The organism is Streptomyces sp. NPDC059743 (assembly GCF_042732975.1).
GTDB lineage: Bacteria > Actinomycetota > Actinomycetes > Streptomycetales > Streptomycetaceae > Streptomyces.
This window is the reverse complement of record NZ_JBHWGS010000033.1, coordinates 1-42,798: the sequence shown is the minus strand read 5'-3', so window position 1 is coordinate 42,798 and position 42,798 is coordinate 1. Positions and strand designations below refer to the sequence as shown.

Below are 42,798 nucleotides of genomic sequence, written 5' to 3'. Positions count from 1 at the left end.
CACCCGGGGAACCCGGGGACCGGGCCACCCCCCACACCCCCACCCCACCGACCCCGGCCCGGGGCACCCCCCACCCCGGGCCGGACCCCCACCCATGCTCAACGTTGCATAACTCTATATTTAGATGTACTGTAGTTACAGCAGGTCGGGCGACACCACGGGCCGGCTTTTCTGCCACCCCGAAACGCCCGGTGTCGTAGCTCAGCTGGACAGAGCGCGCCCCTGCGAAGGGCGAGGCCACGGGTTCGAAACCCGTCGACACCACCACCCCGACCACGCCAACTCATCGAGTCTCACGGGAGATCGCTATGGGCAAGTCCGTCATGCGCCGTACGGCCATCGTCACCCTCGCCACCGTCGCCGGTGCCGTCATCCTGACGGGATGCGGCGACAAGTACCAGGAGCCTTTCAAGGACGCGCCGCGCGGCACCACCAACAACGAGCGGGCCGACCTCATCACCATGCCCGACGGATTCTCCAACGCTTCCACGAAGTGCGACCACGGAAACCGCGTGTACACCCTGTACCACGGTGACGAGAAGTACGGATCGATCGCGGTTGTCCCGCAGGACCCCACCTGCCGCTAGGTGGGCGCGGAGGGGCGGCGTGGGCCGCCCCTCCGTCCGACATCTCTCCCGCCGTGGGGGAGCAGCCGCACCCGCCAGGGAGCGGCATTCCCGCCCGCACCTTGCGGCCGGGGAAACGCGGCTCCGTCCATGTCGTCCACGCCCGTCCAACGGGCTCCGGGCGCGTGCGGGTGGCATGGGCGGGCCGCTGATGCGCCGTAGCTCAGTTGGTAGAGCGCGCCCCTTATAAGGGCGATGTCGCGGGTTCGAGTCCCGTCGGCGCAACTGCGTTGCATATCTCGATAATTTCATGTACTGTAGTTCTTGTGGGGCAGGGGAAACCGCCGGCCTCAATCAACCCTTCGCTGCGCCCTTGGGGGAAATCGCATGTCCACAGCCGCTCCGTCCACCGCGTCCGGCCTGATCACCTCGGAAGTGGCCACGCCGCACCTCACCCGTCCGCACCTCATCCGAGTCTGCGACCTGGATGCCAACGGCGATCAGCGCGGCGGAACGTGCGTCGAGTGCGGGACGCATGGCGAACTCGCCGCGCTGCGGAAGCTCGCACCGAGCGCGTACGGCTGCCAGCCGGGCCGTGAGCCGTTCGCCAGTCCGGCCCCGCTTTGGTGGTAATCACCGGCTCCACCGGGCGGGCGACCACGGTGCGCCCGCCCTCCCTCTCCCCGCTCTGCACCGAAAGGCTTTCCCATGACGCACTCCCCCGCCTTCGCCGTGGCCTGGTACCAGTGGAAGGGGTCGACGGGCGGACGCGGCATCAGCAAAGCGCCCGTCGTCCAGGCTCAGGCCAAGCACAACCCGACCGAGCGGCACGCGGACGGGTCGCTCACGATCACGTACGAGCGGACAGGCCGAACCAGCCACTACCGGCCCGCCACAGCAGCGGACGTGAAGGAAATCATGGCGGAGAACCGCGCCAGAATCGACGGCAACGAGCGGCTCGGAAAGGCCGTGGCGGAGGTACTCCGGGCCGCTGATGTCCAGATGGCCCGGTGGATGCAGCCGATGGGGAGCGGCGTCTACGTCCACACTGCCGGTAGCGAGGTGAGCGTGTGGTGGTGGTACTCCACCGAAGCGGAGCGAGAGGCTTCTTCCACCCCGTGGGAAGAGGGGGGCGTGCGGGCGCAGGTTGTCGCCGCCCTGGAGGTGGCCGGGCTTCGCCTCTCGTCCTCGGGAACGGATTTGGTACTGACCACCGAGGGCAACCCGCAGATCTGAACCCCCGCCCGCAGAAGGGACATGCTGTGAACACCGATCCACTTGTGGCTCTGCTCGCCCGCGCGGCGAAAGGGGACGCGGCAGCAGCCGCCGAATTCCGGAGGGTCCGGGCCGCACGCATCCACGCCCGGGAGCACTTGAGCGCGAGCAGCCGGGCCGCCGCGTTGCGGATGATCCGGCGTGCCGAGTAGGACCGCCGCCCGCCCCCTCTGCCCCGCTCAGCCTCTCGCTGAGCGGGGCCGCCCGCTTTATCGAGTTATGCAGCGCCCCCGTGCCGGGTCGCTCCCGCCCCGGCGCGGGAGGCTGGCCCCGGGCCTTCGCCGCTTCGCCTCGGTGACCGCTCCGTGTATGCGTCGCCGCGCTGCGCCCGGCTTTCCGATCCGCATCCGTCCTCGGCACCTCTGCTTGTTCCCCGCCTACGTGCTGTTCTGTTCGCTCGGTCCTTCTGTTGTTCGGCTCTTCTTCCTCTCCTCTGCTCTTCCTCCGCTCGTCTGCTCTTCCTCTCACCGCACTTGCCGTTACCGATCTCCGCCCGACTCCTGCCCGTCTCTTCCTTCCCTCATCTCCTCACCCGTTGCTCTTCGCTGATGTCCTCACTTCCCTTGGGGGTCTCGTAGAGAAGTAGTCGGCGTGCTGGGCGCCCCTTGTCCGCGCCTTTGACGTGCTGGTTCTCCGACCCCGTCGGGGCGGGTGAGGCAAGTTGTAGAGCAAGTTGATAGGCCAGTTGAACAGCAGGTTGAACGGCAAGTTGTAGGGCAAGTTGTAGGGCAAGTAGCTCCCGGGGTGGGGGGAGAGATTTCTCCCCTCACCCCGGGGCAGTTCGGGGGTAGGGGAGAAATCTCCGTACCTCAGGGGGCCGGACTCCGGAGACTCCGGGGGAGAGATTTCTCCCCACCCCAAGGGGGAGAAATCTCCCCATCGGGAGCCGGTTTGGCTGCGCGAACGGGTAGAAGGGAGATTTCTCCTCCGGAAGGCTCCGGGGGGAGAAATCTCCCTCTCGCCGGCGGATTGACGGAGCCTGGCGGCGGCCTCGCCGCGCAGGCCGGGGCATCCGAACACGGGGCCGCCGGCGCGTCGCTTGGGCCGCGGCCTCTGCGGCTGACGCGCCCTGCAGGTGCGGCCCAACTGCGCGGCTCAGGATCTGGCGGCCCGCGGTGGCTTTCGGCTGGGCCCACAAAGAAGGGCGGATCACTCCCGAGCGACGGGTCGACGCGGTGCGGAATCTCGGTGCTCGATGGGTGGGAGCGAGTCACACCGGTTCGACCTCGGGCACGGACAGCTCGGGTTCGGTCAGTTGGCGTGGGTACGTCCGGGAGGCGGACGTCCAGGCACAGGTCGCGCTGGTAGGTGTACTCGTGCCCGCCGCAGGTGGAGCAGTCCGGGGCGCGCTCGGATTCGGCGGAACTAAGGCATCCGGCCGGCTCCTGGTGGACCGGAACGTAGATACCGCCACTGTGTGATTCCCCGGTGAGGACACTCAGCACTTCGCCGTCGCCGACGCATCCCCTGGGCGGTCCGCAGGGCGGGGGCCGTCGGTCTCGTCGTCCTGGTCGTCCTGGTCGTCCTGGTCGTCCAGGTCGTCCAGGTCGTCCAGGTCGTCCAGGTCGTCCAGGTCGTCCAGGTCACGATAGGGGTCCGGGAGGTAGGCGCGGGCGCGGACGTCCTTGAGGGCGGGCCGTTCGTCAAGTCGGCGCAGGGCGTGGCCGGCGGAAGCAGCTGCGCCGGGTCCGGGGACGAGTTGGCTGTCGGGGCAGTGCTCCGGTGCGACGAGAAGCTGGTAACTGGCCCGTGTGGCTTGGAGGATCAGCTGGCCAATGAAAGGGCGTTCGATCCGGTAGGCGGTGATGCCGTGTTCAGGCTGGGTGGCCAAGGGGCTGGGCTTTGCGGGTGGTGGGGAGCCGCAGGTGCGTGCGGCTCGCCGGCTGGGTTCTGGCCGCCGAGGAGTCGCGTCGGCTTCGCTGTCGCGTGGTGTGCCGGCCTGGGCCCCCTGCGGGCAGCGATGGAGGTTCCTCGGGAGAGGGGAGAGGCCGCGCTCAGGGGTGAGCGCGGCCTCAAGTCCGGTTCTTCGTTGTGGGTGTTCGGGGTGGAGTAACTGGTCCCTGGGTAGCGGGTCGCCGGCATGTCGGGGGTAGCGTGCTGGGGCGCGGTTCAACGGAGCTCCTGTGGCGTCAGACCAGGTCGAGGGTGGGGAGCAGTCCCCACCCTTCGTGCGGGATGAAGTAGTTCGTCTGTCCTTGGTCCCAGTTCCAGCGGTCGGCCAGGTCTCGGCGTTCGGGGGCGATCTCAACTCGCATGTGGGTGCGCCATCCCTTGAGCGGACAGCGCGTGGCGTCGGCGTCGAGCACGGTCATCTGTACGCCGTTGGTGGTGACGAGTCGGTCGCCGTTGTTCACCTGCTCCAGGAGGGCGGCCTCAACGTAGATACGGGCATAGAGGAACTGCTCCCAGAAAGCGGAGCGGCGCGCGATGGCGCGATGAGTCCGTGGTGTGGCCTTCCCTTCGCCGACGAGCCCGTGAAGGTCGAGCAGGCGCCGGTAGTTGCGGAGGTAGGCCGTGCGACGGGCGGCGGGACGCTGGGGCGTGGAGAGCATGTCGGTGGGTTCCAGCCGGAGTGCCTTGTAGTGCTCTTCGAGGCACAGTGCGACGTCTGCGCCGAAAGGGGTTCGGTAGACGCGCTGAACGACGTACCGGGTGCGATGGGGACCGTGGACGGTCTGGCCGATCCACGGTGATTCCGGGTCGGGGTCGAGCTGGGCCTTGGTGATGTACTCGTAGGGGTTGGTGGTCTGGTGGTCCACGGTCTGGGTCCCTTCGTGATTCAGGTGCCGGACTCAGATGTGGTCGTGGAGGTCGACCGTGAGGTACTTGGTGTGTGTGACCTCGATCCAGCCCGTGCGGTCGCCGTCGCGGAGCTTGAGCTCCCACTTGCCGGACTGCCACCGCTGGCCGGTCTTCTTCCGGCCCACGAGCTTCTTGTCGCAGCGCGTCGACGAGTGGGATCCGCCCGAAGTAGTGCCGGACGTACCCGGGTTCGCTCCGCCGGTCGAGCCACCGGAGGTCAGGGACTTCCCGCCGGTCGAGCCACCGGAGGTGGGCGCCTTGCCTGTGCTGCCGGATGAGGTGGACGACGTGCCGGACCTTCCGCCGGACGTGAGCGACTTGCCGCCGCTGGTCCCACTTGTGGTGCGGGAGAGCGACATGGTGAAGGCGCTGGTTGTGATGGTGCGGCAGTTCGTCTCGCGGTAGATGTCCTTGTAGACCGGCACCCACCCCTCGGGGTGTTCGTGCTTGCTGATGACCTCGCCGTGCTTGACAGGCTGGTCAGCGCAGCCGGTGAGAAGGAGAGCGGCCGTCGCGGCGGCGGTGGCGATCAGCATGGTGCGGGCGTGGGACACAGCGGGGCTCCTGAGATGTGTGGGTGCGCTCGTCTGCTACAGGTGCGCTGCGCGAGCTGCGTGTGACAGGGACCTCGGAATTTCTTCCGGCGATCCTCACAGTACAAGTATTTATCGAGTTAGGCAACGCTTAGGGTCCGTCGGATCCGGCCGGCGCGTCGTTCGCGGACGCCCGGTCCAGCAGGTAGGAGCAGTAGGTAGGCAGTAGGTAGTAGGCAACCGTCGGCCTCGCGGGCCGGGGGAGGGGAGGGGTCTCGCCACTCCCCTGCATCCGGCCGGCGCCGACCGCCCGATCAGGACCGGCACGGGGCCCCGGGGCCGGGCCGAACGCGGGGTGTCAGCGGGTGGCGGGCGGTGCGTTGCGAGGGGCCGGCTGCGGGGTGATGTCGGGGACCAGGTGGGCAGGGAGGCGGGGTCGGTGACCGAGGTTGTCGGCGAGGTCATCGATGTGCACACCGGGGTGGTTCTTCTGGCGGCCGGCGAGACGGAACTTCATCTGCTCCCGCACGGTGATGCCGGCGCCCTCCAGGAAGGTGATCGCCGCTTTCCTGTCCCACCCTGCGCTGGCGAGGCCTTCGCCCTGCAGGCCGAGCAGGAGGTCGTCGACGCGTGCGCCCCTGCCTTTGGCGTCGGCGAAGCCGGCGGCGCCGGCCGCGACGGCTCCCTCGACGTAGTCGCGGACCACTTCCCACGGCGTGCTGGGCACGGGGGACTCCTCCCCCGCCGACATTTCATGATCGTTTTCGGTGGTAGCCTCGCCGCTCTCTTCGGCAGAGGTTCTTGCGCTTGCGCCCTGCGGTGCGGCGATGGCGGACGCGATGCACCAGGCGGCCGCCAGGATGAAGCCGATGCCCCATCGGTAAGGGGCGAGGAGGCGGCCGAGGTAACCGAGCAGCATCCCGAGGAAGGTGACTGCGAGGGCCAGGCACAGGAAGCCGATGATGACGGCCTCGGCGAGGTCCGCCACGCTGCCTTCCTCAGCAGCGGTCGGGCCGGAGCCGGGGGCCGCGGGGGTCTGCTTGCCCCTTGTCCAGGGCCGGTTGGCCGGCCCCTGCGGGACTTGCCGCTGCACGCCGTCCTCCTTGGCTCGCTCCTGTGGGACCGGGTCTGCGGGTTCCGTACTCGGCGGGGATGCCGGAGCGGGCGCCGTGATGCCCGTTCCGCGGAGAGCGCGGAGGGCATTTCGAAGGCCCGCTCGAAGGCCGCGGGTGATGTGTCGGAGCAGGACCGGACTGCCGCGGCGGATATCGCGCGGCAGTCCCCGGAAGGGAGTCAGCACCTCGTCGCGGATGCTCATGTCAGGTGCCCTTGGTGACGACGACGGCCAGGAGCATCCGGATGATGTTCGCGACGACACCCCACAGGCCCCCGGCTTCGGCCATGAGCACGCCGGTGGACAGGCCGAACATCGCAGGCCACACCATGCGCTTCCACTTGGGTGCCCAGGCGCAGGCGACGAGGATCAAGCCGACGCCTCCCAGGCCGGGTGCAGAGCCCCAGAGTTCGGAGCCGCCGAGGACACCTTTGCTGACGTCGCCGAGCCCGTTGGCGACGTCAGCGAGCGTGCCGCCGGCGGCGACCCACAGATTGCCGACGACGATGCCCCACCACATCGCCTTCTTCTTGTTGTCGATCTTGATGGTGTCGCTGCCGCGGAGGCCGGCGATGAAGCAGATGGTGGCCGGGGCAGCGATGCCGACGACGTAGATGGTGCCGAGGATCTTGCCGCGGTCGATGCCGGGGACGGCAGCGGGAACGGCGGCCAGGAGCGCGTGCACAACGGGGCCTTTCAGGTGGTGTAGAGGGCGCAGGCCAGCAGGGCGGAGGCGAGGGGGACGCGCAGGAGCCAGCGGGCGGTCCAGTGCCACCGGCGGGTGCGACGGTCGATGAACCACCACAGGCCGCCGCAGATGCCAAGCGCGGTCAGGACGAGGGAGACGGCGTTGGCACCGAGGCCGTGGTCGGCTCCTTTGCTGTTCAGCCAGTTGACCGGCAGGGGTGCCAGGCGGCGGCCGAGCTCGGCAAGGCCGGCGGTGCCGCTCAGGCGGACGAAGGGCGTGGTGTCGCCGAACACCTTCTTCACGGCCGGGTAGCCAGTGGCACGCCAGCCGATCCCCGCGCCGGCCGCAGCGAGCAGCAGGGCGAAGACTCCGCGGGCTGCCTGGTCGGCGTACGGCAGGAACCGGCCGAAGACCTCGACGAGGGGCGTGAGGTATCCGACCGCTGCCGCGGTGCCGTTGAAGGCAAGGATCCGCAGGTTGGGGTCGTCTGCAGCGTTGAGCGCGCGTTGGGCCGGGGACTTGCGTACGCGGGCAGACTCCGTCGGCCCGGTCGTCGCGGCGGGGGCGCTCCCTCTCTGCGAACGCTCCTCTGACCGGTAGTCCTCAACCAGGCTGTCGGGGTCGGCGGCGCGAGGGCCGGCCGTGGCCGCGGTCTTGTCCTCGGTTTCGGGAGCCGGCGCCGTGCTGCCAGCCTCGTCGCGGTCTCCGGTGAGCACGATGGTGCGGCCTGGTGGGGGCAGGCGGCCGGCGCCGGTGGCTGAGATTTGCCGACGGGTGCTGGTGGGCGGCCAGTCGGGGGCTGGCGCAACGGGGCGTGGCTGCCGGGTGGGTGGGGCCGCGGGGGGAGGCGGGCCGACGTCGGCGGGGGGCTCGGCGTGTCCGACCGGACGGGCGCCGACCTTGTCGAGCATCCGTCGGATCAGCTTCTCGTCCGGCCCCACCGCTCGGGTCTTTTCCTGTCCTTTTGCGGCGGCCCGTCGTGTGCGCCCGGCCAAGCCGCGGTGGTGGCCGCGCGCGGAGCGGGAGTTGCTCATCGCCGTTCTCCGCCCTGGAGGGCGGGCCGACGGACCAGGGTCAGGTGGGGCCTCCCTCCCTGCCGGGTGCGGGCCGGCTGCGGCCGGCGGCGGGCTTCGCCTCGGGCCGGGGCGATGAGGGCGAGGGCTTCGTTGACGTGCTCGTCGAAGGTCGCGGGCATGGGTGTAGTCCTCACGATCGTGCTCGCGGGCTGCCTGGGGCGCCCTGCGCAGCGGGGCGTCAGGTCAGGGAGTGCTGCTCGGCGCCGGCGGTGGCCGGGACCAGAAGGCCGCTGCCGCGTTGTGCGTAGCCGTCACCCATGCCCGGGTCGAGGAGGATGTCGTCGAGGGGCGGCTGGGCGGCCGGCGGGAGTTCGGCGGGCAGGAGCGGGGAGCGTGCCGGGGCCGGCGGGGAGCCGTTGGCTACGGCGAGGGCCTCGTCGTAGTGGTCGGGGAGGTTCTCTTCGTGGCCGGCCTGGGCCTTGAGGGCGCTGGGAAGCCAGTCGTGCTGGGTGTTGAGGAACCGTCGCGCCCGGTTGTTGCCGATCCCGATGGCCTCGGCGCACCGGTTGATGCCCCAGTCGAAGGTGCCGTCATCCCGGCGCGGCACGATCTTCAGGAAGTCGGCCATGACCTGTTGGTCGGTCTTGCGGGTGGTGTTGCCGTGGCCATCCTGTTCGGTCTCGGCGCCCGGGTCGGAGGAGGGCGAGCCTTGGTCCTGGGAGGTTTCCGGCTTCCTGTCCCCGGGCCCCATCCCGGCTTCAGCCTGCGCGTTTTCGGTCTGCTGTAGTGGGGATGCGGGCGCGGGATGGGGTGGCTCGGACTGTGGCGTGATGGTCGGGATGACGCCGATCAGGGTGCCGCGCATCTGCTCGAACGCGGTGGCCGTGCGGAGGTTCATCCCGGCCCAGTCCGCTTGGCGCACCCGCAGCTGCAGTCGGGCGACGACCTGTTCCAGAACACGGGTGTCGACACATCCCGCGCGCTCACTGGCATCCTGGGCCCGCGCGTCGGCATGCATCTCGGCCAGGCGGCATGCCCAGCGTGTCCTGCGGCCGGCCGTCTTGACCGCGTCCTGGGCGCGGCGCAGCCGGTACCAGCGGTATGCAGCTCTGGAGATGCGGACCTCGGCGGTGGCTTCTTCCTGGGTGAGGTCCTGGCGGGCGGCGAGGAGCAGCGCGACGCGGAAGAGTTCCACGGGATGGAACAGACGCACCAGGGCGATGCGGCGGTCCGGACGTCCGCCCGTACTGCGGGCTGCGCGGCGTTCCTCGAGGGAGCCGATCTCCCACAGGACGGCCGCGAGGACCGGCCATACCGCGCGGACTGCGGAGCCGAGCAGCGAGTCCGCCTCAGCGGCGGAGAAGACGGAGCTGATGCCGGCGAGCACCCAGAACAGGGCGCCGGACAGACCGGGGCCGTCCCCCGAGCGGGCTCGGCGGCGCGCTCGGCGGCCGCAGACCATGGCGGCGACGTCGAGGGCGACGAACGGCAGGAGGTCGAAGGGATCCTGCAGGCCCATCTGGTAGTGGCCGACGCGGCGCAGGCCGGTTGCCGACAGGGCGGCGGCGGCCGCGGCGATGACGACCGTGAGCAGGTCCTCGATCCGACGGCCGCGGGAGTCGGCTGCAGCCGTCCGCTCGGCGTCGGTCAGCGCGACCAGGGCGAGGCGGCGCCGGTGGAGGGCGATCGCGGGTCCGAGGGTGAGGACCAGGGCGCCCGCGACGAACTGCCAGCTGCCGAGCAGTTCGAGAGCGGCTGAGCCGCGGGGGACGAGGTCGAGCGTCACGGAGAATCCCTCCTGGCGACGAAGCCGGCCGCCTCGGCGGCGGCGGCGCGCAGCTGCTGATCGGTGGGCGGTACCGGATCTGCGGTGACCCAGGCCCGGTAGGCGTCGCGCTCGGCGGTGACCTGGCAGAGTCGGGCCAAGAGCAGCACGGTGAGCGGATGGGTGGGTGGGAGGTTCCCGTCGGCCCGGACGAGGACGGGCAGTAAGACGGCCTCGTCGCGACGCGCGAGATGGCTGATCAGGGCACGGTTGAGGCCGCGGGCGCGGGCGGCGTGATGCTGGCCGGCAGCGTCCTGATGCCCGGGGGCATCTGCGGCTGCGGAACGTCGCAGTGTCCGGGCCAGGAGCGCGGCGAGGGTGCGAAAGCTCATGCCGCCTCCGTCCAGCCGGCGGCGAGGCGGTGCTCGGCGACCAGCCGGTCGCGGCGACGCACTGCCTCCCCGATCGCCTCGCGGTTCTTCTCTCGCTTGTCGGCTCGTACCGATCCGGCGAGGTACTGGCGCGCGAGCCGCTGTACCTCTGCGGCCGCCTCGATGCGCTTCTGCCGTCGCAGTGCGGCGCTCTGGTCGCGGGTGCGGGCCTGCTCCAGGCGCGGTGCCTCCTTCAGCAGTCGGCGCTGGAGCTTCTCGGGTGCCAGGCCGCCGCGGACGCCCTGGGTGTCCCCGTCGCGGAGGGCGAGTTCCGCGCACGCGGCGCGGACCGGGCACACGGAGCAGTGGCTGCGGACCGTCCTGGTCCGGCGCCGGCGCCAGTCGGCCGCCGGCTCGCCGTCCCCCTGGTAGAAGTCGTCGACGTCCGGCTGGGTCGCGTTGCAGACCGAGTGCATGAGGGCGCGCCGCAGTTGCGGGGCGCGCAGCTCGCGGGCGATGAGGTGCCCGTCGCGGCGGACGAGGTAGCCGCCGGCGGCGAGTGCGTCGATCGTTTCGGCGCTGGCGACGTACTGCGCGATGTCGGTTTCACCCTGGTCAGGGAGCTGGTCCCGGGCCGGTGGGTGAGCTGTCATCATGGCGTTCATGCGTTCTGTCCTCCTGTGACGGATGGGATGGGGCGCTGCGGTCTCCGGGGGAACCAGCCCTGGAGGCCGCTTGCATTTACACGCCCCATCTGACTTAACTGACTTGCGTCAGTTGAGTCAGATAATGCATGCCGGAACGGATCACGTCAAGGAAGAGGTGGATCATCTTGGGCGGAGAGCTCTGGCTGGTGCGGCAAGATGTGGGCATGACGTCCCATCACCCGCACGAACAGGCTGCGGCGGCACTGCGCGCCGACATCCTGAACGGCACCTTCGCCGCCGGGGAGAGGCTGCCGGGGCAGCGGGAGTTGGCGGAGAAGTACGACGTCGCACAGAACACGATGGGCCAGGCCCTGAAGGTGCTCGAGTCCGAAGGGCTCGTCGAGATGGCGCCGCGGCGGCGAGCCCGGGTCTTGCAGCCGGCACCGCTCATGGAAGCCCGGCTGACGGGTGACGGCCTCCTCGCGCCCGAACAGGCGGAGGACTCGGCCTACGAATTCCTTAAGGTCGGGGGCCGCAGGGTCGACCGCCGGGCTTCCGAGGCACTCAGCCTCGCACCGCACACCTCCCTCTTCGCCCGCGAGGCGGTGCTGCTGCACGCGGGCGCACCGTGGGCGCTGCAGACGCTGCTCACCGCGAAGCCGACCACGGCGCCTAGTGGCCAGGGCGTCGCCGGAGCCCCGTTCCCCGCGGGCGCCGAGGCGCAGGAGACGGGGCACACCAGCCAGTGGTCCGCGCGGTCGGCGAGCCCCGAGGAGGGCGAACTCCTCCGCGCCGGGCGCAACGCAACAGTCCTCGAAGTCCGAAGAGTCGGATTCATGGAAGAGCGACCGAACTCGTATCTTGTGACAGTAGTTCGGGCGGATAGGGTGACAATCCTTACGCAGAGCACTGTTTGATTCGACTAGTGCTCAACTGGCCCATTTTATGGCGGTTGTTCAGGCTGTCACAGAAGGCCTCGCGACAGCTCGCACAATGCGTGTGCACCGCCCTATCCAAGGGATAGGGTGGCATCCGCTTGATCCACTACGCCTCACCCTCGGGACCTCAGCCGACAGCGGCGGGCCAGGACCCGATGAACCGAGAAGGCGGTTCTCCCATGATGTGCACCCGCTTGCCGCGGCCGACGCCGAGCCGTCTCCGCGCGGCGTGCGCGGCCCTGTCGTGGGTGCTGCCCCAGCACATGCCCGGGGGGCCGGTCTGCCCCCGGAGGGGGGACTCGATCATGTCGTAGAAATCCCGGGCGGGCGCCTCTAGCAAAGGTCGCTCCTCGCCCTCCCCACCGGCTTCGGAGTTAGCAGCTCCTCTGCCGGCCGTCACCGCTCCGACGAGATAGCAACTCGTCCGAGCGAAGGCCAGACCAGTTGGTCCGGCGATCACTGCCCTCCAGCAGCAATCCCCCCCATCGGGGGTTCGTCGTTTCCCGAGGCAACCCGGGAGAACGGGGTCCATCTTGCAGTACACCCATGCCCTTTGTCAGCTCGGACGCCCCCTCAACCCGGTGTTCCCGGCCATCTTTCGCTCGTACGTGATCTTCCCGCCACTGCGTGTGGGCTTCTGCATGCCCGGCCACAGCGGCTGGAGGCAAGGCGGGCCACGGCCCGCGCAGGGCGCGGTGCCCCCACCCACCGCCGCGGTGATCCGCAGACCGGTGAGGCGGACACGTCCGCTCGAGGTCAAGGGGTCTGTCCGGGCGCCCGCCGCCCCCTTGACCTGCTGGTCACAGACTCGTCGGCGATTTCCCCGGCTCAACTGTCACACCGCCGGGATTTTCGACACCCGTAGGAACCGAAGGACCTGATCCTCCGCTTCCGTCCGAGGCCACCGGCCAGTCAGACCCCAGACTCGGCCCCCGTACCCGGGGCGCCGCCGAGACCCAGCGCACCGTGACCCCGCCCAGCGGCGTCGGTGCGCCAGGAGCAGCGTGCCCAGCACATCAGCCGTACCCCGATCCACCGAACCGCCGCCGACGGACGCGGCCGCGCGCCCTCCCCGGCGCCAGCGGGTGAAGGTGCCCTTGCGCCTGATCACCACACGGCAGTACGCCGACGTCGCGGTGAGCGTGTACGTCAAGATCGGCGCCTTGGCCTCCCGCCCGCAGGGCTGCACGGCCGCCACCGCGACGATCGCGGACTACCTGGGCCTGTCCAAGGCCTCTGTCGAACGCGGCATGACCCAGCTGACCCGGCCCGGTCCCGACGGCGTCGTCGAACTCTCCTCGGTGCGCCGCTCCCTGCCCGGCGGATGCGGGACATCAGCAGTGCGCCGTACCCGGCCCGTCACCGCGACAGAGGGCTTCGTCTGGATCCCGGTGGCTGCCGCCGAGGACCTCACCCCTCGGCAACTGCGGGTCTACGCACTGATCGCGTACGCCCAGGCCCAGGGAATCCCGCTGACCGAATCGGAGATCGCGGGAGCAGTGCACCACCACAGCGGGCGCAAGGCCGGCCAGCCGCTGACGACCGCGGCCGCCGGAGAGATCGTCGACGCTCTGGAAGCCGCACGATGGATCACCGTTGACCGCAGGGCGGGCACCCGCGGACGCCACCACTTCACCGCCCACGACATCCTTCCGGACGTCCGGCCAGCCTCCGGTGGACAGCACGACCAGGACCAGACGACCCCTGGTGCTGGTGAGGGATCGGGTTCCGCAGCTGATGCGGGATCGCTCGCGTACAAGGAAGAACCTAAGACTGACCGACCTGATGACGAACGCGCGCTCTTCTCACCCGCCGTAGGCGAAGTACAGGTAGGTGAAGCTGTGGAAAACGCCGTCGAACAGCCTCCGGAGCCCCGAGCGCCAGGGCGGCTCGCGCTTCGCGCGGATGAAAATCCCCCCTCCTCCCACCGACACCGGACGTACTCCGGACCACCGCTCACCATCAGCGCTCGGGTGCACGCGGTGCTCGAGCCGGTGCGCTGGCTCTACCAGCGCGCCAACGTCTACATGCAGCGGCGCATCGCCCGCGAGGTCGGTCGCCAGCTGCGTACCGGCATCGCCGACGACCGCCTGCGCCAACGCCTCATCGACCGCTACGCCCGCACCATGACCGATGACGTCCTCGACCCCGGCCGGTGGCTGTTGGGGGTCGCCCTTCCCTCCTGGGGCTGCGGAATCTTCGACTGCGAAGCCGGCGTGCTGTGGAGCAGCGGGCGCCGCTGCTCGGTGTGCGAAGAGATCGTTCAGGACCGCCGTCGCGACGGCGCACCGGACCAGTCCCGGCGTGCCGAGCCGCTCGTCGAGCCACCGCGGTCACCGGTCGCTCCGCCGGTTCCTCGCAGCGACTGCCGCAGGTGCGGATGCCGCATCCTGCACGTGAAGCGGGCGCTCGATGACGGGTTGTGCCCGCTGTGCCGGACCGAGGATGCCGGTGTGCTCGCGCTCATCCAGACCGCACCGGACCACGTCGAAACGTGCGCCGGATGGGACGGAGCCGGGTGTTCGCGCCCGGCACTCGGAGCAGCCGGCCTGTGCGTAAGGTGCCGGACCCGCCGGTTGCAGTGCGTCGCATCGTGAGGCGCGGTCTGGTATCGCCGATACGGACTCGGTGTTCGCAGGGCTCATCCCCGCGCATCGTGCGCGATGCCTCGCACCTCCGATCCTGTGGCGGGCGCTCGTCTCCGACGGGTTCCTCGGCTGAGCCGCACCGAGCCTTTCCCTCACCCCGGGGCTTTCTCCGGACGCTTCTCCCGCGAACCCCTTGACCAGTTCCCGGGACAGAGCCGCTCCCCCTGGGCCAGGTGCCGCTCCCGCAGATTCCCCTGGGTTCGGCCTTGACTGGGTTCTCGGTTACAGCCACGGGCGCCGGCTGGGCGCTGGTCGCCGTTTGCTGGAGGCCGCTCCGACTCACGCTGCGCCGGACCGCTCACCCGCTCATCCCCGTCCTGCGGCCAGTGAGCGAAGTACATCGAGCGGGGAGTGAACTACATCGAGTTCCCCGGTGATCGCCTCAGCCGATTCACTCGATGCGGATTCACGATGGGAGCCAACGAGATCGGTGCACGGCAGTCCGATGAACTTCATCGCTCAACGCTGCACTGCATCGCAGTGAACCGCATCCGCGCACCAGTGCGATGAACGGCTCCGCGAACGCGTCGTCCTGTGCTCCCCCGATGAACGGAAGCGATGAGGTGCACTGCGGGGCGGTGCGCGACCGGGGCAATGCGGCTCATCGCGCGGGCCGCCGAGCGCCTTCTGCGGTCGGGGGCCTTGCGAGTGTCTCCCCGTTCGGACCCGTTTCTGCCCGGCGACGCTGGCGTGGCCACCGATCGCGCCTACCCCTTGACCAAGGGCCCCTGCCCGGGCTCGCACCCCTGGTCCACCCTCGGCGCCTACCCCTTGACCAGGGCGCGAGAGCAGTGCGTTTCCCCTGGACCGCGCCCGTGGTCCAGGGGAAACGCTGCCGGCACGGAGAGGGCGGGCGCCGGATGGGCGGCCGGCTTCGCCCCAGACTCCAGCCCGAACGGAGCGACGACTGAAGCCGGCCGGGCGGCCCCAGCCGGTCCCCCGGAATCCAAGTGGGGTCCGCCCTCCGCAGGGAGCCGAGGTTCACCAGCATGCTCTCGCGCACCCCGGTCAGATCCCGATGAAGGAGACCGGCGACGGCCGCACACCGGTGTGCGTCCGCCGGGTCGGATTCACCCGCGGACGCACGGGACGTCGCGACCCGATGCGATGAATCCACGGTCCGCCCCTCCGCTGTCGGCCCGGTGTACCCGGTTCATGCGATGCAGCCGGCCCCGCGCCCCCGAGGTTCATCGCATCGGGTGACGCAGCCGATGAGCGTCACCGGCCGGCGATGACATTCATCGGCACGGCCCCCTTGTCCGGGCTCTTGTCCGCCTCCCTCACCCCTTGACCTCCGACCCCTTGTCCGCGCTGGCGGACGGCCGGTGCGCAGCGGTTTCCCCTGGACCGCCGGCCGTGGCCATCGCCGACAGACCGCGGACAAGGGGGGTGTCAGGAGTGTGAGCGCCATCCAGACCGGATGACGCGAAAGGACGGACACGGACGTGGCCACCACTCAGATCACCCCGGTGCTCGACTCCTCCGAGTCCGTGCTCCGCTACACCACGATCAGCTCGATGAACCGCGACTGGGACGTGCTCTGCGCGGACCTGCGCGCCGCCGACCGCGTCGGGCAGTGGGCGGAGCAGCACCCGGAACTCGCCGGCGCCGCCTGCCCGCAGGATGTGGTCGCCACCATCGCCGACCACCACCGCCGTGGTGACACCGACAGCCACGACGGCGTGATGCGCCTGCTCGTCGAGCGCGCGGCCTCCGGTGGCTTCGACGGGGACCTCGCATGGCGGATAGCCGTCCGGATCCTCCTGCCCAAGGCGATCTTGATGGCCAAGACCCAGAGGCGGACCGGGCTGCCGTGGGACGACGTGTGCGCGGCGGTGTTCGGCGCCGCCTTCGAGGTAGTGCGGACCTACCCCCTGGACCGGCGCCCGCACCGCATCTTCAACAACATGGCGCTGGACACCCTCGCTCTGGCCCGTCGCACCCTCGCCGCCTACATCGACCCGGTGGAAGAGGTGCAGGAGCTGGCAGCCGGCGTCGCGCCGCTCGCCGAAGCCGAGGAGTACACCCGCTTCGCCCACGTGGTGGCGAGCGAGGACCCGGAGACCCCGCACGACACGGTTGAGCTCGCCGACCTGCTCCTGCGGGCAGCGCAGCTGGAGCTCGTCGATGCCGACGAACCCGCCCTGGCCCGCCACGAGGCCCGCACCGAGGTGCTCGAACTCCTGCTGTGGGCGGTGGAGATCGGGGCATTGAAGGCCGTCGAAGCCCAGCGCATCGCCCGCTATTACCTCTCCGCCTCCGCCCGCCCCGACCAGGAGCACATGACCACGCGGGCCATGGGTCCCCAAGGCGCACTGCTGCGGCAGCACGCCAGCCGCGCCGTCCGGACTCTTCGCACCAGCACCGATCTCGCTCAGTACCTCGCCGCGGCCTGAGCTCCCGCCCGGCATCCGGGCGCAGATGAGCCGCTCGAAAAAACCTGCGCCGAAGTGTCACACCGCGACGCACCTCGACACCTGTAGCAACCGAGAACCCAGCAGACCCACCGCAGACCCCCAATCTCCGATCTCGATCCCGGGAGAACCGACGTGACCACGACTTCGTCCCCAGCCGACACCGGCCGGCAGTTCCTCGACGCCGACGAGGCGCGGGTGGCGCGTGCCTCGCTCCACCTGACCCAGATCGCCGCCTCTTTGGTGAGCCGGCCCATGGACCGCGAGCTGCACGCCCGGATGCGGACCTTCCTCGACAGGGAGTCGGAGGCCGCCCTCGCGTCGTGGGACGTCCTGCTGGCGCGTACGCCCGACGAGCTCAAGGAGCGGATCTCGACGGTGCTGACGGCCCAGGCCGTTCGGAGGGCTTCGTGAAGCGCGGGCGCCGCCAGCGCAAGGCGGACAAGCAGCAGCTCGTCGAGGCGGACGAGTGGGCCGAGGACGTCCAGGCTCCGCAGGAGGTCCCGCCTACTGAGCCTGACGAAACCGGCTGGAAGACGAGCACCGCGCAGATGTCGGGAGTCGCACGCCTGACCCGCGTCGGTGTGTGGGCGCTGATCGTCTCGGGCCCCGTCTTCGGTGCCGTGGCCCTTCTCGGTTCCTCATCTCCGGCGCAGGGGGTCGCGAAGCCGGCCGCCGCCTCGATGCCGGCGTCGGCGACCGGCCCGGCCGGTTTCGCGAGCCTGTTCGTCGCCGCCTACCTGGAGGCCGGACAGGGCACCGAGCGGGACCTGGCGCCGTACTACTCGGGTTCGATCGTGCTGTCGGTCAAGCCCGGTTCACGGGAAGCGACCCGGTCCACGGTGATCGCCTCCCGCGAGATCCAGCCCGGCTACTGGTCGATCACCGTGGCTGCCGACGTCACCGCGAAGGACGTGAACGGCAAGGCCCGCTCGCTGGGGGTGCAGTACTTCCGCGTCGGCGTCCAGGCCGCAGGTCCCGCGGCCGCCGGCGGCGCCTCGAAGTCCGCGGCGGCGCCGGCTGGTTATGCGGCGACGTCCTTGCCGGCGCAGGTGGCCGCTCCGGCATCGCTCAAGCCGGGCGCCTTGGTGTACGAGTCCGACCGCGGGACGAGCAGCGCCGATCCAGCGGTCGAGACGGCGGAGGGATTCCTGTCCGCCTACCTCACCGGGGCGGTCGAGCTCGATCGGTACACCTCCCCCGGCGTGCGTCTGCAGGCCATCAGCCCCGCCCCGTACTCGGCGGTCAAGCTCACCGGCGTTCAGGACGACTCCACCAGCGCCGAGCAGCAGAAGGTTCCCGCTGACGGGACGGAGCTCCACCAGCTGGTGGACGTCGACGCCACGGACCAAGCGGGCAACACCGCCTCGCTGAGCTACGCGCTCACCCTCAAGTCCCGCGCCGGCCGGTGGGAGGTCGCCTCCGTCGACGACGCCCCGGCCATCAGCGCGAGCAGCGCGCCCTCTGCGGCGCCTCACACCACCGCTGATCCCGATGCCGCGGCGGACACGCCCACGGCTTCGAGCTCCTAAGAAAGAGGAATCGTTCATGCACACGCTCTCCAACCCGGACCACGTCGTCCTCGCCGGCGACCTCATGGACTGGGCCAACCTCAAGCTGGGACAGGTCCGCACCCTGGTGCTCACCGCGGCAGGCGTCATGGCGATCATCGCCGTGCTGACCGCGTGGTGGAAGACCCGGTCCTGGGTCGGCACCCTCGTCGCCTTCGTCCTGGCCGCTCTCGTGCTGTGGGGCATCAGCAACCTCGCGATCCTCAAGACCAAGGTCGGATCCGAGATCGACGACAGTGCGGCCTCGGTCTCCGTGGTGCAGGTCGCGAGCGACTCCCCCGCGCTGACGGGTGAGGGCTGGCGGCTGTCGTGAGCGCCTCGGAGGAAGAGCTGATTGGGCACTCATACACGCGGGCCCGCCGGCATCCGCTGGTCATCGGCAAGCTCCCGGGAGCCGGCCGGCTCCCGGGAGGGCCGTACACGATCACCCAGGTCATGACGATGGTGCTGACCTTCGGTCTCCTCGTGATGACCAAGGACCTGTGGGCGCACTTCGGCGTCATGAACTTCCTGCTGATGGTCCTGCTGCCCTGGGGGCTGGCCTGGGTGCTGCGCTACGCGCGGCTTGACGGACGCGATCCGGCCCGGGCGGTCCGGAGCCTGTTCATCTACTCCTCCACCCCGGCGCAGGGGCGGCTCGCCGGCAAGCCGATGCGGGTCGTCCGCCCCCGGCTCGCCTCCGCCACCTGCACGGTCCGCATCCGCAGCAGCGCCCGGCCCGCCATCGAGACTGCGCCAGCGCCGGAAGCGAAGCGGCTCCCGGCGAAGCGGGCCCGGTCGGTCGCCCCAGCGCCGGTCACGACTCCGCCCGTTCCCCAGGCCGGTCGTGCGCAGCAGCCGAAGACCGGCCTCCAGGCCCTCCTCGCGTCACTCGACGAGCACTGATCGCCGCTCCATCGCACCAGCACAGAAAGCAGAAACGACATGCGTCTGCCCGTCCGGCACATCAGCGGCCACCTGATCTGGACCACCGCCGCCAGCGTGTGGGCGGTCTGGCGCGTCGACACCGAGAACTACACGCACGCCAGCAAGTCGACGAAGCGGGAACGCCTTGACTCGCTGGAGGCGCTGTTCAAGTCGCTGCGAGGTGAGGCGCTCCTGCTGAGCCTGTGCCCGAGCGTCGACGCCGCGTCGGTCGTGACCCGCATGACCGCCGGCGTCGACCTCGACCAGTCCCCCGAGTACGTCGACCTGTCGCTGAAGATCCTCGACCAGCTCCAGGACCTCGAGCTGACCGGTCGTGTGGACTTCCTGGCCGTCCCCCTGGCCCACCTCGACTTCAAGCAGAGCGCCCGCGCGGTCGCCACCTCCCTGCAGGCCGAGGTGATGGGGACGCTGGGCCTGCCGGTCGGACCGATATCCGTGGCGGAGGAGCGCCAGCGGCTGGAGCAGGCCACCCGACTGGCCGCCGGCTGGCCCTCCGGCATCAAGATGCGGCCGGCCACCGAGGCCGAGATCCTGTGGATCTACGGGCACAGCGCCCGCCGTGGCCTGAGCGAACCCCTGCTCCCCGAGGACGGCGCCCCGCGAGCGCTGCGCGGCCGCGGCCACACCGTGACCGCCCACACCCAGGTCATTCTCGACGAAGGCGGCCGCGGCAACCGTCCCTCCAAGGGCCCGACCAATCCCTTCAAGCGCCGGTACCTGCGCGCCACCTCCGAGTTCGGCGACAGCTACCAGGCCTTCTGCGTACTGTCCGAGATGCCGGAGGCCTTCCGGTTCCCGGGCAGTGAGTACCTCGCCGCGCTCGACGACTTCAACTTCCCCGTCGACTGGGCTGTCCGCCTGCACGTGGAGTCCGGTTCCAAGGCCGAACCCAAGAGCCGGCGCCAGCAGCGCGAGCTCGCCCATCAAAGAGGCGAGTACGACGGCGAGACCTCCGGCGTGCCAGCCTCCCTCGACAAGGCGAGCTTCGCCCTGGACGAGTACCGGGACCGTCTCACCGCTTCCTCGACCGAGGTAGAGATCCGGGCAACCGTCGCCACCTGTGTATGGGGCACCACCGCCGAGGAGGCCGACGAGAAGGCCACCTCCCTGGCCAACCACTTCGGCGGCAACGACTACACCCTGGTGCGGCCCACCGGCGATCAGGTCGCGCTCTTCCACGGCATGCTCCCGGGCACCAAGACGCCCAAGCCGATGCTCGACTACACGCAGTTCCTCCTGGCCAGAGACTTCGCGATGAGCATGCCCTTCTGCGGCGCCGGTCTCGGTGACGACGCCGGCAGCCTCTTCGGCCTCCAGCTCAACGGCGGCGGCGTCCGCCCCGTTCTCGTCGACTTCTCCCACGGACCGCGCGTCAACGCCAGCGCGAGCGCCGCGTTCGTCGGCGAGCTCGGTTCCGGCAAGTCGGTGGCGATGAAGTGCGCGATGTACTCCATCCTCACCACCGGTCACCGGACCGGACAGAGGAACTCCCGCGGCCGCGCCCTGGTCATCGACCGGACCCCGCAGCAGGAGTGGTCGCGGTTCGCGAGCGCCTGCCCGGGCACCACGCAGATCATCAACGTCGACGAGAACGCCGGCGTCAGCCTGGACCCCCTGCGCGTCTTCCGCGGCCCGCGCGCCGCCCGCTACACCGAGTCCTTCCTCACCCCGCTCCTCGACATCGGCTCCATGAGCGTCGAGGGCATCACGCTCGCCGAAGCGATCGAGGGGACCCGCCTGGGGCCCAAGCCCAGCATGACCTCACTCATCAGCACCCTCGCCGAGCGGGCCCAGACCCCGGATCCCGACGAGCCGAACGATGCCGCAGTGCGGGCCGCCGCCTCCGAACTCGTCCGCAAGCTGCGCTCGCTGGCGAAGAAGGACCTCGGCCGCGTCATCTTCGACGCCTCGCTACCCGTCGTACGGATCACGGCGGCCGACTCCATCGTCTTCGCCGTCGACCGGCTGGGCCTGCCCACCAAGGAGGAGCTGTCCGAACACCGGCTCGGCTCGCTGGAGGTGGAGAAGCGGTTCGGCTGGCGGCTGATGTACCTGATGACGGCCCTCTGCAGGGAGATAGCGTTCGCCGATCCGAGCGAGTTCGCCGGCGTCTTCCTCGACGAGTGCTGGTGGCTCACCTCGTCAGCCGAGGGCTCCAGCCTCCTGCTGGAGATGATCGCCGACGGCCGCAAGCACAACGCCGGAGCTTTCGCGGGCAGCCACGACCCGTACGACATCGGCCCGAAGAACGAACTCGGGGACAAGATCCGGGCGTTGCTGTCCCACATCTTCGTCTTCCGGCACCGGGGCAAGGCACTCGCGGCCCGCTGCCTGGAGTTCTTGGACCTCGACCCCGCCGACAGCGAAATGCTCAAGGTCATCACCGAGAACCTCAGCCCGCTCAACGTCAGCGACGCCGAGCGCGGCCTGCGGGCCGGCGAGTGCCTCTACCGAGATCTCCGCAAGCGGATCGCCGGTCTCAAGGTCCTCGTGCCGGCGGACGAGGACGTAGCCGCGGCGATCTACACCACCCCCGGCCAGAGCGACGACGAAGTCGACGAGGTGGCAGAACTCGCCGCATCCGCGGACGGAGCGCTGATATGAGCCACGCCCGCCGGCGGCCGACCGCCCGCCGCCTCGGCCTGGTCGCCCTGCTGCTGATCCTGTTCACCGCCGTGCTGGCCCCGGCCGCCGTCGCCGACCCATCTCCCGCCCCTACCTCCGGGTCGTCGGCGTCCCCTACACCGGGCCAGCCCGCCGACGGCACCGGTAACTCGAAGGCAGACGACCTGCTCAAGAAGAAGGACGCCAGTGACGGCATCCTCCAGCCCTTCAACGTCACCGACAAAGACGGCGTGCCGATCTCCGCCTACACCGTCAAAACGGACACAGGTGGATGGAAGGACATCGACCTCAAGATCTGGAACATCATCGCGCAGCTGCTGTTCGGCGTCGCGAAGTGGGTCATCGGCTTCACATGCTGGCTGATCAAGTGGGCGTTGAACTTCGGGCTGGCCGACGTCCTCATCGGACCGGTCGACCACATCTCCACCACCATCAAGAACCAGGTCATCGACCGGATGGGCCTGCCCGGTCTCTTCCTGCTGTTCGCCGGCTTGTACGCCGGCTGGCAGATCCTCTTTCGGGCGCGCGCACGGGGGTTCGCCGAGATCGGGGTCTCCCTCGTCGTCGCCGCGGTGGCCACGACCGTGCTGGTCTCGCCCGCCCAGGTGCTGCTCGGCCAGCACGACCAGCCCCAACCGCAGGGCTCGACGATGCTGCTCTCCAACGACGGTCTGCTGGGGAAAGCGAAAGACTTCACGCTCGAAGTCGCGAGCATCGTGCTGTCCGAGGACCCTGAGCACGCCCAGGGCAGCTCTGACCCTAACAACGTCGCCAAGCCCATCACCGACGCCCTGGTGGATGCGTTCGTCGTCAAGCCCAACGAGCTGATGGTCTACGGGAACACCTTCGACGGCGCCTGCGACAAGGCGTTCCGCGAGTTCAAGCTGGCCGAGTACGACCTGGACCAGAGCGGCATGAACTACTGGGACGCCGCGATGATGGACTCGATCTACGACACGAACTTCATCAAGGGGCTCAACGACGCTTCGAAGAAGTTCGAGGGACAGTGCGGCGATCAGAAGCCCAAGGCCAAGCGTGCCTCCGCAGACCTCGCCTTCAGCGCGCTGTTCGTCGCGATCGCGGCCATCATCGTCGCCGTCCTCATGGTCCTGGTCACCGGCGGATTCCTCACGGCGCAGGGCTGGCTGGCGTTTGAGGCGATCCGCGGTCACTGGGCCCTGTGCGCCGGCATCCTGCCGGGCGGGGGCCGGGCCACGCTCTGGCGGTGGTTCTCCGCGATCACCAAGGCGGTTCTCGGAATCGTCCTGGCGATCCTCTTCCTGGCCATTTTCATCCTGATCGTCCTGGCCCTCATTGACGCGGACACCGGCGACGTCCTGGCCGTGAAGTTCATCGTCATCGACGTCACGGCCGTGGCCGGGCTGGCTGGACACAAGCGGATCAAGCAGACAGCGCAGAGCATTGCGGTCAATCTGAACCGCAAGCTGGTCAACGCCCGGGTCGGCGGCTCGCGACGGTCGGTGTTCAACAGCCCGGGCCGTTACGCCGAGACGGCTCCCGGTCTCAAGCAGATGTGGGGCGAGGCCCGCGGCGAGGCCCGCCGGGTGAGCCAGCCGATGAGCAAGGGGCTGAAATCCGCCCGCAGCGCCTGGGTCGGATCGCCGCAGGCCAACCGCAAGGCCAGCCGCCTTCGGACAGCCGCCCGGCTGGCCACCAACGCGGCCGCGGCCGTCGGCACCGGCGGAGCCAGCGCTGCGACGAAGGTCGCAGCCCAGCAGGCGGCGAAGGCCACCCTGAAGAAGCGCCTGGCCACGGCGGCCGCCAACAAGATGTCCCAGACACGAGGCGGCCGGGCCACCATGGCCACCGGCAAGGCCGCCGCCGCCACCGCGAAGTACGGCGCTAAGGCAGGGAAGTTCGCCTTCATGGCCACGGTCGGCGCGCCGGTGGGCGTCCCGCGCGGCGTCGCCGCGACCAAGCGGGGCGCAGCCGCGGCCAAGGCGCGGGCCGACCAGGTGCGCGGCCAGCTCACCGCGGTCAAGGCACGCACGGTCGACAAGAAGGTCCAGGAGGCCAAGGACTTCAGCGCCGAGTACAAGCGCAACGTCGCCGCGGCCGGCAAGTTCGTCGCCCAGACCGGCACCAAGGCCCAGGTGAATCTGGGGCTCGCCCCGATCCAGCCGAACGCCAAGTCGTCGGGCCCGCCCGGACCCCGGGCCGGGGCGATCGCGCCAGCGGTGCCCGGCGCCGCGACGCCGAGCGTGTCCAAGCCCCCATCTGCGCCGCCGACTTCGGTGCCGATGATGCCGACCCCGCCCACCCCTGCACCGCCGGCGCCGCCCGCCGCGAAGAGCACGGCCAAATCCGCGGGAACGCCTCGGGCCATCCGGCGTGCCACCCGCCCCGCCGGGCCACCGAAGCCGCGGCCGTAATCGCGAGCGGCCGGGGCCTTCAGCACCGGCCGCCCAGACCTGGACAGCTGACCCACCCGACGGGGGACTCCCATGCCTGAAACCGATGACAAGCGCGCCCGGCGCGGCACCATAGCCCTGTTCACCGCGGCTGCCGCCCTGGCGGCCCTGGGGCTGGGACTGCTCTTCACCGGCCATGGCGGCGCCGAGCACGCCGGGCCACGTACAGCTGCCGGCTCCGCTGCGCAGGACGCCGGCACCTCCTCACCCGCCTCTCCCACGCCGCCCAGCACACGCACCGCACACACCGCCGAGACCACCGAGGCGTCCCCGGCGTCAGCCTCCCTGCCGGCCCCGATGCAGAAGGCCGCACGAGACTTCACGATCGCCTGGGCCAGCCACGATGCGCGCCCCGGCCGCGACACTTCCTACGACGACGCGTCCCGGCGCGCCGCCGCCTACGCCGCGAGTGACCTCGCCGCCGACCTCCGCACCCACAAGAGCGGCACCGCCGCGGAACAGCAGTGGCTGCGATGGACAGCCCAGCGCGTCCAGGTGACCGCCTCCGTGACGGGCGTATCACTACCCGACGGAGCGCCCGCACCCACATCCAGCGCGGGACTCGCCAGGGTCGCCTACCGCGTCACGGAAAGGCCAGCGAGCGGTCCGTCTTCCGTGTCGGTCCAGCACGTCGCGCTCAAGCTCCACCGCGCCGACGACGGGCGCTGGCACGTGACGGGGCTGCCCGATGCCTGAGCAGCAGGAACAGTCGAAGGTCGGCAGGCGCCTGGTGATGGCTCTCCTCGGTCTGCCGCTCCTCGGCTTCGGCCTGATCCTCGCCGCGGTCCTGGCCCTCACCTCCGCCATCGGCGATGACAACACCAGCAACTCCATGGAGAACGCCGGCTTCGGCGGCGGCCTCGCCGTCACCGACGAGATCCCCGACTGGGTGCGCCCGATCATCATTAAGGCCGTCGAGACATACGGCTGCCCCGAGACCACGGAGTCGCTGATCGCCGCGCAACTGTTTCAGGAGTCCGGGTTCCGAAAGAACCCGCCGGACGGAGGCGCCGGCGCCCTGGGCATCGCGCAGTTCATCCCCGGCACCTGGCAGGTGCACGGAATCGACGGCAATGGCGACGGCAAGCGGGACCCTCTGAACCCCGAGGACGCCATCCCCTCACAGGTCAAATACGACTGCGAACTCGCTGACGACGTCCGCAAAGTGCCCGGCGACGACACCGACAACATGCTCGCCGCGTACAACGCCGGCGCCTACAACGTGGAGAAGTACAACGGCATCCCCCCGTACAAGGAGACCCAGGACTACGTCCACGCCATCCGGGCCCTGGCCGAGAAGTGGACCGCGCCCGTGGAAGGCAGCGGGTCCGTCAACGGCAAGGTCGGCAAGGTCATCGAGGCCGCGGAGAGCGCACTCAACACGCCGTACCTGTGGGGTGGCAACTGCCGGCCGCCCTTCGAAGGGGCCAACCGGTGCGACTGCTCGAGCCTGGTCAAGTATGCCTGGAGCACGGTAGGGGTGAATCTTCCGCGCACCACCTACGACCAGGTCAACGTCGGAACAGAAGTGAAGTCGGTGAAAGACCTGAAGCCGGGGGACTTGATCTTTGCCGTCGGCAGCGCAGCCAGTCCGGAGCACGTGACTATGTACATCGGCAACGACCAGGTCATCGACGCGCCGCGGACGGGCCTGAACGTGCGGATCAAGCCTCTGTCCTACTGGGAGCCGCAGATTCTGCGGATGAGGCGGGTTGGCTGAGCCGGCCCCTGCGCCCTTCGCGCGCCGCCACCCTGCCGGCGGCTCGTGTTCAGGGCGCTGCGACGGGCTGGCAGGGTGCGGTCCACTCGGAGCCGGCGACCTGAGTCCAGCCGCAGTCGGTCCGCGCCTCGTCGCGGGCGGCGCCGGCAACCACGAAGCCGTGCTCTGCCAGCATCCGAACAGCCTCGTCCCGAGGAAGGACCGGCACCCGGCCAGTCATCGCGATCAGATAGCGACCTGGATCGTCGGGGTGTGCCTCGGTGAATGTCTTCACGGGGCCCAGGTCGAGGTTCGGACCCGCGGCCACGCCCTGCTCAGGGCGGATGACGGACATCGTCCACCGGTCGCGGAACACTCCAACCTCGGCCAGGTAGAGCGACGGCAGCCCACTGTGAGCGGGGTGAGCGTCGGGCACCTGTCCTCCTCGTTGTCGACGCCGGTCCGTACCAGGCGCGGCACGACGACCCTAGCGAATCGGCCATCACCGGAGCTGCGCTGTAGCCCGCACCCGATCCAGGCGGGGAAGCAGACGGAGGAAATTCTCGGCTGGGTGTCACACCGTGCTCGGATTCGACACCTGTAGCAGACGAATGACCCGTCTGCTTTTTGGAGGTGCCGCCGTGCTCCCGCAGTTCCCCCTCACCGTCGCCGCGACAAGGCGACAGTCCCGTCGCCCGGTACCGGACGGTGGCCGATGACCACGAACGACCTCATCGACGGAGCCATCGGCGTGCTGCAGGATCTTCCCGCGCATGCCGATCGGCTCGCGCAGTGGACGCTGAGCAACGCCTGGTGGATCGCCCTGCTTGTGCTCGCCGTGTTCGGCGCGGTCGGCGCAGGCCGGCTCCTCGCTGCCAGGCGTCCGCTGGCCGACCGGGGCGCGCTGGAGCTGCTGCCCACGACGGGCTTCGACCCCAAGGTGGAGGAAGTCATCCGCTTCGCTCACCAGCTCACGCGTGCCCACAAGAGCGTCTCCCGCTGGAACCTCACCCCTGCCCGAGGCACCGCGATCCGTATCCGCTTCAACTGCTCGGGAGGGCCGTTGACGATGCGGGTGGAGGGCCCGTCGAAGGCGCTGTCCGTGCTGCGCCACCAGGGCTACGCCCAGTGCGAGATGCGGCTCGTAGAGGACGGCCTCCCCGTTTGTGAGCGCCCGCAGATCCAGCTTGGCGCCCAGTCCCAGGCAAGCCCGCGGCCCGCGGCCGCGTGACGACGCAGAACAGGAACGGAACCTCATGAGCTCCGCACCCGAACGGGACGCCGATGCCCCCGTCAACCTGACCAAGGACGAGCCGGCCGGCAACAAGGGCTCCGGTCCACGGATGCATTACGCCCGGACCGAGCTCGCCCTGGCCCTGCCCGACCACCTCGCCCTGCGCGAAGTCCCTCTCGCTCCCGACCCGCTCGAGGCGCTGGCGACGGCGGTCGCCGACGTCCGTGAGGACCTCGGGGAAAGCGCCGACGTCGTCCTCGACCTCGTCCCCGTCGCGCCGTCGCGCGTCGGCAGCCGGCGTAGGCGCCTCCTCGCGCAGGCGCGCCGCAACCCGGCGGACGCGCCGGCCATACCCGGCATGCCTCAGCACAACAGCCGCTTCGGCTTCGATCTGTCGTCGGTGCTGTCGGAGGTCGCCTCTGAGATGAAGGGCAACCAGGGGCGGAGCCAGCGACCGCAACGTCCCGGCCCGCACCGGATGCACCGCATGACCGACATGAAGGCTGCCCTCGGCAAGCTCGCTCCCGGCGCCGAGCCGGTCTTCTCCCTGCAGATGATGGTCCGCACCTGCGCTCCTGACTCCGCGCGGGCCCGGATGCTGCTCGACCAGGTCCTGGCCGCCCTGGAGCCGTGGTCGGGTGACAACCACTTGCGGCCCGTCGGACTGAATCTCGGCATCACCCGCGTCCGCGCCGACTCTTGGCTCTACCGGCGCGCCTTCGACCGCCGTTTCGAGACGGGCGCCTTCAAGCAGCGGCGGAACAACTGGGTCACGGCTCAGGAGATAGCCGGGCTGCTCAAGCCCCCGACGAAGAACAACGGCGCGGCCAACCTCAGTCGCTCGGGCGGCGTCGTCCCGCCCCCGCCGGCCGCGTTGCCGTCCTGGAACGGGCAGCGGGGCCTGTTGCCACTCGGATGGGTCGCGAAGCCCGGCGGCGGTGAACGCCTCGCCGGACTTCCGCTGAAGTACCTGCTGTTCGCGCTGTTCCTCGGCAAGGCCGGCTACGGCAAGACGGAGATGTCCCTGGTCCAGGCGATCGCCCTGGCACACAACGGCCACGGGCTGCTCTTCCTCGATCCGCACGGCGACGGCTGGGCGCGGGCGCGGCCCTACCTCGCCCACCGCGAGCTCGCGGACAGGATCTGGGAGATCGACCTGACCTCCCCCGAGCTGGACAAGATGGTCGGCTCCTGGAACCCGCTGTCGATGGAGCGACGTCGCGAGTCAGAGATCCCCGACATCGTCCAGTACATCGTCACCGGGTTCTCCGCCGCGCTGAACTGGAGCGACTCCGCCGGCCGCGCCAAGACCATCCTCACCAGGGCGGTCGAGTCCCTGGTGTACCTCTCCTGGCAGGTCTGCCGCGCCGGTAGGCCTGAGCTGGCGCCCACGATCTTCCAGATCCGCACGATCCTCACCGACGCGGTCTGGCGGACCACGGTTCTGAAGTACCTGCCCAAGGACGTTCGGGACTTCTGGGAGAACGTCTTCCCCTCGTACTCCAAGGAGGCCGTCCCGGTCGTCACGAACATCATCGAGCGGCTCTCATCGTCCAACGCGATCAAGGCGTTTCTGGGTTCGAGCCGCAGTACGTACGACATCCGGCACGCCATGGACTCTGGCAAGATCGTCTTCGTCTGCCCGGCCGGAACCGGCGACGTCGACCGCATCATCAGCAGCCTGCTGATCTACGACCTGTTCCGGGCCGGCCTCTCCCGCAGGGACACCCCCGTCGCGAAGCGCCGCGACTTCTTCTCGTTCATCGACGAGCTGACGAGCGTGGACGGCGCGTCGAAGGGCACGCTGGCGCAGATCGCGGAGCAGTTGCGCAAGTTCAACGTACGGCTGCTGGCGATGACGCAGATGGCGCAGCGGCTCAGCGCCACCACGCGGCAGGGACTGCTGCAGAACATCTCCGTCCTGTCCACGACGGCGTCCGACGTCGACGAGGCCACGCTGGTGACGCGCCGCTGGGGCAAGAAGGTCTCCCCGGACACGATCACCCAGCTCAACCGGTACCACTACGTGATGTCGGTGACCCTGGACGGCGGTCAGTCCGACCCGTTTCGTGTCCGCGGCGCTTCGGTCGAGGACCTCTACGCCGAGTACTACCGGCCCCAGAACGAGGACCGCCTCAGCCGGGCGATCGACGAGAACCTCGCCCGCCGCCCCGTCCGCGACATCCTCACCGACCTGCGCCGACTCGACATGAGGCTGCGCCGGTTCATCGTCACCCTTGAGGTGCCGCCGGACGATGACGACGATCCCGAGGCCTCCGCTCCTCCCCCGGACGAGCCGACGCCGGACGGCAACGGCGCCGGCGCGAAGGGCTCTTCTGACGGCCGGTCTGGCGTCAAGACGCGTGTCCACGACAGCGAGGGCACCGTCATCGGGGGCGAACAACCCGACGCTGCGGCCGAGGCTCCCAGCAATGTCCTCCCGCTCAACCCCAACCAGTCGAGGCTCGGATGATGACCCTGCACACCGAGGAACCGCCGCTCATCACGCCGCACAGCGGCCGCAGCTTCCATGCGCTGGGACGCCGTGCCTTGGAACTGCTGTACCAGCACCGGGTGCTGTCCACGCAGCAGCTGCACGTCCTTCTCACCGAGCCGGAGAGCCGGCCGGAGCGTCCCGTCTACCTGCGCCAGCAGCTCGGTGAGCTCCGGCAGTCGGGGCTGGTGAGTCGGGTGCGGGCTCATGGAAGTGGCGGCCCAGGGCGGGTCCGGAACCTTCCCTACCTGTGGTTCCTCACGGAGGCCGGCGCCGAGTCCGTCGAAGAGGCGGGCGAGCTGCCTGTCCGCCCCTACCGGGTGACGCCGGACTCGGTGGCCGGTGCCCGGCAGGCGCACACGCTCGCGGTCAGCGACGTGGGTGCCGCCTTCGTGGAGCATGCCCGCCGCCTGGGGCACGAGTGCGGCCCTCTGGACTGGACACCGGAAGTCGCCAACCGCATCAGGGACGGTCAGCGGCGTTTCGAGGACGACCACGTCATCAGCGACGCCGTCCTGAACTACGTACACATCGATCGGGGCCAGCGCACCATGCTGAGTTTCTTCATCGAGGTCGACCGGGCCACGATGACGTCCGCACGGCTGGCGGCGAAGCTGGCCACGTACGGGCGGCTGTACGAGTACGTCCCCCAGAGCCCGGACCGAGCCCGCCGGATGCCGAACGCCACACGGCCGGCCTGGATGTACAGCTACCCGGTCTTCCCCCGTGTGCTGGTGATCCTCGACGCGGCGCCGCCCCGGGCCGGCCAGTCCGACCGGCGGCCGCAGCGGCTCGCGGCGCGCGCGGAGGATCTCTACACCCGGACCGCTGCGGACATCCGACTCAGCCGGCTCAAGAGCGACATGGCGATCGGGGTGACGACCCTCCGGCAGCTCCAGGAGCAGGGCCCCTGCGCACCGATCTTCACTCCCCTGCTGCGCGGGTCCCCCTCAGCGCGGCCGTCACCCACCGACCTCTACCTCTCCACGAAGTAGCCGGCCGTCCGACCGGCCGAGAAGGAAGCAGCGCGATGACCAGTACCTCAGTCGAGGCTCCGGCCGAGAGCGGGAGCATGATCCGGCTCACCGAGATCCTGCACCGCAGTACCAAGCTGCGGCAGCGACGATTCGAGATGCTGCCGCTGCGCGGACCGGGCGCCCCCTTCACCGAGGCCCAGGCACGGAACCCGTCCGACTCCCTCCCGCCGTCCGAACTCGCCGACCTCATTTCCTCAATGTCCGTCGTTGGACTGCTGGAGCCGGTGCTGGCCGAGGAGATCGTCGTCGGTGGAAAGGCGCCGACGATCCGGCTGGTCACCGGAGAACGCCGTCTGCGCGCGATGCGTTGGGGAGCTACAAACCGGCCGGACAACCCGCACTTCGCGGCTCTGCCCGCCGTGGTCTGCCCCGGGCCGCTGTCCGACGAGGAACGTCACATGTGGCGTTTCGTGGAGAATTTCGCCAGAGAGCCTCTCAAGCCGGGCGAGCAGGCTGCTGCCCTTCTGTACCAGCGATGCGCGATCCTCGTCGGCAAGCTGCTCAAGGCCGGCAAGCCCGTGTCGCAGGAGGTCTACGCGATCCCCGACCCGGCGCAGCGCTTCCAGGCCCTGGAGAAGATCCGCGGCACCGACCACAGCTGTGCCGCGCCGTGGAGCGAGGTACTGAGTCGGCTCGGGCTCCAGCTCAACGAGCGCAAGGCCGGTGAGCTGGTACGTGCCTTCCGCGCGCTGCCGCGCGACCTCACGGAGGAGATGGACGAGGCAGCAATCCGGCTGAACACCAGGATCCGCTATGCCGAGTTGCGCAACGGGCGCGCGGAAGCGGCGGCGGGCATCTGGGCAGCGCTCAAGACGTCGAAGCGGCTCCACCTGCTGCCCACTGCCGTGAATGTCGGGCTCGAGGAGCCCGGGCTCGGGCCGGAGGAGATCATCGCCGAGGCGGAGGAACGGCAGGACGCGGCCAACGCCGACCGTCGTGCGAAGCTCACCCGCGTTCCCACCCAGGCGGAAGTCGAACTCGACGACAACGACGGCTTCGCCGCCGGGGCGGACCCCGTGGAGGGCACCGACCCCTCGGCGCCGGACGACTCCGCGCTCCCACCGGAGACCGCGGAGTCTGAGCCTCCCGGGCCGCCGAGACCGGCCGTGCAGACGGACGTCATCCGGAATGCGCTGGACGGGGTCCGGAGCCTGCTGGTCGAGGTCCGGGCAGGCAAGGAGATCTCCCGTTACGACCGCGGCTCCCTGCGGATCGCGCTGCGCGAGCTGGGCGCCCACCTCGAAGACGAAGCCGCACCCGCCCCGTCAGGGCGCGGCACCCATGATGAAGGGACCGAAGCAGCATGACCAGTGTTTCCCTGCCCATTCCGACCGTCGGCGTTCCCCTCCCCGGCCGGGGCTGCGACTGCAACGCCTGCGCGTTCTACGCTGGGCCCGATGGCCGTGGTGGCCCCGCCACCGTCGAGCCGCTGTGCTCGGGCACGAACTCCGACTGCCGGTTCTGCGGCTGCGCTGCGACGGAAGCGGACGCCCCCGCGAACGCCTGCGTCACCAGGAAGTGCCCGATCCGCTGCGGCAGCCGGACCGACATCGCCCAGTGGATGGCCGACGTAGGCGGCACGCTGGGCTTCGATGACATCAGCATCGACGGCACCCTGCCCGACGGCCTGCCGGCCCTGATCCCCATGACCGACGGTTCCGCCGTCACCAAGCTCGACGCCAGCCTGAACTGGCCGGCCTACGGAGTCGGCCTCAGGCGCGTCTTCTCCCCTGACACCCACACCCTCTACCCCCGATTCACGGAACAGTCGGCCCGCGAAGCCCTCGCCCTCAAGCCGCACCAGAAGGCCGTACTCGTCGGCTACGGCGAGGACCCGCTCGTGGAGGCGTTCTGGACGAGGCGCCAGCGGGACAATCTCGTGGAGCGGATCGCGGAGCAGCAGTGGGACCTGGTACTCCCCTGCAATTTCTCGATCTACGGGGACTGGCCGAGGACCGAGCACCTGCTCAACATGCGACGGTGCCTGCTCTTGGCGCAGGAGTTCGCCGAGGCCGGCGTGCCCGTCGTTCCGAATGTCTACTGGTTCCGGCTGGAGGATCTGGAGCGCTACCTGGCCTGGATCGAGGACGCGCCTCCGCCGGCGATCGCCATCAACGTGCAGACCGTCCGTGATAACTCGACCTGGGACACCTGGGAGCGGCCGGGCCTGCACCTGCTGGCCGCGAACCTCCCGGAGGACATGCCCGTCATCCTCACCGGCTTGTCCCGGACCAACCGGATCGCGGAGATGGTCGAGCTGTTCGGCTCCCGGCTGACCCTGATCTCCCAGAACCCGCACCAGTACGCCTTGCACGGCGCCGTCATGACCGCGAACGGTCGCGAGGACGTCCACGCCCGCCCCGAGGACGCCTTCGCCGCGACAGTCCAGTACATGGCGTCGCTTCTGCCGTCCCGCTGAAAGTTCTTCGCCCGCACTGTCACACCGGCGGCTCCTCCCACACCTGTAGCAGGTGAAACCCCTGATGGGAGGAGCCTCCATGACGACCGACCCCGACAAGCCCGACGCGACGGCCGACGCGTCCACGACGTCGCCGGACACTTCCGCCTGGCGGCTGTGGATCTTGCTTGTCTGGCACCCGGCCCTGGGCCTCCCCGTCGACCCTGTCGCCGTGCTGGCCCTCGACACCGGTCATCAGCCGGCAGATCGCGTTGTTCGCTGGGTGCCGCTGGTCTACGACCCCGCCGACCCCTGGCGTGAGCGCCTGGGCGAGAACACCCGGCCCGAGGACGTCGAGCTCTGGGTCGCGCAGTCCGGGACCTGCGCTCTCGAACCCGCCACCATTCCTGAGGGCGCGCTCGACCTGTCCCACGCGGCCGACCTCGTTCTCGACGAACTGCTTGCCGAGGTCATCCCCGCTCTCCCAGCGCGGGGGGATGCCTGATGGGTACGGGCAGCAAGTCCAGCCACGCCTCCTACGCGGTGGGGCCGACAGCCACGTCAGAGGGCACGGAGGAACCGGTCGCCGAGGCACCGGCACAACCCATGTCCGACGAGGAGATCCAGGCCAAGGCCGACCTGCTGGTGGCCACGAACCTCATGGAGGAGATCGCCGATCCGCCGTTCGCGATCGACCCCGAGGACGCGGTCCCCGCTGACCCGGTCGAGCGTTACGACCTGTTCGTCGGCCAGGTCAAGGATGCCCAGGCGGCCATCGAGAAGTTGAAGGAAGCCGGGGCCTCCGAGGAGGAGATCGAGGCCCACACCAAAGCACTGAAGGCCCAGACGGTCGCCTTCCTCAATTCCCTGGACGAGGAAGAGCTGCGTGAGATCGCCGAAGCCAAGGGATTCGAGCATCCCGCACTGGTCGGCCTGTCGGGCAAGGGCCAGCACCCCTTGGTGCACTGGCTCGACCCGGCCTACCCCGGTGACATCCCGTCCAAGCAGAAGATCCAGGCGGCCGCGCTCGACCGGTACAACGAGCTGCTCGCCGGCGGGACGGTCGGCGGGATGACACTTGCCGACCTGCACCAACTCGAAGGCACGGAGCCGCCCGTCAGCGACGGCTCGTGGACGGCCACGCCCGGGGAGGTCAACCAGTCGGCACAGGCGGTCACCGAATCGGTCGACGCCTGGATCGCGGTGAAGAAGACCTACGGGCCTCAGTCTGAAAAGGCCGAGGCCTTGCAGGCGATGCTCGCGGCCGAGCAGAAGCTGGCCTCGGCCAACTGCCCTGAGATCGGCGAGGATCTCGATAAGGCCAAGGCTCAGGCCAAGGAGGCCGTCGACCAGGCGCTCAACTCCACCTACCTCAATCCGAAGGACGTCGGGCCTCTGGTGCAGGAGGGGCTTGCCTCGGGTCAGCTGACCGAGACCGAGGCGATGCACCTCAGCAGCCGCCAGGTCGTGACGTTGATGCGGCCGACCACACCCGAGAGCGAAGCGGAGTCCCTGAAGGCTCTGGCGGGCAAGCGGCAGGAGCAGTTGGCGAACCTCGACGCCGGCTATGCCGCGCACATAGCGATGGCTCCCGGCGCCGGGCAGCCGCTCAACCTCCCCCCTGCCGGCGACCCGGGGGCGGAGCAGGTCATCGCAGCGTGGGCGAAGAACGCCGGCGAAGTGCGGGACATGCAGACGAGCGTGAACGGCTGGTACTCCACCACCCAGCACCTGCTCGGCGAAAACATGTACGCCGAGCACCCGGCCCTCGGGCCGGGGAAGTACATCCATCCCGGCGACCTCACGAGCGACTTCAAGGCGTGGGCCAAGGAGCAGAAGCTCGCTGACCTGCGCACCGTCGCCGCCGAGCTGGGGATGGACACCAACGCCAAGGCAACACGGGCTCAGGTCCAGAACTACATCGCCGCGAGCTTCAACAAGAAGTACGACCAGCAGACCATCAAGGACAAGGTCACCTCGGACGTCGCGAAGAAGGAGGCTGCCAAGGCGGCGGCCGCCGCGGCGCCTGCGGCGAAGCCAGACGACGGCTTGGCCTCCGACGAGGCGGTCCAGGCCCTGGCGAGCAAGCTGCATGCGAACGGAGCGAGCTCCGCGGCCAAGCCGGCCACGCCTGGCGCTCCGAAGCCGGCGAAGGTACCGAAGCCGGGATCGTTCAACGCGAACATCCAGGCGTTGATGGCCGAGGTGCAGCACGCGAAGGCGACCAGCCAGGACGTGCCGGCACGCGTCGACGCCACGGAAGTCGCCGGCTGGACCTTCGGCCCCGGCACCACGGCGTCGAACTTGGGCGGGACGTACGCCAAGACCGTCCACGCTGCTCCGGACGGTTCCCAGTGGCTGTTCAAGGCCGACCACAACCACGGCGGAGCCCTCGGGCACACCGAAGCGGCTGCCTCGCACATCCTGGCGCTGGGCGGAGTCCCGTCGGTGCCCGTCTACCACCACAAGCAGCCCGACGGGACAGCCGGCTCCATCCAGCCCATGCTCAAGGGCGCGCAGCAGTTCGGGTCCAGCCCGAGCCAGTGGACGCAGTCCCAGGTTGACGCGGTCGTCCGGTCCCACGTCGGCTCGTGGTTCATCGGCGAACACGACGGTCACAAGAACAACTGGCTGCAGACCCCCTCCGGAGGTCTGGTTCAAATCGACCGCGGCCAGGCGTTCAAGCACTTCGGCGCCGACAAGCTCTCGATCGACTACGCCCCCAGTGGCGGGGGCGGGTTCACCCCCGTCCACCAGAGCCTCTACCAGGCCGCGCTCGGCGGGAGCCTCGCCAAGGGCGTGAAACTCAATCCGGCCGCCGCCCATCCGGTGATCAAGAAGCTCGAGTCGATCCCGGACGCACAGCTGCGCTCCGTTCTGCACTCCACCGCCCACGAGGGAGCCAAGGCGGGCGTGGCGTGGGTGCCCCAGATGCGCAGCCGGGCCGCCAAGGCCCTGAAGATCCCCCAGTCCCAGGTCACGCACGAGCAGATCGCCAACGCGTTCCTGGACCACGCAGTCGAGAGGAAGAACTCCTTGCGTCAGAACTTCGCCGACTTCTTCGTCAAGCAACTCAAGCTGCCCTCCGGCGCTTCCCTCAAGCACGGGGGTAGCTGATGGGCACCGGATCGAAGTCCAGTCACCAGAGCTACGCCGTCAGCCCGACCGCGCTCGCGGAGAGCCCGGCCGCCCCGGTGGAGCTCGGCGGTGCGCCGGCCGCGAGCGAAGGTGTCGATCTGGCGGGTGCAGCAGGGGGCTCGGTAGCCGAGATCCCGGAGGTCGCGGAGCTCCTTCCAGAGCCGGACGCCCCTGCGGAGCCGGCCAACGCCGGCGACGTCGTCGCGGACCCGGTAGCGGACGAACTCACCGAGGAGGCCGTGCCCGGCCAAGGACTCGAATCCGGCGCACCACCTGATGACGAGGAAGTCCAGACCGCACCCGATGAGGATGAACCGGAGAGCTCCGCACCCGATGTCGACGAGCAGACCGGAGACGAGCCAGCCGCCGGCGACGGAGATCTGCTGCTCGCCGAGGAGGACGAGACCGAGGCCGAAGAGGAGACGGACCCTCCGCTGACGCCGGTGCCGGCAGCTCCCCCGGTCGGACAGCCCACGGGCACGCCGATCCTGGTCGGCGGGGACGACTTCATCAACTCCGAGGCCGCCCTGGTGGCGTACGACTCGGCGGACGGTCCGCGGGAGGTCCTCCTTACCCACGTCTCGGAGGAAGCAGAGGAGAAGCTGCTCGACGCTCTGAGCATCCCGGGCACGCACATGGAAGAGGTCGAGGTCGAGGAGAAGGTCAAGGGCCGCCTCGGCCTCGACAAGGACAAGAAGTTGGGCGAGCTGACCTCAACGGCGGTCAGCTCGGTGCAGCACAAGCTGAAGCACGACCTGCCGATGTCGGACGCGTCGATCGCCAAGCACCAGGCGGCCGTCGACGCCGTCTCTGATGTGCTCCACGATCCGTCGATCAGCGACGACGAGAAGACCATGGCCTTGCACTACCTTCACCAGTTGAACCTGGTGAAAGACAAGATCGACAACGGCGGGTCCCCGCTGCCCTGGATGGCCCCGTACGAGGTTACCCAGACCAAGACGGTCACCAAGCAGGTCCCGGTACCGGACGGCGAGCCGGAGCCGGGAACCCTCCCGGCGACCGTGCGCAAAGCCAGCCGGATCAAGGCGAGTTTGGACACCGAGACCGGTCAGAGCTCCTGGGACGGGACCACTCGCAGCACCGCGAACGGCACCGAGTACGAGATCGACATGGGGGACGGCTGGAAGGCGGTCTACCGGCCGTACAAGGACAACGATCCGGCCTCCACGGAGTACTCGCTGCGCGGACAGCTGGAGGTCCACGCACCGGCCGGTGCCGGCCATGGGAAGGAACTCGTGGAGCGGCTGGAGCAGCTGCACCTGATGAACAAACCCATGACAGCCGCCGAGGGCGAGTGGACGTACCTGTCGAACAACGTCAAAGCCCAGGGGCTGGGCAACGCGGCCGGCATGAAGGCTGCCATGGAAACGGCCCAGGGACTCCAGGACCTCCAGGTCCAGGAGATCGTGCACCAGCGGATGGAGACGCTGATGGGGCTCGACACCGAGGCCCTGCAGACCCAGATGAAGCGGATCCACCTGGAGGCCGCCCACAAAGTGCTGCCGATGAAGGTGGAGGTGGTGCGGGATGCCGTGGCCAAGGCCTCCGGGTTCGCCAGCGGCGCCGAGCTGGCAGCGAGCCCCGGGTACGAGCCGACACCTGCGACGACCGGGAAGTGGCTGTCGTGGTCCCGTTTCGACGTCACCGGCAAGCAGGAGGAGATCAAATCCGCCTTCGAGGGGAGGTCGCTGATGCACAAGATCCACAGCGGGAACCTCGCCAGCCTGTTGGGCACCGGTGTGCTGGCCAGCACCGAGAAGCGAGCCGTCATGGGCATCGGCAGCGGCGTGGGCATGAGCGAGGAAAGCGACAAGATGACCGGCGGCGCCAACAGCGTGTTCCTGCGGGTCCAGCACAGCGGCTCTCACCTGGGAGGGGGCACGCTGATCTGGGACGACCCCAGCGTTCTGATGCGTCGGAGCGACTACTACGGCTACAACGGCGACCACTACGGCGCCATCAACCCTGAGCACCACAACTACAGCAAGAACGCGATCACCCGGAACCCGATGAAGATCGCCAATTTCAGCAGCGACGGCAACGAGGTGATGTTCGGGAACGGGATTGATCTGCTCGGGGCTGAGGCACCCAGCCGGATCGTGTGCGCGTCCGCCGGCGAGCGCCAGACGATCCTGGCCTCGTTCGCTTCCCGGGGCATCACCGAACTCGGCGGCAAGCCGGTCGAGGATGTCCTGTGCCTGGACGACTACTACAGCTGATACGAGGAGCTGAACGATGACAACGGACAAACAGTGGCGGCAGCGGTTCTCAGATCTCCTCGCCGGCAATCACAGCACCACGGGTGACGCCGTCGACGCCGGCGCGCGCCTGATCGTCTTCGACCCCGACGGCAGCGAAGTCTTCCGGGCCGCCCTCGCCCGACACCACCGCTTCGTCGACGACGAGCAGATCGTGTGGATCAGGCCCCTGGTCGGCGGCCAGGACACCGCTGACGGATACCTGTTCAACCTCGGCATGACACGGCGGCGCTCCCTGCAGTGGGAGTGCGCCCGCCTCGTCGACGGGGTAGTCGAGATAGACCTCGCCACCGGGCAGCGGGCCCACGTCGAACCGGCGGACGAGACGGACATGGCAGAGCTGACCCGGTGGGAGGACTTCACCGACCGGCTCACCCCAGAGGAGGATGCGGCGCTGCGGCGCCTGGACGCGGACTCCTGGCAGGGCCGCTATGCCTGACGGGCCGGCGCCCGGGGCGTCGGCAGGCGTATTGGCATGATGGTCTCCCGGCCCCGCAGATCGCGAGGCGGCGTCCGGCCTGTGGGCCGGCGCAGCGCTGAAGGTGAAGGGAGGTGAGCAGCGTGGCAGCGCGACGTCGCGGCGTTCGCGGCTTTGACGGAGCCGTGCTCCGGGCCGTCCGCACGCGCCGGCGCATGTCCGAGGAGGACCTTGGACGTGCCACGGCGATCGCCCCCTCCCTCATCTGCGCCTACGAGGACGGCCGGCGGACCCCGGAGTGGAGAACCCTCCTCGTGCTCGCAGCCGGCCTCTCGAGCACGGTCGACGAACTGCGCCCCGGGCATGCAACCACGATGGAGGACCTTCGGTGCGGCGCCGGCCAGAACCAGGCCGGCGCCGCCGCGACGGCGGGGCTTACGCGCAGCGGGTACGCCATGCTCGAGAACGGCCACACCCGCAGCCTGAAGTCCGGGGTGGCGTCCAGGCTGGCGGCTTCGTGGGAAGTTGACACCGACGTCGTCGTCCGGGCTCACACGGTGGCCGTCCAAGCGGCCGGCGAACCGGCGCCCGTTCTTGAAGGAGCCGTGCTGGACGGTCTCGCTGCCCACTTCGGCGTGGCTTCTGAGGCTCTGCTTGACCTGGCCCGCGAGATCCAGAACCGGAGCGAGAGGAGGAACTCATGACCGTGCACCGGGGACACCCGCTGACGAACGCCCGGCACGCAGCTCTGCGTTGCCCGCTGCCCGAGCACGAGCGCGCCCTCCCCGTCGACCTGGCCTGGCTACGCCGGCGCGCCAAGATGTTCGCGCACGTCTCCCAGCGGCCTTTTCACCTGGTCGTAGACCTCAAGGCGTACGCCTCGGTCACCGGGATGGACTTCTACCCGCACTACGCCGCCCAGGTCTACCGGGGCCCGGAGACGGCCCGGTTGAGCGTGCCGCTGATGGCGGTGAACCTCGCCCTCGTGGCGAGCCGCGAGGAAGCCGACCGCGCTCTGGCACACGAGACGATGCACCTGGTCGTCCCCTCGTACGGTCACAAGCAGGCGGCCTTCGAGCGCGCCCAGCTCCTTCTCGACCAGGTCGGGCAACTGGCTGTCAGCGCGTAGGGCCGGCCTCCACCGCAGACTCCCGGCGCCCCGCGCGTCGCACACTCCACGGTGTGCCGCGCGGGGGCGGTTCCCTCCAGCCGAGTTGTTGCATAACTCGATAATGACGGGTACTGTAGTCGCATGCGGACGGGGGGTGAATCCTCCAGAACCGCACACGGGCCGTCCCCGTACGGCCTTCGAGGCCGGCACAGGTGGTGCCGGCCAGGACCAACCACCGGCACCGCCGCCCCACCGACCTTCGGAGATGACATGCCGCGCTCCAGTACCACGCCGCCCTTGTCCCCTATCGAGTCGGCCGCCGTCGATGCGGCCATCAACCGCGCACGCACCAGGCAGGCGGTCCACCTGGCACCCGAACCATCCGTCCACACCGCGCCGGACGAGCAGACCGGCCTGGCGCGGCTGCTTCGCCACCGCCTCGGCCTGGCGAACCACCCGGCAGTGATCAGCGGCCACAGCGACAAGCGCCACATGCTCCTGCCGGGGGGCATCCACTACCCCGCCGTGGCTCTGCTCCTGTCCCACCAGGGGTGGTCCCTCCGATTCCTGGCCACGTACAACGACCGGCGCCGTCTCGTCTTCGACGTCGTGGACACGTGCCCGTACTGCCACGAGCCGGTGCCCACCGAAGAGATCGGTCGCGCTGAGGACCTGGGCGACTACCTCCTCAGGTCCCGCGACGCTCTCGGCGGCTCCCCCAGGTTCCGTCTCTCCCCCGCACACGCCGTCGGCTGCCGCGCACGCGGCGACTGATCCGACTCCACACCCTCACTGGCGCCCCCGGCTCACCCGAGCCGGGGGCGCCCTGCATGAAAGGGCCCCTTCCGTGACCGCAACCGTCCACCAGACCGACGAATCCGACGAGTTCACCGAGATCAGGGTGCGCGTCGCCTTCTCCGAACTGGTCACCTACCAAGTCGATCGCGACTTCGAGATACCGGTCGAGATAGCCCACAGCCCGAGAGCCATCCGGCAGTACCTCGCCGACGAGCTGGACCCCGACGATCTCGCCGACGACTGCCTTTACGAGAACACCACCAGTTGCGAGGACCGCAGCGTTCACGAGGTCCACGTCCTCCAGACCACGGCCGACCACTGGCGCTCCGACGGCGTCCGGCAGATCGCCATCAACCGCTACATGCGCTCCGTCCGGGGGCCGATGACGGTCTGGCTCGCCCCCGACCGCAAACGGCCCACCGGACGGTGCTCGCACTGCGGCCATCTCACCCTCTTGCGGATCGGCGCCCTGGCCGCACTGCACCGTGTCCCGCCGGCCATCGAGCCGTGCCCGGGCGCCGGCCACCTGGTCGCCCATCGCGACAGCGCGCAGCCCCCGGCGCCTGCCTCCACCTCCTGACCGACCGGGTGAGCCGGCTTCCACCGGCGCGCCCATCAGCAGAGAGACGTTTCCGTGCCTTCTCCCTCTCAACGATCAGCTCCCGACTCTCACGGCCCGCTCGGGCTGGTGGTCCGCGACCCCGAGAGCAACACCTCCGTCCCGGAGCTCTGGACGGACTGGTTGCAGTTCATGGTCCCCCTCTGCCTGGCCGAGATGTGGAACCTGTCCGACGCGGAAATCGACCGCATCCGCTCCGAATGCTGCGACGCGATCGCCAGCCACGGCGACGACGCCCAGTTCGGCGGCCGCCACCAGGGCACGGCGCGGACCGCGATCGCCAAGGGCCTTGCAGTTCTCGCGATGGCCGACGGGGGCGTGACCGCGCTCGGCATCCACGCGTGCACCCGCTCCCACGCCGGCTGCCCCGGCCTCCCCTCGACCCCCGACCTCACGAAGGCGAAGAAATGAACAACGTTGACGGCGATGTGACCAGCCCGACGAAGCGGAGCCCGCGAAAATGGCTTCTCACTCAGAACTCGCAATTGCGGAAGGAGGGCATTTTCAACTGGACTCTTCCGGCTTTCGCGGTAAAACTTCCGGACGGCTCGAATTTCAATGTATGCCCTCAGGCCGGGGCTTGCGCCGACCTTTGCTACGCGCGAGTAGGGGCTTATCGGTTCAAGAATGTGCGCGCGGCGCATATTCGGAATCTTCTGCTGTGCCGGGACTCCCCGGAAGAGTGGGAGAAGCGCATGACGGAGGAACTCGGCCACAAGCGGTACGTCGGCAAATGGATTCGCTTGCACGACTCCGGTGATTTCTATTCCGATGCGTATCTGCTCGCCTGGATGCGTATCATGAAGGCGTCCCCGGAGGTGCGATTCTACTGCTACACCAAGGAGATCAGCCGCTTCAAGAAGCTCGTGGAAAAGGACGCCCCAGACAATTTCCTGTGGTGCTACAGCCTCGGCGGGCGCGAAGACCACCTGATCGATCTCGCGCACGAAAGGCACGCCGACGTCTTCCCTGACATCGAAGCCCTCATCGCCGCCGGATACTCCGACCAGACTGAATCCGACCTTCTCGCAGTCCTCAGCGAGTCTCCTCTCGTCGGCATTCCAGCCAATCGGATCCCCCATCTCATCAAGCGGCAAGGGAGCGAGACATTCGGCAGTTTGCAGCGCGCTCGGGACGAGAAGCTCGCGGCGAAGAAGATGCGTTCCGAGAAGGTACTTGAGACAGTCCACTGACTGGATCTTCGGGTAACCGTGTGGGGCCGGACGTGATGCGTCCGGCCC

General features: G+C 69.4%; 39 protein-coding genes and 2 tRNA genes. 31 read left to right on the top strand and 10 right to left on the bottom strand.

What is annotated here, in order from left to right:
• Positions 1-190 precede the first annotated feature (190 nt).
• The 5 genes from ACFV6H_RS37330 (at position 191) to ACFV6H_RS37310 (ending at position 1,802) form a co-directional block, all read left to right on the top strand.
• Positions 191-267, top strand: a tRNA-Arg gene (locus tag ACFV6H_RS37330).
• A 41-nt stretch (positions 268-308) separates the two neighbouring features.
• Positions 309-587: a hypothetical protein gene (locus ACFV6H_RS37325; RefSeq protein ID WP_385551275.1), complete on the top strand. Its 279-nt coding sequence runs from the start codon at positions 309-311 to the stop codon at positions 585-587.
• A 191-nt stretch (positions 588-778) separates the two neighbouring features.
• Positions 779-851: transfer RNA gene (locus tag ACFV6H_RS37320), tRNA-Ile, on the top strand.
• A gap of 102 nt (positions 852-953) precedes the next feature.
• Positions 954-1,199, top strand: coding sequence for a hypothetical protein (locus ACFV6H_RS37315; protein WP_385551273.1), 246 nt, complete (start codon positions 954-956; stop codon positions 1,197-1,199).
• Between the two features lie 75 nt (positions 1,200-1,274).
• Positions 1,275-1,802: a hypothetical protein gene (locus ACFV6H_RS37310; protein ID WP_385551271.1), complete on the top strand. Its 528-nt coding sequence runs from the start codon at positions 1,275-1,277 to the stop codon at positions 1,800-1,802.
• A gap of 1,477 nt (positions 1,803-3,279) precedes the next feature.
• Here the strand turns inward: ACFV6H_RS37310 and ACFV6H_RS37305 are convergent.
• The 9 genes from ACFV6H_RS37305 to ACFV6H_RS37265 form a co-directional block, all read right to left on the bottom strand.
• Entirely contained in the window at positions 3,280-3,672 is a 393-nt protein-coding gene (locus ACFV6H_RS37305) for a hypothetical protein (RefSeq protein ID WP_385551269.1), read from the bottom strand.
• A gap of 298 nt (positions 3,673-3,970) precedes the next feature.
• A complete protein-coding gene (locus ACFV6H_RS37300) occupies positions 3,971-4,600 on the bottom strand; it encodes a hypothetical protein (protein WP_385551267.1) in 630 nt (209 codons plus the stop codon).
• A 33-nt stretch (positions 4,601-4,633) separates the two neighbouring features.
• Entirely contained in the window at positions 4,634-5,197 is a 564-nt protein-coding gene (locus ACFV6H_RS37295) for a hypothetical protein (RefSeq protein WP_385551265.1), read from the bottom strand.
• 337 nt (positions 5,198-5,534) lie between these two features.
• On the bottom strand, positions 5,535-6,164 hold the full coding sequence (locus ACFV6H_RS37290; RefSeq protein WP_385551263.1) for a hypothetical protein: 630 nt from the start codon (positions 6,162-6,164) through the stop codon (positions 5,535-5,537).
• Positions 6,165-6,495: 331 nt separating this feature from the next.
• On the bottom strand, positions 6,496-6,975 hold the full coding sequence (locus ACFV6H_RS37285) for a hypothetical protein (RefSeq protein ID WP_385551261.1): 480 nt from the start codon (positions 6,973-6,975) through the stop codon (positions 6,496-6,498).
• A gap of 11 nt (positions 6,976-6,986) precedes the next feature.
• Entirely contained in the window at positions 6,987-8,012 is a 1,026-nt protein-coding gene (locus ACFV6H_RS37280) for a hypothetical protein (RefSeq protein ID WP_385551259.1), read from the bottom strand.
• Positions 8,013-8,232: 220 nt separating this feature from the next.
• Positions 8,233-9,780 carry a DUF2637 domain-containing protein gene (locus tag ACFV6H_RS37275; protein WP_385551257.1) on the bottom strand — a complete coding sequence of 516 codons (1,548 nt, stop codon included), beginning with the start codon at positions 9,778-9,780 and terminating at the stop codon, positions 8,233-8,235.
• A complete protein-coding gene (locus tag ACFV6H_RS37270) occupies positions 9,777-10,151 on the bottom strand; it encodes a hypothetical protein (protein ID WP_385551255.1) in 375 nt (124 codons plus the stop codon). The genes ACFV6H_RS37275 and ACFV6H_RS37270 overlap by 4 nt, the downstream gene beginning before the upstream one ends.
• Positions 10,148-10,795, bottom strand: coding sequence for a WhiB family transcriptional regulator (locus tag ACFV6H_RS37265; protein ID WP_385551253.1), 648 nt, complete (start codon positions 10,793-10,795; stop codon positions 10,148-10,150). The genes ACFV6H_RS37270 and ACFV6H_RS37265 overlap by 4 nt, the downstream gene beginning before the upstream one ends.
• Before the next feature lie 167 nt (positions 10,796-10,962).
• Here ACFV6H_RS37265 and ACFV6H_RS37260 point away from each other — a divergent pair, with 167 nt between their 5' ends.
• The 11 genes from ACFV6H_RS37260 to ACFV6H_RS37210 all read left to right on the top strand — a co-directional run bounded on the left by ACFV6H_RS37260 (position 10,963) and on the right by ACFV6H_RS37210 (position 26,052).
• Positions 10,963-11,694, top strand: a complete 732-nt coding sequence (locus ACFV6H_RS37260; RefSeq protein WP_385551251.1) for a GntR family transcriptional regulator — start codon at positions 10,963-10,965, stop codon at positions 11,692-11,694.
• A 1,112-nt stretch (positions 11,695-12,806) separates the two neighbouring features.
• Positions 12,807-14,312, top strand: coding sequence for a hypothetical protein (locus ACFV6H_RS37255; protein ID WP_385551277.1), 1,506 nt, complete (start codon positions 12,807-12,809; stop codon positions 14,310-14,312).
• Positions 14,313-15,808: 1,496 nt separating this feature from the next.
• Entirely contained in the window at positions 15,809-16,759 is a 951-nt protein-coding gene (locus ACFV6H_RS37250; RefSeq protein WP_385551249.1) for a hypothetical protein, read from the top strand.
• Positions 16,760-16,912: 153 nt separating this feature from the next.
• Positions 16,913-17,191 carry a hypothetical protein gene (locus ACFV6H_RS37245; protein ID WP_385551247.1) on the top strand — a complete coding sequence of 93 codons (279 nt, stop codon included), beginning with the start codon at positions 16,913-16,915 and terminating at the stop codon, positions 17,189-17,191.
• On the top strand, positions 17,188-18,309 hold the full coding sequence (locus tag ACFV6H_RS37240) for a conjugal transfer protein (protein ID WP_385551245.1): 1,122 nt from the start codon (positions 17,188-17,190) through the stop codon (positions 18,307-18,309). The genes ACFV6H_RS37245 and ACFV6H_RS37240 overlap by 4 nt, the downstream gene beginning before the upstream one ends.
• Before the next feature lie 16 nt (positions 18,310-18,325).
• Entirely contained in the window at positions 18,326-18,661 is a 336-nt protein-coding gene (locus ACFV6H_RS37235) for a hypothetical protein (RefSeq protein WP_311301204.1), read from the top strand.
• Complete coding sequence (locus ACFV6H_RS37230; protein WP_385551243.1) at positions 18,658-19,233, top strand: hypothetical protein; 576 nt, start codon at positions 18,658-18,660, stop codon at positions 19,231-19,233. The genes ACFV6H_RS37235 and ACFV6H_RS37230 overlap by 4 nt, the downstream gene beginning before the upstream one ends.
• A gap of 39 nt (positions 19,234-19,272) precedes the next feature.
• On the top strand, positions 19,273-21,879 hold the full coding sequence (locus ACFV6H_RS37225; protein WP_385551241.1) for an ATP-binding protein: 2,607 nt from the start codon (positions 19,273-19,275) through the stop codon (positions 21,877-21,879).
• A 71-nt stretch (positions 21,880-21,950) separates the two neighbouring features.
• Positions 21,951-24,293, top strand: a complete 2,343-nt coding sequence (locus tag ACFV6H_RS37220) for a hypothetical protein (protein WP_385551239.1) — start codon at positions 21,951-21,953, stop codon at positions 24,291-24,293.
• Between the two features lie 72 nt (positions 24,294-24,365).
• A complete protein-coding gene (locus ACFV6H_RS37215) occupies positions 24,366-25,028 on the top strand; it encodes a hypothetical protein (protein ID WP_385551237.1) in 663 nt (220 codons plus the stop codon).
• Positions 25,021-26,052, top strand: a complete 1,032-nt coding sequence (locus ACFV6H_RS37210; RefSeq protein WP_385551235.1) for an NlpC/P60 family protein — start codon at positions 25,021-25,023, stop codon at positions 26,050-26,052. Before ACFV6H_RS37215 ends, ACFV6H_RS37210 begins: the two co-directional genes overlap by 8 nt.
• Before the next feature lie 49 nt (positions 26,053-26,101).
• Here the strand turns inward: ACFV6H_RS37210 and ACFV6H_RS37205 are convergent, their stop codons facing one another.
• Entirely contained in the window at positions 26,102-26,467 is a 366-nt protein-coding gene (locus ACFV6H_RS37205; RefSeq protein ID WP_385551233.1) for a hypothetical protein, read from the bottom strand.
• A gap of 279 nt (positions 26,468-26,746) precedes the next feature.
• Between ACFV6H_RS37205 and ACFV6H_RS37200 the strand changes: the two genes are divergently transcribed.
• From ACFV6H_RS37200 to ACFV6H_RS37130, 15 genes are all read left to right on the top strand, one after another.
• Entirely contained in the window at positions 26,747-27,262 is a 516-nt protein-coding gene (locus ACFV6H_RS37200; protein WP_385551231.1) for a hypothetical protein, read from the top strand.
• A 25-nt stretch (positions 27,263-27,287) separates the two neighbouring features.
• Positions 27,288-29,738 (top strand): ATP/GTP-binding protein, encoded by a 2,451-nt coding sequence (locus ACFV6H_RS37195; protein ID WP_385551229.1) that lies wholly within the window; start codon positions 27,288-27,290, stop codon positions 29,736-29,738.
• Positions 29,738-30,754, top strand: coding sequence for a replication-relaxation family protein (locus tag ACFV6H_RS37190; RefSeq protein ID WP_385551227.1), 1,017 nt, complete (start codon positions 29,738-29,740; stop codon positions 30,752-30,754). The genes ACFV6H_RS37195 and ACFV6H_RS37190 overlap by 1 nt, the downstream gene beginning before the upstream one ends.
• Before the next feature lie 35 nt (positions 30,755-30,789).
• Positions 30,790-32,103 (top strand): ParB N-terminal domain-containing protein, encoded by a 1,314-nt coding sequence (locus ACFV6H_RS37185; RefSeq protein ID WP_385551225.1) that lies wholly within the window; start codon positions 30,790-30,792, stop codon positions 32,101-32,103.
• Positions 32,100-33,215, top strand: a complete 1,116-nt coding sequence (locus tag ACFV6H_RS37180) for a hypothetical protein (protein ID WP_385551223.1) — start codon at positions 32,100-32,102, stop codon at positions 33,213-33,215. The genes ACFV6H_RS37185 and ACFV6H_RS37180 overlap by 4 nt, the downstream gene beginning before the upstream one ends.
• 79 nt (positions 33,216-33,294) lie before the next feature.
• Positions 33,295-33,699, top strand: coding sequence for a hypothetical protein (locus tag ACFV6H_RS37175; RefSeq protein WP_385551221.1), 405 nt, complete (start codon positions 33,295-33,297; stop codon positions 33,697-33,699).
• On the top strand, positions 33,699-36,311 hold the full coding sequence (locus tag ACFV6H_RS37170) for a hypothetical protein (RefSeq protein ID WP_385551219.1): 2,613 nt from the start codon (positions 33,699-33,701) through the stop codon (positions 36,309-36,311). Before ACFV6H_RS37175 ends, ACFV6H_RS37170 begins: the two co-directional genes overlap by 1 nt.
• Entirely contained in the window at positions 36,311-38,572 is a 2,262-nt protein-coding gene (locus ACFV6H_RS37165; protein WP_385551217.1) for a hypothetical protein, read from the top strand. The genes ACFV6H_RS37170 and ACFV6H_RS37165 overlap by 1 nt, the downstream gene beginning before the upstream one ends.
• Positions 38,573-38,588: 16 nt before the next feature.
• A complete protein-coding gene (locus tag ACFV6H_RS37160; protein ID WP_385551215.1) occupies positions 38,589-39,050 on the top strand; it encodes a hypothetical protein in 462 nt (153 codons plus the stop codon).
• A 113-nt stretch (positions 39,051-39,163) separates the two neighbouring features.
• Positions 39,164-39,733 (top strand): helix-turn-helix domain-containing protein, encoded by a 570-nt coding sequence (locus ACFV6H_RS37155; RefSeq protein ID WP_385551213.1) that lies wholly within the window; start codon positions 39,164-39,166, stop codon positions 39,731-39,733.
• Positions 39,730-40,158 (top strand): hypothetical protein, encoded by a 429-nt coding sequence (locus ACFV6H_RS37150; protein ID WP_385551211.1) that lies wholly within the window; start codon positions 39,730-39,732, stop codon positions 40,156-40,158. The genes ACFV6H_RS37155 and ACFV6H_RS37150 overlap by 4 nt, the downstream gene beginning before the upstream one ends.
• A 279-nt stretch (positions 40,159-40,437) precedes the next feature.
• Positions 40,438-40,914: a hypothetical protein gene (locus ACFV6H_RS37145; protein WP_385551209.1), complete on the top strand. Its 477-nt coding sequence runs from the start codon at positions 40,438-40,440 to the stop codon at positions 40,912-40,914.
• Positions 40,915-40,987: 73 nt separating this feature from the next.
• Entirely contained in the window at positions 40,988-41,518 is a 531-nt protein-coding gene (locus ACFV6H_RS37140; RefSeq protein WP_311301185.1) for a hypothetical protein, read from the top strand.
• 108 nt (positions 41,519-41,626) lie between these two features.
• Positions 41,627-41,968: a hypothetical protein gene (locus ACFV6H_RS37135; RefSeq protein WP_385551207.1), complete on the top strand. Its 342-nt coding sequence runs from the start codon at positions 41,627-41,629 to the stop codon at positions 41,966-41,968.
• Positions 41,965-42,750, top strand: a complete 786-nt coding sequence (locus ACFV6H_RS37130; RefSeq protein ID WP_385551205.1) for a hypothetical protein — start codon at positions 41,965-41,967, stop codon at positions 42,748-42,750. Before ACFV6H_RS37135 ends, ACFV6H_RS37130 begins: the two co-directional genes overlap by 4 nt.
• Positions 42,751-42,798 lie beyond the last annotated feature (48 nt).

Coding starts and splice junctions, on each gene's coding strand:
- ACFV6H_RS37215 (WP_385551237.1), top strand. CDS start 24,366: ATGCCTGAAACCGATGACAAGCGCGCCCGGCGCGGCACCATAGCCCTG.
- ACFV6H_RS37185 (WP_385551225.1), top strand. CDS start 30,790: ATGACCAGTACCTCAGTCGAGGCTCCGGCCGAGAGCGGGAGCATGATC.
- ACFV6H_RS37315 (WP_385551273.1), top strand. CDS start 954: ATGTCCACAGCCGCTCCGTCCACCGCGTCCGGCCTGATCACCTCGGAA.
- ACFV6H_RS37190 (WP_385551227.1), top strand. CDS start 29,738: ATGACCCTGCACACCGAGGAACCGCCGCTCATCACGCCGCACAGCGGC.
- ACFV6H_RS37310 (WP_385551271.1), top strand. CDS start 1,275: ATGACGCACTCCCCCGCCTTCGCCGTGGCCTGGTACCAGTGGAAGGGG.
- ACFV6H_RS37175 (WP_385551221.1), top strand. CDS start 33,295: ATGACGACCGACCCCGACAAGCCCGACGCGACGGCCGACGCGTCCACG.
- ACFV6H_RS37180 (WP_385551223.1), top strand. CDS start 32,100: ATGACCAGTGTTTCCCTGCCCATTCCGACCGTCGGCGTTCCCCTCCCC.
- ACFV6H_RS37160 (WP_385551215.1), top strand. CDS start 38,589: ATGACAACGGACAAACAGTGGCGGCAGCGGTTCTCAGATCTCCTCGCC.
- ACFV6H_RS37280 (WP_385551259.1), bottom strand. CDS start 8,012: ATGAGCAACTCCCGCTCCGCGCGCGGCCACCACCGCGGCTTGGCCGGG.
- ACFV6H_RS37325 (WP_385551275.1), top strand. CDS start 309: ATGGGCAAGTCCGTCATGCGCCGTACGGCCATCGTCACCCTCGCCACC.
- ACFV6H_RS37170 (WP_385551219.1), top strand. CDS start 33,699: ATGGGTACGGGCAGCAAGTCCAGCCACGCCTCCTACGCGGTGGGGCCG.
- ACFV6H_RS37270 (WP_385551255.1), bottom strand. CDS start 10,151: ATGAGCTTTCGCACCCTCGCCGCGCTCCTGGCCCGGACACTGCGACGT.
- ACFV6H_RS37225 (WP_385551241.1), top strand. CDS start 19,273: ATGCGTCTGCCCGTCCGGCACATCAGCGGCCACCTGATCTGGACCACC.
- ACFV6H_RS37165 (WP_385551217.1), top strand. CDS start 36,311: ATGGGCACCGGATCGAAGTCCAGTCACCAGAGCTACGCCGTCAGCCCG.
- ACFV6H_RS37265 (WP_385551253.1), bottom strand. CDS start 10,795: ATGAACGCCATGATGACAGCTCACCCACCGGCCCGGGACCAGCTCCCT.
- ACFV6H_RS37235 (WP_311301204.1), top strand. CDS start 18,326: ATGCACACGCTCTCCAACCCGGACCACGTCGTCCTCGCCGGCGACCTC.
- ACFV6H_RS37195 (WP_385551229.1), top strand. CDS start 27,288: ATGAGCTCCGCACCCGAACGGGACGCCGATGCCCCCGTCAACCTGACC.
- ACFV6H_RS37200 (WP_385551231.1), top strand. CDS start 26,747: ATGACCACGAACGACCTCATCGACGGAGCCATCGGCGTGCTGCAGGAT.
- ACFV6H_RS37150 (WP_385551211.1), top strand. CDS start 39,730: ATGACCGTGCACCGGGGACACCCGCTGACGAACGCCCGGCACGCAGCT.
- ACFV6H_RS37130 (WP_385551205.1), top strand. CDS start 41,965: ATGAACAACGTTGACGGCGATGTGACCAGCCCGACGAAGCGGAGCCCG.
- ACFV6H_RS37210 (WP_385551235.1), top strand. CDS start 25,021: ATGCCTGAGCAGCAGGAACAGTCGAAGGTCGGCAGGCGCCTGGTGATG.